Source organism: Synergistota bacterium (genome assembly GCA_021159885.1).
GTDB lineage: Bacteria > Synergistota > GBS-1 > GBS-1 > GBS-1 > AUK310.
Genome location: JAGHDO010000090.1, coordinates 1 through 47,608 on the forward strand (window position 1 = coordinate 1; position 47,608 = coordinate 47,608).

Below are 47,608 nucleotides of genomic sequence, written 5' to 3' on the forward strand. Positions count from 1 at the left end.
CAGGTTTGTAGCTATTAGCGTTCCATCCATCTTATAGAGTTGAAAGCCACCAAATGAGGGATCGGCTCTCGTAATATTGTTCATTGCCCATATAGCGCTTTCTCCAAGCTCGAGAGCAAGAGCGTTCAAGAATTCGCTTTTTCCACTCCATCCCTTAACGCTTTCAACTTTTTGCTTTAAGAAAGCGTTAAGCTTATCTGTTAGAAAGTCTCCTACCATTTTGAAGGATTTGATTTCAAGACTTTCTACTATCTTCCCGCTGGTATCTATACTCATAAATATAGCAATGCCCGTGGGGACGAGAACGCTCACTAAGACCAGAATCATTATCTTGATCTTGAGGGAGCCTCTCATCGTAGGTATCACCTCCTGATTTTTTACGATGTAGCGCTATAAAAAGTATATCACATCGAGTAAGGGAGTATCAAAGCTATCCGAGGGAAAAGGATTAGGAGAAAGACGGCTAAAATAAGTGAAACGAAGAAAGGGGTGATACCCTTAAAAATTCTTTCTATGGGAATTTCCGGGAAGATTCCCTTTATGACGTATGCATTTATTCCCACCGGTGGCGTTATAACACCTATCTGGGTTAAAAGCACGATTAAAACGCCGAACCATATGGGATCGTATCCCAAGCTTAAAATAACAGGATAGAATATTGGTACGGTTAGAAGTATCAGCGCCAGAGCGTCCACAAAGCATCCTCCTACAACATATATGGCTACTATGAGCATCATCGCCAGCATGGGGTGGTTTTCGAGACTCATAAGCCAGCTCTGAAGGCTTTGAGGAATTTTGGTTATAGCCAAAAAATGCCCGAAGACCGATGCTCCAGCAACCACGAATATTATCATGCATGATATACGCACGCTTTCAGAAAGCGCACGCTTTATTCCTTCCCATGAAATCGTTCCTCTTAAAAGAGAAGTTATGGTTATGAGACCCGTTCCTACTGCGCCCGCTTCAACTGGAGTGAAAATTCCGCCGAGAAGCCCTCCCACTACAGATATAAATATCAGGAGAACCTCTGATATGCTGAGCAGGGCTTTTAACCTTTCTTTCCATGCTTTTTTGGGATTTCGTGGTGCTATTCTGGGTTCTATTTTCATCCAAATGTAGATAGCTATTGAGAACAACGATGTTAATATCAAGCCTGGAATTATTCCAGCGATAAAAAGCTTTCCTATAGATTGCTGTGTCAGTATTCCGTAGATAACGAAGATCACGCTGGGAGGAATCATAATTCCGAGGCTTCCTCCAGCTGCCACGCTTCCTGCTGCTAAGGATTCATCGTATCCGTATCTTTTCATTTCTGGCAAAGCTACCATAGCCATGGTGGCGGTTGAGGCATTTGTGGAGCCGCATATAGCGGCGAATCCGGCACTTGCCCATATTGTCGCTATTGCCAGTCCTCCGGGGAGGTGTCCCAGTAATGCGTTGGAGGTGTCATACAGCCTTTTGCTCATGCCTGAGCTGTAAGCTATTTGTCCCATGAGGACAAATAGCGGGATCACTGCCAGAGTATAGGAGTTAAAGGCAGATGCGAAATCTACTACGAGGAGTTTCATAGCGGCGTGAAGGGAAACGAAAGCGCTAAAGCCGATAAAACCTACGAGTGCCATCGCTACTGCTACTGGAACCTTTAGAAAAAAGAGCAGAAGGAGGAAGATAACCGCGATTGTTCCTGATGATATCGGACTCAAGCCTTCTCCCTCCCAAGCTTAACCTCAGAAGGCTTCATTAGCTTAGTTGGTTTTATCACCATTCTCAGGGTTTTCAGGCTTTCGCTCAGAAAAGCAAGCCCCGCGATTAAGCCGATGGTTAAGTAAACGGGATACAGAGGTATACCGAGGGTCATCGAGGTTTCTCCAGAGATGTACGAGCTCGCTCCGGAGGAGAGCATACCCACGCTGAGTATAAAGAGGAAAGCCAAGGTTATAATGCGCGAGACGGCGTTGACGAAAGGTATAAAGTGCTTTGGAAAAATCCTATCTGCTATATCCACGCTTATTTGCTCGCCGTTCTGGAAGCTCTTTAATACGGCGAGCGAAATCATTATCGAGGTCAAAAATTCCACTATGTCATAGCTTCCTGGAACCGGTGATCTAAATATTCTCAAGATCACATCAACGCATATCAGCGTGGTGGTAAATCCGAGCAGAGCACCCGAGGCAAGATTTAGGACTTCACCAAGTACTTTCATTTTTCAGAACTCCCTTCCATTATAAGCTTTTTGAGGGCTTTTACGCATTTTCTCCCAGGAAATCCCTTTTTCTCCAGCTCTTTTGCATATTCTTCTATGACTGGTCTTACTCTCTTAACCCATCTTGCGCTTTCCTCTTTTGAGAGATATATAAACTTGTTTCCTAAGCTCTCAGCGTAAGCCTTCCCTTCCCTGTCGCTTTCGTCCCAAGCTTCGCCATGTTTCTTTATCCATTTTTGGCTTACTGTCTCAAATATCTTCTTTATATCTGCGGGGAGCATTTCCCATTTTTTCAGGTTCATTATCACGTACATTCCGGTTGTGTATCCAATGTTGGTGCACATGATCGTGTATTTAACCACTTCAGCTTGTCTCCATCCCTTTAACACTTCCATAGGGGCAAAAGTTGCTTCTACCACGCCTCTCTGAAGAGCTTCGTATGCCATTCCTTGGCTCATGGCTATAGGAGTGGCCCCCAAGGCTTTTGCTACCTTCGCGCTGAATCCCGTTGTTCTTATCTTGACCCCTTTAAGATCCTCAAGCTTGGTTATCCTAACCTTGGAGTGAAGTAGACCCGGTCCATGGGCATGAAGATAAAGGACCTTTACCTGCGAAAGCTCCTTGGGTTTGAACATTTGATAGTATTTGTTTATGACTTTGGTTGCGGTTATCGCGTTAGGATACCCCATTGGCAGGTCAACTGCGCCCATTATGGGAAATCTTCCGCTTGTGTAAGCAAAACAGGACATTCCTATATCCGCTACGCCGTTTAAAACTCCATCGAATATATTGGGTCCTTTAAGCAATGATCCTCCGGGATAGTAGGTTATTTTCACGCTTTCCTTGCTTTGGATTTCTATTTCTCTGATCCAGTCTTCCGCGAGCTTGGATTGCACATGTGATGGAGGGAAGAAGTTAGCATATGTAAGCTTTATAATGGTTTTCCCGCTTGCGATGCCGATTCCCGCATTTCCCCAGATTAAAGCCATTATCGCGATAAGAACCGCTCTCTTAAGCTTTTTCATTTTTAAAGACCTCCTTTTATTTTGAGGGTATGGAATTATAAAAAAAGCCGCCACCGGGAAAGGTGGCGGCTTTAATTGCCCTTTGCTCGGAGGGGCTTTACCCCATCGTGAGCACAGCCAGCCTTTCCCGCATCCTGGCGGGCTTAAGGTAGTAATAATAATAGCGATAACCGAAACTATGGAGTTTACTGGCTGCGCTCTGTGAAAGCAATTGATTTCCCCCCTTTTAGGAGAATTTATAACACATAGTTGGTGGGATGTCAATATTTCATGGAAGGGAAAATTTGACATTTAGAAGTTCTGCTTTTATCATCTTATCTTAGACGAATATCGCATATCTCGGGTGGGAGGTGAAAGCGCGCATGAGGGTGAAAAGACTTGTGGTAATGGGAGTTTTGATCGGTGTGCTTGCCATTACCCTCGTGGCTTCTCCGGCTCTATCTGCTAAGAAGTTTATAACTATAGCTTCTGGTCCCGTTGGCGGTGAATGGTACATATTAGGAGGTATTCTTGGAGAGATAGTTAAAGAGATTGCGCCGGGAAGCAAGGTTATGGTTAGAACGGGGGGATCTTTATCTAACCTATCTACCGTTAATATGGGAAAAGCCGATATAGGGATAACCCAGGATCGTCTGTTTTATGAGGCACGTAATGGAATGGGAGCTTTTAAGGGAAGAGAACCCTTTAAGAATGTTGAGGGGCTTTGCTATCTTGCTGATATATACATGGGTGTCTTCTTAGTCAGGGCTGATTTTCCAATTAATTCCATTGACGAGATAAAGGAAAAGAAAATAGCTATAAGACTTGTGACTGCTCCGAAAGCCTCCTCTCCTTCTAAGGCTACCGAGAGGGTTCTTGAGGCTTATGGCATAAAACCAGAGGATCTCAAAGCGTGGGGTGGAAGCATTAGCTATGTTTCATATTCAGAAGCAAGTTCGCTTATAAAGGATGGACATGCTGATGCATATTGTGGTCCTATTCTTCCTGCCATAGTTGAGCTTTCTACCGTCCGTAAGCTTAAGCTCCTTCCGCTGAAGAAATCCGTTATAGATTATCTGGTAAAGAAATATAAGTATGGAAGGGCAGTTATTCCGAAAGGGGCATACTATTTCGTTAAGCAGGATACGGAGACCATAACCGAGTCACCCATTATCATCGTTAATAAGAAGTTGAGTGAGGATTTCGTGTATGAGCTTACCAAGGCTATCTGTGCACAACCTGATAGAATACGTCAATCAGGGAAAACCTATAGAAACTTTGATCCTGAGAAAGCTCCGAATATACATGGTGGGCCCATTCATCCTGGAGCTCTCAGATACTATAAGGAGTGTGGTTGGATCAAATGAGATGCAATCTGTAGCGCTCAAGGGGAGTTAGGGAGGTACCCCTGGCTCCCCTTTTTCTTTAAGGGGGTGTTAACTTGCGCTGGGTTATTTATGTAACCTCGGTGCTTCTTATTTCGTTTCACATATATACCGCCGCGTTTGGTTCGTTTATAGCTCAGCTTCAAAGAAGCTTTCACCTGACGTTAGCGGGAATATTGGGGTTCTTGTTTTATCCTGCCCTTAGAGGGAAAAAGATTGGAAAGCTTGATCTTATTCTATCTGCTCTCTCCGGAGTAGCTTTTGGTTATATTGCGCTAAACTGTAATAGAATAGCGGAAAGGGAATCTCTGGTTAGCTACCTCTCACCGCTTGATCTTTTAATAGGTGCGCTCGTGATAATTCTCGTTATAGAGCTCGCGAGAAGAACTGTTGGATGGGTTCTGAGCTTTGTAGCAGCATTATCACTGGCTTATGCTTATTTTGGTCCGCATCTTCCGGACATCATAGCACATCCCGGAATTTCCTTAAGGGATATCATTGACTATCAGGTATATGGTTTAGATGGTATCTACTCTATCCCTCTTGGTGTTTCCTCAACTTATATAGTTTTATTTATAATCTGGGGAACCGTCATGGAATATTCTAAGACCGGGGATCTAATAATGGATCTCGGAAAGCTATTCGCGGGTAAGTTTCGCGGAGGTCCAGCTAAGGTTGCTTGTATAACTTCTGCTCTTTTTGGATCCCTTTCAGGGAGCGCCGCTGCAAACGTTTATGCTACGGGCACCTTTACTATACCTATGATGGTGAAGATCGGATATAAGCCTGCTACTGCAGGAGCAGTTGAAGCAGTTGCATCAACAGGAGGACAGATAATGCCTCCCGTTATGGGAGCGGCAGCCTTTCTCATGGCGGAGTGGCTTGGGGTTCCATATATAACGATATGTAAAGCTGCGCTTTTACCTGCCATTTTTTACTACATAGCTTTAATCTTTATTCTCGATTTTGAAGCGGCAAAGCTCGGAATAAGAGGTATGAGTAGTGAGGAAATACCCTACTGGAGAGATGTCCTTAAGAGAATTTATCTTTTAGTTCCCTTGGTCTTTTTCATTATAGTTTTGATTAAAGGGTATACCCCTTTTAGAGCGGCTTTTTTCGCGATCCTTATGAGCTTTGCCTTAAGCTTCCTGAGGAAAGATACCATGCTTACTTCCCGCAAGCTTCTTGATGTAGCTGTGGTTTCCGCGAAGAGAACGGTTATGATAGCTTCCGCCTGTGCAGCGGCGGGCATAGTTATAGGAATAATAACTCTTACTGGTATAGGGTTGTCTCTCTCAAGTATAATTCTTCTTCTATCGGGCGGAAAGCTCTTTTTAAGTCTCCTGCTTATAATGATTTGTTGCATAATAATGGGTATGGGAACTCCTACAACGGTCGCTTACGTTATAGTAGCCACCCTTGCGGTTCCTACCATGGGGAAGCTTGGCTTTTCTTCTATTCCAGCTCACTTATTTGTCTTTTACTTCGCGGTTATCTCCATGATAACGCCGCCGGTGGCTATAGCGGCTTATGCAGCCGGCGAGATAGCCAAAGAGGATCCCATGAGGATTGGCTTTACCGCCATGAAAATAGCCCTTCCGGTCTACATTATTCCTTATGTTTTTCTGTTTGATAGGAGCTTGTTGCTTGAGGGATCCCTTACCGGAATAGCTTTCAGAGCTTGCGCCACGTTTCTGAGCGTTTTGGTCTTTGCCGGAGGAGTTGCTGGTTGGTTTTTCGGTAATATAGGATGGGTATGGAGAAGCTTGCTTTTAATGACGTTTCTTCTCATAAATATTCCCTTGGGGAGGATAACCGTGCTTGGCCTCGCGCTGGGGCTCATTTTAACTGCTTTTCTTTTCCTCAAATCAAGGAGAGGGAAAGCGATAACAATGGGTAAAGGAGGGTGATGGTTAATGAGTGTGGGAAAGACGCTTAATCCCACGGGATCCTGGGTTGCAGTTATTACTCCATTTACGCCAGATGATAAGGTAGATATAAAAGGGTTTGAAAAGCTCGTTGATTTCCATGTTGCTAATGGTACAGATGGGCTAATATTTATGGGATCTACGGGAGAATCTACCTCTCTCTCAATGGAGGAAAAGAAGGAGATAATCTCAGCTATGGTGGATTATTGTAAGGGGAAGATCCCTGCCATATTTGGCGTTACGTGTTCTACCACAAGGGATACTATAAAGCTTGCTGAATTTGCGGAGGCTCAGGGAGCGGATGGCATAATGTTGACCGTTCCATCCTATCTTATTCCTCCACAGGATGCTCTCTATGAATATTTTTCTGAAGTTGCAAGATCTGTTTCCATCTCCGTGACCCTTTATAACAATCCTGGCAGAGTCGTTGCGAATATTCAGCCCGATACCATAGCTCGTCTTGCCGAGATTCCCAATATAGTTGCTGATAAGGAGGCGGTTCCGAGTGTAAGTCATATTACCGATGTTTTACGCAAGGTGAACGGTAGGATAAATGTTTTGTGCTGTGATTCCCCAAAGTTCGATCTTATAATGCCGCTTCTCGCTATGGGAGGACATGGGACAGCTAATGTTGCGGGGAATATAATACCCCGCGAAATGGCTGAGCTTTCAAGGCCGTGGAAGGGATGGGACGATGTCGTTAAGGCGAGAGAGCTCTTCTTTGAGTACAAGCGAGTGATGGAAGTTCTCTACTCAGTTATAAACCCCGTTCCGGTTAAGGCAGCAGTCGGTCTTTTGGGTCTTCCTGCTGGTAATCCAAGACCTCCTCTGCAACCTATGAAGGGAGAAAAGCTTGAGATTCTCAAAAAGCTTTTAGAGGATCTTAAGCTTAGGGAGAAGTATGGCTTATAAGGGAAATGAGGAGTGCTTATAATATGGAGATCTTGAGGGAAGTTAAGCCCCCTATTGGTTTCCTAACCCTAAATAGACCGGAATCCTTGAATACCTTTAACGTTCCTTTAGCAAAAGGGCTTAATCGGACACTTGCTGAGTTCGATGAGCATCCCGATGTAAGGGTTGTGGTCATAAGGGCGGAAGGGAGAAATTTTTCAGCGGGTATAGATCTTAATGAGTTTTTTGACAAAGATGTGAGGTCTCTGCGCGAATTTATTAGGCTAATGGATATGCATAATCATACTATAGTTAACATGAAAAAGCCGGTAATTGCTTCTGTTAGGGGATATGTGCTTGCTAATGGTGCGGGATTGACCTTGGCAAGCGACTTTGCTATAGCCTCTGAAAACGCTAAGATAGGAACTACGGCTATAAAAGTTGGTCTTGCCTGTCTTGGTCCCGGCGTTGTACTCGCAAGGTGCGTTGGACGTAAGAAAGCGCTTGAGATGGTGCTTCTGGGAGACTGGATAGATGCTCAAGAGGCTCTTCGCTTAGGAATCGTTAACAGAGTTGTTCCAGATGACAAGCTGGAGGAAGAGACAGAGAGATTTGCTCTGGAGCTTGCGGAGAAAAATCCGCTTGCTTTGGAGCTCGCTAAGAGATGTATTTATGCTTCTGAAGATCTTCCCTATAGGCGAGCTTTAGACTACGCGAGTGAACTTTTTGCCTTTTTGGCGGAAACCGATGATGCCAGGGAAGGCATTAGAGCTTTTCTCGAAAAAAGAAAACCGATCTGGAGAGGAAAGTAAAGATGTTTTCAGAAGGACAAAGAAAAGGGCTTCTATGGATATTTGTAGTTATTATGGCAGCTGGGCTGGCTTTTCATCTCTATGATAGGCTGACCCCAGCTCCCGGCGGGGTCAGCCTTAAAGTTGAGCGTGAGAGCGGGCCTTTGAAATCGGAGAAGACTTTAAGTTTGACGAGGATTTACGTTCACCTTTGTGGTGCGGTTAATAAGCCTGGCGTTTATGGAGTTCCTGAAGGGTGTAGGCTGTTTGAGGTCTTGAAGCTTGCTGGGGGACTCGCTCCAGATGCAGATGGAAACGCCGTTAATCTCGCTCGTGTGGTTAAGGATGGAGAGAGGGTTTACATCCCAAGGTTAGGTGAAAAAGGAAGAAGGCAGGAAACCATTGGGTCGTCTTTTTTATCTCATGGAGATGGGAAGAGGACTATAAACGTGAATACGGCTACGAGGGAGGAGCTTGAGAAGTTACCTGGCATCGGTAGGGTAATAGCAGATAGAATAGTTAAATATAGGGCTCGACATGGATTCTTTAAATCCCCCAAAGATCTTCTTCGAGTGAAGGGGATAGGAAAAAGAAAGCTTGAGAAGATAAGGAGCATGATAAGCTTTTGAGAGGATATCCGCTTCTCTGGGCGTTTTTATTTTTCAGCGGTGGGATCGCTTATACCTATTTTTTCACCATAAATCTCGCCTTGCTTCTTTTTCTGTGTGGTATGGCTAGTCTTATATCGCTTAGGAAGAAATTCTTTATTCTTGTTTTTATTTTCCTTGTAGGCGTATTCTACTCTCAGGCTCGTTTTTCCTCTTATCTTCCTGGGAAAGAGAGCGTCATTAAGGGGACTTTTGATATCCAGGGACATTTAGCATATTCGAAGAAAATAAATGTTTATGTAGACAGATACCTTAAGGATGGAAAATACTATATCAAGGGTGATCTCACGGAAATACCTCAGGGTCTGAAATCGTACCTATGGGCGAGGGGCTTTTATCACGGATTAAAGCTTTCGCACTTCAAGCTTTTGGCTTTAAAACGTTCGTTTTTTCGTGAGCGACTGTGGGAGCTTTACCCGGATGATGTTGCGGGTTTTCTCTATGGTGCCATATTCGGAGATAAGCGGAATATACCTCGGTTTGTGAAAGAGAATATCTATCGCTCTGGATTAGGGCACTTGCTTGCTGTTTCTGGGCTCCATGTTGGTTTAATTGCGGGAGTCGTATGGTTGCTTTTAGGATCTTTTGGCCTGTCCCCGCGTGGAATTTTTATTCTCGTCATTGCGTTTCTTTCCGGTTATCTTCTTCTGATAGGATTTCAACCTTCTGCGATAAGGGCTTTTATGCTCTTTACTTTTTACGGTATCGGGAAGATAATGGGCTTTAGGGTTAATCCCGTTAACGCGCTTGGCGCATCGGGCTTGCTCCTTGAGATCTGGAATCCATTTGTTGCCTGGGATGCTGGCTTTCAACTTTCGTTTACCGCTTTTTTCTTCATAGCTCTGTCTCTCGAATTAGGGCTGAGTCCCTTTCTTCTATATGCTTCTCCTCAAATTGGCGTTCTTCCAATAATAGCGCTGCGCTTTGGTTATCTTCCTCTTGCTTCCTTAATTTCTAATTTTATAGCGATTCCAGTTTTTTCCATAGCGCTTCCTCTTGCCGTTCTATCTCTTGTTCCACTTATCGGCGAGTTTCTCGCTCCTATGGTGACCTTTTTGATCGAGCTAATATTTTTCATCTCGCTCTTGTTTTTAAAACTATTCCCTTCGCTTAATCTCTGATATAATCTTTTTGAGGTGAAGAGCTTTGGGGTGGGTTTTAAAAAGCGTCGATCCTTTTAAGAGAAACTTACTGAGCTGGAAGTTTGGAATATCTCCCATAACCGCTTCCGTTTTGATAAATAGAGGGATTTGTGATGAGGATGATGTTGAGCTTTTTCTTTATCCTGCTCTCGATAAGCTTCACGACCCCTTTGAAATGAAGGGAATCCGTGAGGGAGTTCAAAGAATAAGAGACGCTTTGAATAGAGGGGAGAAGATACTTATATATGGTGATTATGATGTCGATGGTGTGAGCGCGACTGCAGTCCTTCTTCTTGGTCTTAAGGAGTTTTTTAAGGAAAAGGTCAGCTATTTTATTCCCCATAGGGTTAAAGAAGGCTATGGACTTCACGGAGAGATCGTAAAATATGCGAGAGACAAGGGTTTTTCCCTAATTATAACGGTTGACTGCGGTATAAAAGGGGGTAATGTCGTTTCAGAGGGGCGTAAGATGGGGCTCGATTTCATAATAACGGACCATCATCTTCCGGGTGAGGAACTTCCGGAAGGAGCCATAGTCATAGATCCTCACCAACCGGGATGTGATTATCCTTTTAAGGAGCTTGCGGGAGTTGGAGTGGCATGGAAGCTTATATCCGCCTTTCTTGGGAAGCCTTACCTCGATGTTCTTGATCTTGTTGCTATAGGAACCATAGCGGATCTTGTTCCCTTAAGGGGTGAGAATAGAATTCTTGTTAAGGAAGGTTTAAAGCTTCTTAATCCCCCATCGAGGCCTGGTTTAAGAGAGCTTCTTAGGGAGGCGGGGGTTAAGCCTTCAAGAAGGATAGACGAGTGGGTTATTGGCTTCATTATAGCGCCGAGATTAAACTCTGCGGGAAGGATGGATATAGCTGATATTAGTGTTAAGCTTCTTACCACTGCTTCTCTGGTTAAAGCGAGGAAGCTTGCAGGTGAGCTTAATGGTTTAAACTCTAAAAGAAAGAGTATAGGAGACAGGATTCTCTCTGAGGCTGAGGAAGAGCTTTCAGATGAACCGATCATATTTCTGTACGAGGAAGATTGGCATCTCGGCGTTCTTGGAATAGTGGCTTCAAGACTTGTTGAGAAGTATGGTAAACCCGCTTTCCTGATGTGTGGGAGTGGGGATAGGGTTAAAGGCTCTGCGAGAGGGCTGGAGGGTTTCAGGATTGATGAGGCTCTTGGGTATTGCGCTGATCTACTTGAAGCTTATGGTGGTCATGAGATGGCCGGTGGGTTCTCACTCTTCAGAGAAAATGTAGACAGTTTCAGAGAGAAACTACTGCGTTTTGCGTCTCGGAAAAGCTTTGTGGGTGAGGATATGTGTTGGATAGATGGGCATTTAACTGCGAGAGATTTGACCCTTTCCTTAGCGCGTGAGCTTTCGAGTTTATCTCCTTGGGGAAAGGGTAATCCACAACCGATCTTTTTGATGGAGAATGTCATCCTTCAAAGAAGCTCTCCTTCGAACGGGCATTTCTTTAAGGCTATAAAGGATGGAGTGGTCTTTGACGTCTTTTCCTGGAAACATAACGTTTCACTCCCCGAGGGAAAAAGAGTTTCTCTTCTTGGTTTCTGGGGAGTGGATGGGTGGACAGGTTTACCCTGCTTCAGGGTTGAAGATATTCTCAATGGGGGTGAGTCTCTTGATAGATCTTAAGGAGAAGATAAGATCTATTCCCGATTTTCCTAAGAAGGGAGTTCTGTTTAGGGATATTACCACGCTCATAAAGGAAAAGGATGCTTTTAAAGAGGCTTTAGAGCGTATGGCTAAACCCTTTAAAGAGGAGAGTATAGATAAGATTGTTGCCGTGGAATCCAGAGGATTTATCTTTGGAGCCCCTCTGGCTTACATTCTGGGAGCTGGATTCGTCCCTATTAGAAAATTTGGCAAACTCCCTGCTGAGAAGATATCCGAGACATGCACTTTGGAATATGGTGAGGAGCATCTTGAGATTCACGTTGACGCTATATCTAAGGGGGAGGAAGTTCTTATAGTTGATGATCTCCTTGCAACTGGTGGAACCACGCTTGCGTCAAAGAGGCTCGTCGAGAGGCTTGGAGGGGAGGTGGTTGCTGTTGTATTCCTCATTGAGCTCAGAGACCTCAACGGAAGAGAAACACTGGAAAGAGAAGGATGCAAAGTTTACAGCATCATCCAATATTGATTCTCCCGTAAAAAAGGAATATGAGACTCTTCTTGAGACGTTAAGGCGGAGACAGGAAGAGGCCGATTTTCAGCTTATAGATAAGGCCTTTTCCTTCGCTGCAAAGTTTCATGAGGGGCAGAAGCGTCTCTCGGGTGAACCATATATGGTTCACCCAGTGGCAGTTGCTCGCATTCTCGCTGAGCTTGGAATGGATGATGAAGCCATTGCAGCGGCGCTTCTACATGATGTTCTTGAAGATACTCCTTGCTCTCGTGAGGAGTTGGAGAGGGAGTTTGGTAGCAGGGTAGCTCTTCTCGTCGAAGGAGTGACCAAATTGTCCTTAATTCCCTTTAAGGATAGAAGAGCTTATCAGGTTGAGAACCTGCGGAAGATGTTCCTCGTTATGGCACGTGATATACGGGTTGTGATAATAAAACTTGCAGATAGGCTTCATAATATGAGGACTATAGAGTACCTGCCTCAGGAAAAGAAAAAGAGAATAGCTAAGGAAACCCTTGAAATTTATGCTCCCTTAGCTCATCGGCTTGGGATATATTGGGTTAAGTGGGAGCTGGAGGATCTCTCCTTTAAGGTTTTGAACCCGGATATGTATGAGATGATAGCTAAGCACGTGATGAGAACGAGAAAAGACAGGGAGAGATATATAGATGAGGTAAAAAGGATACTGCTTCGTGAGCTTGAAAAGACAGGGATAAACGCCTTCATTCAGGGAAGGCCTAAGCACTTCTATAGCATTTACCAAAAGATGAAGAGGAAGAACTTGAGTCTTGATGAGGTTATGGACCTTCACGCTGTTAGGGTCATAGTTAATACCGTTACGGAGTGTTATACGGTTCTTGGGGTTGTTCATAGCCTCTGGAGGCCAATCCCTGGGCAGTTTGATGATTATATTGCTATGCCGAAGTCTAACATGTATCAATCTCTTCATACCACCGTGGTTGGTCCTGGAGGAGAACCGCTTGAGGTTCAGATAAGAACATGGGAGATGCATAGAGTAGCCGAGTATGGGATAGCCGCTCACTGGAGGTACAAAGAGGGAAAAAGGAAGATAGATGCGGTCGAGGAAAAGATTGCATGGTTTAGACAGTTACTTGAGTGGCAGAAGGATATAATTAACGTTAGCTCAGAGGAGTTTAAGGATATCCTGGATGCAGAGCTTTCTTCCATCGAGGAAGTCTATGTCTTCACTCCCAAAGGGGATATTCTCGTTCTACCCAAGGGATCTACACCAGTTGATTTCGCATACGCTATCCACACCGAGGTCGGGAATAGATGTGTAGGTGCCATAGTTAATAATAGGATCGTTCCCTTAGATTACGAGCTTAAGACCGGAGAGATAGTTAGAATATTAACATCATCTCATGGAAATCCAAGCAGGGACTGGCTTAGCTTCGTTAAGACCTCAAGGGCTAGAACTAAGATAAGACAATGGCTCAGGAGGAAGGAAAAGGGAGAAAGAGAGGCGCATCTTAAGAAGGGAAGGGAAATGCTCGTTAAAGAGCTGAGGCAGAGAGGAGCAGAGGAGCAAAGGGTTCTAACCAGTGCGAGGCTAAATGAAATCGCTAAGGAATTTGGATTCTTAGGCGAAGAGGATCTTTTGGTCAGGATAGGAGAGGGGACTCTATCCCTGGGAAGCGTGCTTCAGAAGCTCCTTGGGGTGCGTAGCTTGGGTGAGGAGAGGGAGGAAAAGGAAGAGAGGAAAAAGAAGCCAGCTTCTCCTTTAAACGTCAAGGTTGAGGGTGTAGAGGGGATACAGGTTAATCTTGCTAAGTGCTGTAATCCGATTCCAGGTGATGAAATAATAGGGTATATAACGAAGGGAAGGGGTATAACCGTTCATAGGAAAACCTGTAAGGCGATAAGAGGACTTGATCCAAGCAGGTTCATAAACGTGTGGTGGGATGGGGTTGGAGATGAGACGTTTCCCGTCAAGGTCAGGATTGAGGCCTTTGATAGACCTGGTCTGGTGGCTGACATATCAAGGGAAATCGCCTCGGTGGGCATTAATATAGATTCTATGATAGCCAAAGTTCAACCGAGTGGTATGGTTGATATATCTTTAACTATGCGCGTAAAAAGTCTTCATTTTCTTTATAATCTTTTTGGTAAGATTAGGGACATAAGAAGCGTCGTTAGAGTGCACAGGGAGGGATAAAGAGATTGAGAGCTTTGATACAGAGAGTAAAGAAGGGAGCGGTTTACGTAGATGACAGAAAACTTGGGGAAATAGGCAAGGGTTTTGTGATTTTGCTTGGCGTTGGTCGGGAAGACGAAGCTGAGGACTTGGATTACCTCGTTGACAAGATCGTTAATCTGAGGGTCTTTTCAGATGAAAATGGAAAGATGAACATCTCTTTGCTCGATATAGGTGGAGAAGCGCTTGTTGTCTCTCAGTTCACGCTCTATGCTGACTGCAGAAGGGGTAGAAGACCGAGTTTTACCAGGGCAGCTCCCCCTGAGAAGGGAAAAGAGATGTACGAGGCTTTCATTGAGAGAATTAGAGAGAAAGGAGTAAAGGTTGAAACGGGGGAGTTTGGTGCTATGATGCTTGTCGAAATTCACAATGATGGTCCCGTCACCATACTTCTGGATAGCGAAGACAGAAAGAGGTCGAGAAAAGGATGATCCTTAAGAGATGGATTCTCGGTGATCTTGAGTCCAACACTTACCTCCTAATAGATGACAGCGAGGGAAAAGCTATAGTTATCGATCCTGGTGGTGATCCATCTCCCATCATCGATTTTCTTCAGGAAAGTGGTGCAGATCTCCTTTATATACTTAATACGCATGGACACGCAGATCATATAGCGGGGAACGGCGCTCTAAAGGAGGCATTTCCCCAAGCGAAAATTCTCATACATGAAAATGATGCCTGCATGCTTACCTCTCCCGCGATAAACCTTTCAGTATGGTTGGGTAAAGTGGTGGTCTCTCCGGAGGCTGATGGGTACTTAAGCGAGGGGGATGAGATTGAGGTCGGTTCTCTTAAGCTTGAAGTCATACATACGCCGGGGCATACCGCGGGGAGCGTTTGCCTTTATCTGAAAGGGGAGAGCATTCTCTTTTCAGGAGATACGCTCTTTTATAGATCCGTTGGCAGGACAGATTTCCCTGGCGGATCGTGGGGGGCTTTGATAAGCTCCATAAAGGAGAAGCTCTTTAAATTGCCACTTTCGACACGCGTTTGTCCTGGACATGGCGATGAGACGTCCATAGGTGAGGAGATGTATGAAAACCCGTTCCTCATTTAGGTTTAGACCCGAGGCTGAAAAGCCGAGAGAGAAACTCAGACTCTATGGCGAAGGAGCACTTTCAGAGGCGGAGCTTCTTGCGATAATATTAAGAACAGGAGCTTCTGGGATAAGCGTTCTTGAGCTTTCGGAGAGGATGCTTAACTTTTTTGGAGGGTTAAGTGGGGTTTTAAACGCGACCCTCGAGGAACTTCAGAATGTTGAGGGGGTTGGTTTGGCTAAGGCTTGTCAGATAGTGGCAGTGGCGGAGATTCTCAGGAGAGTTCAAAGAAACACGCTACAGCCGGAGGTAAAGATATCCAACCCCCTTGAGGCTTATAGGATTCTCAAGGGGGTATTTTCTGCAGAGAGGGAAGAAGTCTATGTTCTGCTTCTGGACGCAAGAGGTCACTTGATGGGCTTAAGAAAAGTAGGTCAGGGCACCCTAAATGAGGCTCCATTTTATCCGAGGGAGATAATAGCGGTTGCGCTAAAGGCCAACGCTTCAAGGATAATAATTTCTCATAACCATCTCTCGGGGGATCCGTTTCCAAGCGTGGAAGATGAGGTTTTAACTAAGAAGCTTAAAAGACTCGCTTCGGAAATGGGGGTGCGCCTGGATGATCATATTATAGTGGGTAAAAAGTGCTTCTATAGCTTTTCGAGGAGAGGGATTCTTGAGGAGGGATAGGCATTGTGTTCGACTTTATAGCGGGTTTGTTTTCTAAAGATATAGGTATAGATCTGGGTACGGCTAATACGGTTGTTTACGTTAAGAGGGAAGGAATAGTTTTATCTGAGCCCTCTGTCGTTGCTATTCAGAAGGCTTCCAAGGAGATAATAGCTGTTGGAGAGGAAGCTAAAAGGATGATAGGGAAAACTCCGCAGGATATTCAGGCAGTCAAGCCCATGAGGGATGGGGTTATAGCGGACTTCGAGGTTACTAAGATGATGCTGAGGTATTTTATGAGCAGAGTTCATGGCAGAAAGGGAATGTTTAAGCCACGTGTGGTAATATGCGTTCCTGCAGGAGTTACGGAGGTTGAAAGACGTGCGGTCGTTGATGCTGCGCTTCAGGCTGGTGCAAGGGAAGCTTATCTGATAGAGGAACCTTTAGCTGCTGCTATAGGTGCGGGGTTACCGATTCACGAGCCAAGGGGCAATATGGTGCTTGATATAGGAGGAGGCAGAACAGAGGTTGCGGTTATATCTCTTGGGGGGATAGTTGTAAGGGAGTCTATAAAGGTAGCCGGAGATGAAATGGACAGTGTGATCATAAACTACATGATGAAGGAGCATGAGCTCGTTATAGGGGAGCAAATGGCGGAGAGCATTAAGAGAAGCATAGGTAATGTAGATGATGACCTTGAGGAGACCTTTATGGATGTTAAGGGCAGGGATATAAGGGGAGGGATTCCTAAGGTTAAGGAAATAAGCTCCTCTGAGATAAGGGAAGTGCTAAAACCCGTTGCGGAGAAAATAGTTGAGGCGGTTAAGACCGTTCTTGAGCATACTCCTCCGGAGCTGTCTGCTGATATTATAGATAGGGGAATAATAATGACGGGAGGAACGTCCATGCTCAAGGGCTTGGATAAAATGATAAGTAGAGGAGTGGGGGTTCCCGCCTATCTTACTGAAAATCCCCTTTATTGTGTCGCGCTCGGTGCGGGGAAAGTGCTGGAGGAGCTGAATGCCCTTAAGAGGGTGCTTTTGAGCGTTAAGAGGACCGAGGAATGATAGAGGAGATCAGGAAAGGCTGGCTTTGGGTTGGATTGCTTATATTTCTCTCCTTCTTAATATCTTCCTTAAGCTTAAGAGGATGGTGGGGAATTGAGCGCTTAAGAAGGGATTTTCTTTCCTTTTTACTCCCGGTTGAGGGGGTTATATCTTTCCCGCTAAGGACCATATCGGGTGCTATTGAATTTCTGCGCTCTCATTCCGCTCTTGTTGAGGAAAACGCGAAGCTTAGGAAGGAAGTTTCTATTCTCAAACATGAGCTTTCATTACTTGAGAAGAGCGGGGATGGTAAGCGTTACCTCCGAGAGGGATTTATCCCATGTGATGTTATTTTTCGCTTCCCAGATAGATGGTTTAGTGAAATAGTGGTAGATAAGGGTAAAGATGCAGGTGTAGCCGTTGGTATGGCCGTTTTGGGGTCTAAAGGCTTGGTTGGTGAGGTAGTCGAGGTTAGTAGAAAAATGGCACGCGTGAGATTAATTACCTCCGGTAATTCTATAATAGGAGCTTTGATTAAAAGGTCAAGAAGCTTTGGCGTTCTTAGGGGGATGGGAGGAGCTTACTGTAAGCTCCTTTACGTTCCTGAAGAAGAGGATGTTGGAATTGGAGATCTCGTCATAACAGCTGGCATGGGAGACACCATTCCTGGAGGATTGCACATTGGTAAAGTGATTTCGGTTAAAAGAGAAGGGGAGTTCATGGATGTGTATGTTAAGCCTCTTGAGGATTTCAGTAAGCTTCGGACTCTTTGGGTATTGAAAAGAAGGTGATGTTGGTATCTGGTGGCTTGTAGCTGTCTTTTTAGCCCTTTCGGTTGAAGGGGCTTTATCAGTTTTTATGGGAGCCTTAACTCCCGATATAGTTTTGGTTGTAGTTTTTCTTTTTGCTTGCGCTCGAGGGGGAATTGGTGCAATATTTCTTGCTTTCGGGGCAGGATTGATGCTTGATCTAAGGTGGGAACCGATTGTGGGTTTAAGCTCCGCTTATCTCAGCATTGCGGTTTATCTTATAGATGCTATCTATCGCTCAGCTCGCGTTAAATCCCGAAGCATCAGATACTTAGGTGCGTTTCTATTCTTGGCCTTATTTTACGCTTTTAAGTTTGCCTTTTATAGCTTGCTCAATGTGGAATACGACGTGAGCTATCTTGTGCTTTTAGGAAGAATTGCCATAGATATAATCATATTTGGGATTGGTCTGATAATCCTCGGACGAGGAAAAAGCCTTGCGATATGAGGACGAAGAGACTCTTTACTTTGATGCTGATTTATGCTATTTTGATTTTTCTACTTATAGGAAGACTATGGTATATTCAGGTTGTTATGGGAGAGCACTATAAATCAGTTGCTCAAGGCAACAGGATTAAGCTTCTTCGGCTTAAGGCTACGCGAGGCTTGATTTATGACATAAGCGGTGCTCCCTTAGCCGTTAATTTGCCCTCTTTTGGCCTTTCTCTCATTCCTGCATCGCTTGGTGATGATGATTCCCTTAAGCGTTTTATAAAAGGGCTTTCTGATGAAATAGGAGTTCCTTATAGGGAAATTTGGAGGAACTACAGAAGAAGAGTTCGTTCTCGATACTGGCCAGTTCTACTTGTGGATAATCTGACGCTTCCTCAGATAGTTGATATAAGAGATTGGCTATCATCGCATAGTTTTCTGAGTGTAGAGGCTGGCAGTAGAAGGTTTTACCCATGGGGAGACCTCTTTTCTCACGTTTTGGGATACACAGCAGAGATTTCTGAAAGAGAGCTCAAGCTCTATGGGGATATGGGGTATAGAGGTGGAGATCAGATAGGAAAGATGGGACTTGAAAAGGTTTATGAGGAATATCTAAGGGGAATAGACGGATACGAAGAAGTTGAGGTCGATGCTTTGGGTAGGGAGGTTTCCATCCTTGATAGATTGCCTCCAAGGAGAGGCTATGACTTAATCCTAAACATAGATAGGCATCTTCAAAAGGTTGCTTATGACGCTCTTGGGAATAATAGAGGATGCGTTATATTGATGAATCCTGAGGATGGGGCTGTTTTAGCCTTGGTTTCAAAGCCTTCTTTTGACCCGAATAGGTTCGTTTGGGGTATAGATCCTTATGAATGGAGATCTATAATGAAAAATCCTCTTCATCCGATGCTAAATAGAGCAACGCAAGCCGAGCTTCCCCCGGGGTCTCTCTTTAAGGTTATAACTGCGATGACAGCGCTTTCCGAGGGGGTAACCTCTGCAAGGCGGAGGATACTCTGTACGGGCTCTATCAAGATAGGTAATAGGGTTTTCAAATGCTGGAAGGAGGGAGGACATGGCTGGGTTGATATATATCAAGCTATAGCTCATTCCTGTAACATTTACTTTTACACCGTTGGCAGAGAGCTTGGAATAAAAAAGCTATCAAGATATGCTGAAGCGTGCGGTTTCGGTAGAAAAACGGGGATAGATCTCGCTTCGGAAGCGCGGGGTTTCGTTCCGACTCCCTCGTGGAAAAAAAAGAGATTAAAGGAACCTTGGTATCCGGGTGATACGGTCAATTTGTCCATAGGGCAGGGATATCTTCTTGTAACGCCTATTCAGATGGCATGCCTTGTTTCCGCTATAGCGAATGGTGGGACAATCTTTAAGCCGAGAATAGCCCGTGCCTTACGCGATTCTAATGGGAACTTGATTAAAAGATTCGGGCCTATGGTCTCTATGAAACTCCCATTTTCAGAAAGTATAATAGATCAGGTTAGAAGGGGTATGAGGCTCGCGGTGAGAGAGGGAACTGCTCGCGTTCTTTCCACGATGAGAATAAAGGTTGCTGGAAAGACGGGAAGTGCTCAAAATCCCAGCGGGAAGGAGCACGCATGGTTTATGGGGTTTGCTCCATATAATGATCCGTCGGTTGCGATAGTGGTTATGGTAGAAGAAGGAGGAGCAGGCGGAGCGGTTGCAGCACCGATAGCTAAGAAGGTGCTTAAGTTTTACTTCAGGAGGTATGGAAATGGGGGCGGTAAAGTTTAAGGGAACCAAGGAAGGCATAAAGGTCATAGTTGACGAGCGCGCACCTTGGGGAAATGTTATAAAGGAGCTTGAGGATAAACTGAATTCCTCTTTCTTCGACGAGGGAAGAATATTTCTCGAGCTAGGTAAAAGAAAGCTATCCAGGGAAGAGTATAAACTTATGGATGAAGTTTTAACACGTAAGCCATCTCTGAGGCTAATGGGTGTGGAGGCTCTTGATCTTTCAACAAGGGCAGTTTTGAGAGACTTTTTGCCCAAGATTTATCCGGATGATCCTGAGCTTGCACCTCTATTTCATAGAGGAACGCTGCGATCTGGTACGTCACTTGAGTATGATGGGGATGTTTTTATAATAGGGGATGTTAATCCAGGAGCGGAAGTGCATGCCGGTAGAAGCTTAGCGGTATTTGGCTCTCTGAGAGGAAGCGCTTATGTGGGAAAAAGGAAGAGGGACGATATCGTGGTAGTTGCTTTGAGACTAACGCCCTCTTTACTCGTTATGGGTAATAAGGTGGTATCTCTACCTGAGGAGGTTCCTCGGGATAAGCCAGCTTTGATTGCGTTTTCAGGAGGAAAGCTTAGCTTTCACTTGGTCTGAGGAGGGGGATTTCATGGGAGAGGTTTACGTTATAACTTCCGGAAAGGGAGGGGTGGGCAAGACAACGGTAACCGCTAACCTTGGGGTAGGACTGGCTTTAAAGGGAGCTAAGGTGGTAACGGTCGATGCGGATATAGGCTTGAGAAATCTCGATGTGGTACTTGGCCTGGAGAATCGCATTGTTTTCCATCTGGTTGACGTCGTTGAGGGGAACTGTAGACTTGAGCAGGCTCTTGTTAGAGATAAAAGGGTAGAAAGGCTATTTTTGCTTCCTGCTGCTCAAACAAGGACGAAGGAAGCAGTTACTGCTGATCAGATGATAGCTATATGTGCTAAGCTTAAAGAGAGATTTGATTATGTTCTAATAGATAGCCCTGCTGGTATAGAGACTGGTTTTAGAAACGCTGCTGTGGGAGCGGATAAAGCAATAGTGGTAACCACACCGGAGGTTTCCGCAGTCAGAGATGCTGATAGGATAATAGGGATGCTCGAAAGTATGGGCAAGGGAATGCCTCACCTTATAATCAACAGGATAAAGCCAGAAATGGTGGAAAAGGGAGATATGCTTAGCGTTAATGATGTTCTTGATGTACTTGCTATACCGCTTCTTGGTATAGTTCCCGAAGATGAGGAAGTGATAGTAGCAACTAATCGTGGTGAACCGATAATTTTGAAAGAGGATAGCCTTGCTTCCCGTGCCTTTAGGAATATAGTCTCAAGGTTAAAGGGAGAGGATGTCCCTCTTATGAAACTGATCCCTAAAAAGAGCACGGGCTTTTGGGGAAAGATCAAGCAGATACTCAGGGTAGGTGAATGATATTGCTTTTCGTTTTCAGGCTTTTTAAGAGAAAGGTTCCTTCGTCTAAAATAGCTAAGGATAGACTTGAGATAATACTAAAACACGATAGAACCGAGCTCTCAAGAAGCGAAATGATAGAAATGACTGATAGAATACTATCGGTCTTAAGAGATTATGTAAGTTATGACGAGGATAGAGCTCAGGTTAAGGTTATGAGGAAAAACGGAGAAACATTTCTCTATATAAGCGTTCCAGTTGTTGGTAAATCGACATCGAGAGCTTGGAGGAGATAAGCTCTTGAGATTTAAAGGGCTTGAGCTTGGGTTAGTCTTTTCGATTATTCTTTTAGTTTTTCTTGGGTTGCTTAACCTTTACAGCGCAACCTTTGGAGAAAAAGGCATTTTTTTCTACAAGCAGGTTATATGGATCGTTCTTGGGGGGATAGCGTGTACTATAGTGGTTTTTTATGACTATCACCGTATTGTTGAGCGTAGTAGCTATTTTTATGTGTTAGGATTGGCTCTTCTTGCACTCGTTCTTTTCGCAGGAAAGGGTGCCGGTGGAGCGAGAAGATGGCTTTCGATGCTTGGATTTTCGCTTCAACCATCTGAGATTATGAAGCCTATTATGATAGTCCTGTTTTCTAAAGTTTTATCTGCGCGCGGCTCCATAGATAGATGGGGTGGTGTGATTGAGCTTTTCTTCTATGCTGCTCTTCCAACGCTTCTTATAGCAAAGGAGCCAGATCTTGGAACTTCCGCTGTTATATTCTCTTTTTTCTTCTTTTATCTTTTCCTTTCAGTGTCACGTTTGAAGTTTTTCTTTACACCGCTTATGCTTTCCTTAGGAGCACTTCCAGTAATGTGGAGCTTTCTAAGAGATTATCAGAAGAGAAGACTCCTCGTTTTCCTGAACCCAAGCTACGATCCTTTGGGAGCAGGATATAATTTAGTTCAATCGAAGATATCACTTGGATCAGGTGGGGTCTTTGGAGCGGGTTTTCTTAAGGGACTTCAGCATAGACTTCGCTTTCTGCCGGAGCATCATACCGACTTTATCTTCTGCGTTTGGGGGGAAGAATTTGGTTTTATAGGAACCTCCTTTTTGCTTTTGATTTATTTGTTTGTAATATGGAGACTCTATCAGATAGCTCTTCTTTCTAAGGATAGAGAAGGCTTCTATATATGTGCAGGTGTCGCCTATCTCTTTTTTGTTCACGTTTTCGTAAATGTGGGAATGACTCTTGGGTTAACGCCTGTGAAAGGTTTGCCACTACCCTTTTTCAGCTATGGTGGAAGCTCTTCACTTGCAATGATGATATGTATAGGACTCGCTTTGAGCGTTTACAGATATAGGTTTTCGAAAGAGGATTTGGTATGAGCTGGTTGCCTCTTGTTTCAAGGCCCTCAAGATATATAGGAAGAGAGTGGAATATTCCTCTTAAAAATTGGAAAAATTCTGAGGTAAGAGTTTGCTTAGCATATCCGGACACATATGAGATAGGTATGTCCTATTTGGGATACAAAATACTTTACTGGATGCTAAACGGTGTGGAGTGGCTTTCAGCCGAGAGAGTCTTTACGCCGTGGATCGATGCTGAGGAGGAGATGAGAGCAAGAGGAGAGACTTTGAAATCTCTTGAAAGTTCTACTCCAGTTAGCGATTTCGATTTTCTCGCTATAACCATTCAGTATGAAATGAATGCCACTAACATTTTGACCCTCCTTGATCTAAGCGGACTTCCTCTGAGGGCAGAAGATAGAGATGATCGGCATCCCATAGTCATAGGAGGAGGACCTGGAGCTTTTATAGCTCAGGTTTTCTCTTCCTTTTTTGATTGTTTTATACTTGGTGATGGAGAAAATTCCTTTCTTACCCTACTTGAGACTTACAGGGAGTGGAAAAAATCAGGGGGGAGAAAGAGGGATTTTCTTGAAGAAGCTGGTAAAAGGTTTCCTTGGCTTTGGGTTCCGCTGATTCATGGGCGAAATAAGAGAATAAGAAGAAATATAGTAGAAGACCTTGATAGCTCTTTTTATCCTTCGGTTGAGCTCGTACCTTGGAGCGAAATCGTTCATGATAGAATTTCGATCGAAATTTTCAGAGGGTGTACGAGAGGATGTAGATTTTGTCAGGCAGGTATAATATACAGGCCGGTGAGGGAGAGAAGCCCGGAAAGGATCCTCGAGCTTGCTGAAAGTCTTGTTTCCTCCACTGGTTATGAGGAGATTTCTCTTACATCGCTTGCGTCGTGCGACTACTCTGCGATAAGAGAAGTGCTTCCTCGTTTAAGGGAGATACTTAAAAGAAGAGGATTTAGGATAACGATATCCCTTCCTTCCTTAAGAATGGACGCTTTCTCTATAGAGCTTGTGGAAGAAGTGATGAAAGGGAGAAAGACCACATTGACCTTCGCTCCAGAGGCTGGAACTCAGAGACTGAGAGATGTTATAAACAAGAATATTAGCGAGGAAGACATCCTTAAAACCCTGGAAAAGGTAGCAAGAAAGGGCTGGAACAGGGTAAAGCTCTATTTTATGGTTGGTCTGCCAACTGAGAGAGACGAGGATATAAGGGGAATGGTTTCTCTCATTAAAGAAGTGCATAAAATAGCTAAGAGATTCAACAGAAAGTTTTCGCTCTCTATAAGCATTGCGTCCTTCGTTCCCAAGGCACATACGCCATTTCAATGGGAAGGACAATTCCCTAAGGATTATCTTCGTGAGAGATTGAGGTTTATAAAGTCCTCTCTCAAGGGAAGAGACATAGAAGTTCATTATCACGATGTTGATCTCAGCTTTCTTGAGGCGGTGGTGGCTCGTGGAGATGAAAAGATATCTCGCGTTATAGAGAGGGCGTGGAGAGCGGGGACGCGCTTCGATGGTTGGAACGATCGGCTTAATCTTTCAGCGTGGCTTCGCGCTTTTGATGAGGAGGGAATTGACCCATCATTTTACGCAACGAGAGGCTTTTCCTATGATGATTCTCTTCCTTGGGATCACATAGATTCTGGAGTATCCAGAGATTTCCTGATAGCGGAGCACAAGAGGGCTTTAAGGGGTATAATAACGCCGGATTGTAGATGGAGCCCCTGCTCTATGTGTGGGGTTTGCCTCTCCTATAGGGTTAAAAATGAAATTGCGTCTTGAGCATGGGAAGAGAGGACCGTTTAGGTTCATATCTCATCTTGATTGGCTTAACTCGCTTAAACGGGCCATAAGAAGGGCTGGCTTAAGAGTTGCCTATAGTAGAGGTTTTTCTCCTCATATGAGGGTAAGTCTTGGCCCGCCTCTTCCCGTGGGGATAGAGGGGGAAAGGGAGTATTTTGACATCGAGCTTGAGGTTGAACTTGAGCCCCGGGAAGTGGCTAAAAGACTGAATGCTCAGCTCCCTGAGGAGCTTGGGATCTCGAGGTGCGAAAAAGCACCTTCTTTTAGCTTAATGAAGTTTATTAACTTCTCGATTTACGATCTTTATCTTTTAGAAGATAGGAAGATCGACTTTTTTGGAGTGAGGGATCTCGTTCGTGAGGTCATCAAACTCAGTAACAGAGCTTATAGGCTCTTTACCTTGTGTGATTCATCTTCTCCAAGCCTGATCAAGGTGCTTTTTCTCGCTACTGGCCTTTCCTGGGAAGATATCGTCTTGATCAAGCGCATTGGCCTATGGCGCTTTGAAAATGGGGGGCTTTTAACCCCCTTTGGGGAGGTTGAGGAGCTTGATAAGTATTTTAATAAGCGTTGATGAAGAAACCCGAATTGCTCTGCTTGAGGAAGGATATCTTGTGGAATTTTTTCTCGAAAGGCCATGGGCTAAGGATATAGTCGGGAATATTTATAAGGGGAAGGTCGAGAGGGTCCTTCCCGGCATGGGAGCTGCATTTATAGATATAGGAATAGAAAAGAACGGCTTTCTCCCGCTTAAGGATCTGGGTGGTAAAAGCTTAAGGATAGGGGACGAAATTGTGGTTCAGGTATCAAGGGAGGGGAGGGATCTTAAGGGGCCAAGATTGACCACGAAGATAACTATTCCAGGTCACTATCTTTTGATCCTGCCCGATTGGGGCAAAATCGGCGTTTCAAGGAGAATTACTAAACCCTCCGAGAGGAAAAGGTTAAGAAAACTGATTGCAGACTCACTTTCTTCCGGCTTTGGTGCTGTGGTCAGGACCGCTGCATGGGGGGAAGAAGAAGAGGTGATCTTAGAAGAGCTTTCAGAGCTTCTATCGCTTTGGTCTGGAATAATGGAGAAATTTTATTCTCTTCCAGCACCTTCTTTGCTTTATTCTGAACCTCCCTTGATTGAGAGGGTTCTTCGCGACTGGTTTTCACCGGAAGTGAAGGACATTTGCTCGGATAGCTTAGAAGCCTTAGAGGGGGCAAGGAAAACGATCGAAAAGTGGAGTTCATCAGGCTCGGCTGTTGAATTCGTGTATCATGATCTTCCTGGTATATCGCTCTTTGAAGCTTATGGCGTTGAGAAAGAGCTTGATATGCTCCTATCGCGGAGGGTTCCCTTGCTCTGTGGTGGTGAGATAGTGATAGATAGGGCAGAGGCTCTAACCGTTGTAGATGTAAACACCTCAAGCTTTGTTGGAGGAAAAAGCTTTGAAAAAACGGCTTTAAGAACTAACCTTGAGGCTGCGCGAGAAATAGCTCGCCAATTAAGATTGAGAGGCATAGGCGGTATAGTGATAATAGACTTTATAGATATGAAGAGCGAAAGAAACAGGGAGCTCGTTTTGAAGGAGCTCTCTTCTGCTCTTAAGAGGGACAAGAGAGATGTCGAGATATGCTCTTTTAGCCCTTTGGGACTTCTTGAGCTTACGAGGGAGCGTGAGGGACCGGATCTGGTTGAGAAGCTTGGGATGACTTGTCCATACTGTGGAGGAAGAGGATGGGTTCTTAATGAGGAAACGCTCCTTATGGATATAAAGAGAAGACTTAGAAAGTTTCTGACCTCAAACACGGCTGAAGAGATAGAAATAGTCGTCAATCCTGCCATAAAAAGACGCCTTGAGGAGCTTCGTCCGGAATGGGAGAAAGCATACCACAGGAAGATAAGGATAGTGGAGGATGCACACCTTCCCTTTGAAGCTTTTAAGCTTAGAGCTGTGTGATATAATTTTTCAAGGAGTGATATAGATTGCGAGAGACGATACGTTTGCTTCACACAGCGGATTGGCATTGGGGATTGAAATCTTGGAAGGACTCCCCGCGTTCTAAGGATAGGAATCCTGAGATAAGACATGCAATAGAGAAGTTATACGCCTATGCTAAGGATAGAAAGCCAGATTATATTCTAATAGCGGGAGACCTCTTTAACCATTACACTGCTCCCTCCGAATCAGATGCAAAGGAGGTTTTATCCTTTCTCATAGATTTTTCGGAAATAGCTCCGGTGATAATCGTTCTCGGAAATCATGATTGGAGGGGGCTTACCACCTATCATCTTTTCTCATCACGTGTAGGGATACATATCTTGTCCTCGCTCGGAGAACCACTTGAAAATTTTGATGGCATTAGGATCTTTTATTTTCCTTATTTTCCGTTAAGAAGGCTCTTGAGGGACTGTGCTATGGGAGAGATTCAAGATAAGGCACGAAGGCTTCTTGTGGAGTATAAGGCAAAGCTGAAAAAATTTGCTAAGAATGACAAGTGGAACGTTCTTGTGGGACACATGGCGGTTGAAGGAGTATCATACCAAAATGAGTTTACCTATGCTTCTGAGCTATTTGTGCCGAAGGACTTTTTAAGTAGCGATCTCTTTGACTATGTTGCTTTAGGGCATATCCATTCTCAAAGGAGAATATCGGGGGCGTCAGCTAATGCTTATTATTCGGGAAGCTTGGTAAGAGTGGGGTTTGGTGAAGAAAATAACGTTGTTGGTGCTCTATTGGTGGAGTTAAGGGAAGGAGAAAATCCTGTGGTTGAGCCTATAGATGTGGGAGCTAAAACTCTTAAAACATTCGTCGTTTCTGCTTTGGAGATCGATGCTCTTGATTCCCTCCTTGGAAAAGTTAATGGTGATGCTTATATCAGGGTGATCGTTGATTTCCCGGAGGGAGGGGCCTCCTTTCCAGCTTCATATTATAGGAATAGGGTTTTTTCTCTCGATGAGAGAATAGTTAAAGTCATTGTGAGGAGAAAAGAGCGTACCTCGTCTGAGAGAGTGATAGCTCAGAGGAGTGGAAATGTTATAGAGATGTTTAAGGAATACCTTAAAATGAAGGGAATAGAAAGTAGTGCGCTCATAGAGAAATTCAGGTATTACTACAGGAAGGTGGAGGAGGATGAGACCTCTCAGGCTTAGGGTCAGAAACTTCATTGGATTGAGAGATGTTGATATTTCCTTTGAAGGAAAGGGACTTTTTGTTATACAAGGTCCTAATGGAGCAGGCAAAAGTAGTCTGCTTGAGGCTATCTATTTTGCGCTTTTTGGCAGAACTCTTCGACATGATTCTGGATATGAAGGGGTGGTCAACAGGCTTTCTCAGGATGGTAGAGCAGTGGTAGATTTCGAGTTTATTCATCATGGAAAAAGATGGAGGGTAAAGAGAGAAGTAGATCTTTCAGGTAGAGGTAGAAGACGTGGTTCGGTTTATTTAGAGTGCCTTGATACTTCTGAGAGGATAACCTCTGCCCGGGAAGCTACTACGAGGGTGAGAAAGCTCATAGGTTTGACCGATGAGACTTTCAAGACTACAGTTTTATTACCCCAGGGTGAGATAACGAGCTTTCTCGAGCTAAGCGCTGGGAAGAGAATGAAGGCTTTAAAGGAGCTTTTAAGTGGAGATAAGTTACCCCGCATGATAGAGCTTCTCGACTTGGATCTCAGGGAAAAAGAGGGGACTATGAAAGCTTTTAGTGCTCAACTTTCTACCGTGGATCCTAAAGCGCTTGAAGAAGAGAAGGAGAAAATTCTGCTGGAGCTTTCTCGCCTTCAGAAAGAGCTCGAAGAGATTCAGAGAGGATGTACGAGGGCTGAAGAGAAAGCTTCAGAGCTAAGAAGCCTTGAGGGGCTTTTAAGAGAGCTTGAGGTGGAGAAACGTCTTTTAAAAAGCGCTGAGGAGAGGAAAGAAAAGGCATTTGAGAGAATGAAAGAGATAGAAGGAGAACTCAGGGATAAAGAAGTTAAAAGGAAGGAAGTTCTCGATTCCTTAGAGAAGGTGGAGGAGCTCTGCAAAAGTGAAAAAAGCATAGTTAAGGAGCTCGAGTCTATTCGTATGAAGTTAGTTCCTTTGATGTCCGAGATTTCATCGATCTCGGGGGAGCTGAAGAGGCGGACTGAAAGGTTCCGTATCATTAGAGCGGATCTTCGTAGGTGCTCTGAAAGGGTGAAGGAGGAGAAGGCGAGGTTCAGGAAGCTTAGTGAGGATGAGGAGAAACTTAGAAGAGAGTATGAGTTGAAGAGGGAAAAGTACTTCATTTTGGAACTTCAGAAGGGGCTTAGGACTGGGGATATCTGTCCGCTTTGCGGTTCAGTGATAGAGTCTCTTCCGAGAGCGAGGGAGAAAATCGGAAGTGAGGAGCTTTTAAGGCTGAAAAAGGCATGTAATATGGCTCTCAAGGAGGTTCAAGAATCTGGAAGAAGACTTTCGGCTCTCGAAAAGGAGAAAGAGGAAAAAATGAGGTTGATGGAAGAGATTTCTACTGAGATAGCCTCTCTCGAAAAGAACTTGCTTGAGAAAAAAAGAGTGGCAGAGGAGCTCAATGAGGTTTGGAGAAAACGTTCAACCGATGATAAGGTTTTCTCCTCGATTGAGGAAGCCTTTCTTTGGAGAAGGAATAAGCTGGAGGAGCTCGAAAGGAAAGGGGAGGAATTGCGACGAACCCTTGAGGTATTAAAAGTTTCTGAGAAATCTCTTGTTGAAGAGAGAAGGAGGTTATCACTCGAGATCAAGGAAATGGAGCACGATATTAGGCTCAGAAAAGAGAAGATATCAAGCGTGGAGAGCAAAATAGCCTTTCAGTGTGATCTGCCTTCCGTGCAGGCGAAACTTGAGGAGCTAAAGAGTCAGATTGAGAGCCTTCGCTCTAAGGAAGCTTCCCTTAAAGAAAACATCTGGAAGGCGAAAAGTAGAATCGAGGCGATAGATAAGGAGCTTGAGAACTATGGTCTTCTTAGAAGGAAAGTAGAAGAGCTTGAAAGAGAGGTAAGCCTTTTGAGTGAGCTTAAAAGATGTCTCTGGGATAGCAACTTTCCAAAATTTTTGGTGTCTCGTTATCTATTTGAGGCTGCGGAGGTGGCTAATTCATATCTCTCGAGGTTAACCAAGGGGAGGTTTTCAATAGAAGCGACCGAGGAGCTTGAGCTTTTCGTTTTGGATGAGGATCTTGGAGGGGAAAGAAAAAGCATAAGGGATCTCTCCGGAGGGGAAAAGGTTCTTGTTTCTCTCTCTCTCGCTCTTGGGATAGCTGAGGTTCTTGCAGGGGGACTTGAGGCTTTCTTTATAGATGAGGGTTTTTCTCCCTTGGATAGGGATAATCTCGGTATGGTAGCTCACGAGCTTCTGGAACTCGACCGCACGGGTAAGCTTGTTGGAATAATAACTCATGATCCCGTCTTTGCGGATTATTTTCCCGAGAAGCTTTTGGTCAGGAGCGGGATGGTAGAATGGGCCTAAATCTTCTTGAGGTTTTAAGATCTTTGGATATGTATCCTGATCACTGGCATAGCTGGGAAGAGCCCTTTTTTTATCATACGAGGGTTGAAAGAGAGTCGCGTCTTCTCGAGCATGAGGATTTTCACGAGGTCTCGATTGATCCATCTTCCTGGAGAAAATGGCTGTCCAGCTCCAAGAGCTTGATGAACCTGAAAAAGGTCATATTTGTGGATGGGGTTCGGAGAATACATAAAAGATTATATGGGGGGGATGGTACTGAAGGATGCGTAGCTGAGATAGTCGTTGGACACCTCTTCTGGAGTATGGACGGGTCTATCGTGCCGTGTAAGCATCCACGTGTTGTTAGAATGGTTGCTTTGCCTGAGCACAAGATAGCAAAATTGGGAGGGAGAAGAGCCTATATTCCCCTTTTGGAAGGCTTCGATCTTGAGCTTGTTTCTCTGTCTCCCCAAGGGGAGGATAGGGTCTCGAGAACCGTTAATAATCGTCTTCTTCTTGAAGAAAGCGATTATCTAAAAGAACTCGTTAGACGAGAGAGCGCTTTTATCGTGAAGGATGGGACCATTCATCCGGGGGCTCCGCTCTTTTCAGGGACGCGGGTTGGCCCGGTTGGATTGGTTAAGCGAATCCTAAGAGAGCATTTGCCCTTGGATAACTTGGCTATCTTGAGAGAGCTCGCCCGCGGGGAAAGAACCCCGTTTTACGCAGTTTATCTCAGAGAGAGAGAGGATATTCTCAGAATTATGTGCTATCTTAGAATTTCAGAGCCGGAACCTTATGAAAATCCAATGAAAGGAATAGTTCGCCTTGAAACTATTGTGGCGAGAACGCTCTTCGAAAATAATCAGAGCAGAGAGCGTTTAAAAAGGGAAATTTCGGTTGTTTTCGATTCACTTGCTGCCTTCCTCTCATCGCTTACCATAAGGGGTTGTGATCTTCCCAGAAGCCCGGAGAATCTCCCTGTAATGGCTTCCCTTGAGGAGTGGCTTTCTTCTTTCTTCTTGCCGAGCGATTACATAGGTGCTCTTCTGGAAGGAGGGGTATATGCTTGAAAGTAGGTAATGTCAGTGGTTTAAAGCCTATAACGCCTTATGACTTCTGGATTAGGATCGATATCGAGGAGAGCTCCAGCTTGCCAGTAAAGATGGTTCAGATCGATGATATGGTGAGAATTGAGTTTAGTTACGAGCGCTTTAAGAAGATAACTGCTTATGGCGTTATCGTGGAGATAGAAACGAGATGGGATCGAGATGGCATGAAGGGGTTTGAGGAGGCGCTTATCGCCTCGAAGAAAAGCTTTGCTCTTCCCGTTTATCTCGCACGGGTGATAATAACAAGGTTAGAGCCCTTCGTTTCGGTTCCCCCGCCGGCAGGGACTCCTGCTTATCTCGTTGATGAGGGGGAAACCGATGAGGTTTATGGTTTCTCTTCTCTCAAGGAGAAAAATCGTGCTCTCCCCGTAGGGATTCTTCTTAATGGAGGGGTAGCGTATCTCGATTTGGCTTATATACTTGGAGATAACGGTGCCCATATTAACATATCTGGTGTATCGGGAGTAGCTGCGAAGACATCATATGCTACCTTTTTACTCTATTCTCTTCTTAAAACGGGAGAGAGGCTTGCTCTTGAAGATCCCTCTAAGAGAGATCTTGCTAACTCAAGGGCTATAGTATTTAATGTTAAGGGAGAAGGATTGCTCTTTCTGGATGAGTGGAATGCAGAGTGGCTTGAAAGCCCTCGAAGGGAAGAATGGGAAAAGATGTTTGAAAAAATGGGGCTTCCCCCGGAACCATTTAAAAATGTGAAGTTTTATGCCCCTGCAAAAAGCAGAAGCTCTGAAGCAGATGTTTCTCACAGGATTTATGGCGTTAATGTGTTTGGATGGGATATACTTGATATAATAAGATTGAATCTGCTTGAGCTTATGTTTGATCCGGAAGAACTTTCAAGGAATGTAAATCTTCAGCTTGCTGTCTCAGCACTCTCTGATATACTTGAGGAGAACTATAGGCGTCTTGTTTTTCAGGCTTTGGAAGAGCTTCCACGGCTCAGGAGTAGATATAAGGTTGATATTGATTCCCTTACCGAGGATGAGAAAGTCAGGCTTTATTTGAAGGTCTGTGGAAGAGAGCCTGACCTTGTTTTAGACGAGTTTGATATCCCTCCAACTTTTGGAGCGCTTATAGACTTTGTTAAAAGGGATGATATCAGGAATAGGCTCGAGTCTGAGGAGGAGCTTGAGGGAAAGACCATCAAGGCCATGGCGAGGAGATTAAGAGCGGCAAGAAAGCTCGATCTGAACAGGATCTGGAAGCCTATAGAGGCTCTGGAAATAGGGGGGATCGTTCGAGAGTATAAACCTCCCTCATACTGGATAGAATGGGATCGCCCAGGCGGAATCACGGTTGTAGATATCGCAAAGCTCAGGTATAGGGCTCAGGTCTTTGTCGTTGGTGCTATCCTTAAGGAAGTGCTGAACTCTAAGGAAAGTGCGGGAAGGCCCGAGCCGGTGTTTATCTTTCTCGATGAGCTTAACAAATATGCTCCCCGGATGGGAGGAGGTCCCTTGGGGGCCATATTCAGAGATATAGCGGAGCGTGGTAGGTCCTTCAGAATAATAATGATAGGCGCGGAGCAGACGGCTTCCGAGGTAGATTATAGAGTTATAACGCAAGCTTCAACCATGGTTGTAGGCCATCAAAAGGTAGCCGAACTCAAGAAGGATGAGTATGCCCATCTTGTTTCTGCCCAAAGAGAAAAAGCTTCAACGCTTCTTCAAGGGGAGCTCATAGTGGATCAGCCTTTCTTAAGAGTGCCAATGACGGTGAGGTTTCCGTTGACGCCTTGGGCAACGCGAGAGGATGCTCATCGTCCCTTGGGAAAGGATTCTTCTGAGAGCTTGGAGGACTTTTATTGATAAAAGGGGGTGAAGATCGTGAGGATTGAGTGGCTTGGGCATGCTTGTTTTCTTATAAAGACATCTCAGGGGGTAAGGATAATAACCGATCCATATGATCCTTCTGTCGGATATCCTTTGATAAAGGATGAGGCTGATATAGTTCTCGTGAGTCATGATCACTTTGATCATAATTACGTGGATGGGGTTAGAGGTAATCCATTTGTGATAACCACACCAGACCTAAGGACTGTTAAGGGAATTAAGATTTCAGGCGTTGAGCTATTCCACGATAAATCGGGAGGCAGAGAAAGAGGAAAAATAGTGGCTTTTATTATAGACGCTGATGGTTTAAGATTGGTTCATCTTGGTGATCTTGGTCATGTTCCGACGCCAGCTCAGATTTCGAGCTTTGGCAGAGTAGATGTTCTTTTCGTTCCTGTTGGAGGCTACTATACCATAGATGGTGCTGAGGCTCGCAGGCTCATCTCTGAGCTAAATCCAAGGATAACTATACCAATGCACTTTAAGACGCCTGTTTTGAACTTTCCCATAGATGGGGTTGAGCCTTTTATTTCTGGTCTTAAAAACGTTGAGGTACTTGATAAAAGCTGGGTGGATGTAGATCCTGCTTCTCTCCCAAAGGAACCTAAGATAATAGTTCTTCAATATCGCAAAGCTTAGGAGGGGATTCGCTGTGGTCAAGATGGAGGAAATGCTTTCAAGGTGGGAGGAGCTTTCGGGGCGCTGGGGGCGTCTCCAGACCTGTTTTTGACATAAGCTCCCTTGAGCGTGAAAAGAGGGAGCTTGAAAGGAGGTTATCATCGCCCGAATTTTGGAAAAACTCTGAAGAGGCGCAGAAAGCAGGAAAGCGCTTAAGAGAGATAGAGAGTGCTCTAAGTGCTTTAGGCGTTATAGAGGAACGCATAGGGAATATTCAGGCAATTATTGATCTTTTGAGAGAGGAGTATGATGGTGCGCTAAGCGAAGAGCTTGCGCAGGAGCTCAGTCTGCTTGAAAGGGATGTCGTTTTGTGGGAAAGGAGGGTCTTTCTTTCGGAGGATTTTGATAAATCTAACGCTATTTTGTCAATTCACCCTGGTGCTGGAGGAACGGAATCCCAGGACTGGGCTTATATGCTTTTAAGGATGTATATGCGATGGGCTGAGGATAAGGGTTTTAGAGTAAAGGTTCTTGAGTACCAAGAGGCAGAGGATGCAGGAATAAAGAGTGCTACGATACTCGTGGAGGGAGAATATGCTTATGGGCTTCTTAAAGGGGAGAATGGTGTTCACAGGCTGGTGAGAATTTCTCCCTTTGATGCTTCTCGAAGAAGGCACACTTCCTTTGCATCGGTTGAGGTTATTCCGGAAATCTCAGAAGATGTTGAGGTAGAGATAAAAGAGGAGGATCTCAAGATAGAGACTTTCAGGGCAAGTGGACGCGGGGGACAATATGTCAACACGACCGACACCGCTGTTAGGATAACTCATCTTCCAACGGGAATAGTGGTTTCCTGTCAAAATGAAAGATCGCAATATCAAAATAAGATGACGGCATTGAAGATACTGAAGAGCAGATTATACGAGCTTGAGAGAAGAAAGAAGATGGAAGAGATAGAGAAGCTTAAAGGAGAAAAGAAAGAGATAGCATGGGGAAATCAAATAAGGTCGTATGTGTTTCATCCCTATACGCTTGTTAAGGATCATAGAACCGGTTTGGAGACGAGCAGCGCTCTTAAGGTTATAGATGGGGATCTTGATCCGTTCATAGAGGCTTATCTCAGGTGGTCCGCGATGAGAGAGAGGAGGGAAGCTTCTTGAAAAGGCTGCTTTCCGCTCTTGTGATTCTTTTTCTCTTGCTAATTTTGGCTTTATCAGCTTTTGCCTCGAGCGTTAATTTAACCGCGGATAAAGTTCTTTTCTATCCAGAAGATAACTTAATGAAAGCTTTTGGGAACGTGAGGCTCGTTTGGCGGGATAAAAGAGCTTTAGCTGATAAAGGCTGGGTAAATTTTAAGAACAATGATGCTTCGCTTGAGGGAAACGTGATTATAGAGGATGAAAGAGGCAGGGTGAGAGCAGACAGGGTTAGTTTTATATCAAAGCTTCAGCTGGTGAGAGCGGAAGGCAACGTGCTTCTTATCACTAAGAAAGGCATTAAGCTAAGGTGTGGAAGGCTCGAGGCTTACGAAGATGGGACTTTCAAGGCAGACGATAATCCCTTTATAGAAGGGAAGAGATTTACTCTTAAGGCACGAGAAATCATTCTTAAGGGTGAAAGGGCGGAAATTTCTTCGCCAGTTTATATGGGGGATGATGGGAAGCTGGCTTTGTCTGCGGAGAGGGCTAAACTTACATTCTTGCGAGATGGAAAGCTTGAAAGGGTAGACGTCTCTGGCAAAGTTCTTCTAATACATCGCAAAGGTTCTACCTCAGTGAGGGTTAAGGGGGAGAAGGGGACCTATGATTTAATAAAAGGCAAGGTGAGAGTTTCTGGTAATGCTGTGGCTTTTAAGGGAAAGACTGAAATAAGAGCGGATGAGATCATATACAACGTTAAAACAGGGGTCATGAAGGCTCTGGGAAGGACCAAAATGATAATTCACTGAGAGCTAAGAGATAATGGCGCTACTTTGTGGAGAGGGACTTGTAAAGATCTATCGTGGAAGAGAGGTTGTCAAGGATATATCGCTTTGCGTAAATGAGGGAGAAATAGTGGGATTGCTCGGTCCAAATGGAGCGGGGAAGACTACCACATTCTATATGATTGTGGGACTCGTTAAGCCTGACCAAGGGAAGGTCTTGCTCGATGAGGTGGATATAACTGCTATGCCTATGTATAGGAGGGCAAAGGTTGGGATAGCTTATCTACCCCAGGAACCTTCCATATTCAGAGGATTAACCGTAAGGGAGAATCTGCTTCTTGCTATGGAGGGAATGGGAGTCCCGTTGAATAAGAGGAAGAAACTCCTTTTTAGGATTCTCGAGGAATTTGGTTTAGAAGATATAGCGGATTATAAGGGGTTTTCGCTATCTGGTGGTGAGAGAAGGCGTGTGGAGATAGCCCGAGCCATGGTAGGAGCTCCTCTTTTTCTTCTTTTAGACGAGCCATTTTCGGGTATAGATCCGATAACGGTTTACGATATCCAACAGATGATAATATCTCTTAAAGAAAGGGGAATAGGAATATTACTTACAGATCACAATGTCAGGGAGACGCTATCGATAACTGACAGAGCTTATCTAATTCATCAGGGTAGAATAGTGATAGAGGGGGAGCCTGGTAGCATCGCGAAGAGCAAAATAGCTCGCAAGCTTTACTTAGGTGAGAAATTTGTATGGTAGCTTTGAGGAGGGGATGAGTGTGGTAGATTTAGATAAGCTGGATCTTGGAACGGTTGATCCTGAGGGGAGTATCAAGGCAGTTTTGGATTTCCCGAGACAGTTTGAAGAGGCGATGAGGGAAGCTTTTGACTTTGATCTTCCCAAGGTTGGGCATTTTGATAGCATACTGATAACCGGTATGGGAGGATCTGCAGTCGGAGGAGATATACTCAAGGTGCTCCTTAAAGAAAAGAGCGAGGTTTTCGTTGAAGTTAATAGGGGATATAGCATTCCTGTGTGGGTAGGTAAAAATACACTTTTAATGGGTGTGAGCTATTCGGGAAACACTGAGGAGACGCTTTCTTCATGTGAGGAAGCGCTTAGAAGGGGTGTTAAAGCCATATTTGTAAGTAGCGGTGGCAAGCTTGGGAAAATGGCGGAGGAAAGAGGTATACCTATTTTTAAGGTTCCTTCGGGGTTACAACCGAGAGCTGCACTGGGCTATCTTTCCGCTCCGTTGCTTGTTTTTATGAACAGGTTGGGAGTTGCGAATTTTGATGAGGAGTTCAAAGAAACTATTTCCGTGCTTCAAGGCATGAGTGAAGAGTTCTCTCCAGAGGTTCCCCTTTCCGCTAATGGAGCTAAGGAGCTCGCTTCCTGGCTTTATGGAAGCGTTCCATTGATATATGGCGATGGCGGAATAAGCGGGGTTGCTGCTTATAGGTGGAAAACACAGATAAACGAAAACAGCAAGCAGCCTGCTTATTATCATTTCCTCCCTGAGCTTGATCATAACGAGATAGTAGGCTGGATGAGCCGTAGCTTTAAAGATGTCTTTAAGGTAGTTGCTTTGAGACATGTGAGGGAAAACAGGAGAGTGTCTTTAAGGTTTGGTATAACAAGAAAGCTGATTTTAGGAAGTGTTGGCGGATGGAGAGAGATCGAGGGAAAGGGCAAGGGAGAGATGGCCTTGCTCTATAGCTTGATATATTTTGGAGATCTTGTAAGCTTATACTTAGCTTATTTAAATGGTGTTGACCCAACACCTGTAGATGTTATAACTGAGTTAAAGAATGAAATGGCAAAACATAATTGAAAGGGGGAAGAGTAATGGCAAGAAAGTTTCTTCTTACCTCGGAGTCAGTTACCGAGGGGCATCCGGATAAGGTTGCCGATCAGATATCAGATGCTGTTCTCGATGCGATTATGGAAAAAGACCCTATGGGCAGGGTTGCATGTGAGGTGTTAGTTACAACGGGATTGGTCTTTGTAGCTGGAGAAATAACGACGGAGTGCTACGTTGATATTCCTCGATTGGTTAGAGAGACAGTTAAGGAAATAGGATATACACGAGCTAAGTATGGTTTTGATGGGGACACTTGTGCAGTTATAACTGCTATCGACGAGCAGTCTCCCGATATAGCTCAGGGAGTTGATAGGGCTCTGGAGGTAAGGGAAGGACAGATGACTGATGAGGAGATAGATAGAATAGGAGCAGGAGATCAGGGAATAATGATAGGATACGCCTGCACGGAGACCGAAGAGCTGATGCCTCTTCCAATTACATTGGCTCATAAGCTTGCCAAGAGATTGGCTTACGTCAGAAAGGAAAAAATACTTCCTTATCTTAGACCGGATGGTAAAACACAGGTGACAATAGAGTATGAGGACGGAAAACCGGTTAGGATAACGACGATAATAGTTTCTGCTCAACATCATCCTGCTATAGAGTTAGATCAGTTAAAAGGGGACCTTATAGAGCACGTTATAAAGCCGGTTGTTCCTCCCGAGCTTCTTGTTAAGGATGTTAAGTATCTCATTAACCCAACGGGAAGGTTCGTTCTCGGTGGGCCTATGGCTGATACAGGTTTGACTGGCAGAAAGATAATGGTTGATACTTATGGTGGAGCGGTTAAACATGGTGGAGGATGCTTCTCTGGTAAAGATCCCACAAAGGTCGATAGATCCGGTGCTTATATGGCGAGATATGCTGCTAAAAATATAGTTGCCGCGGGGCTCGCCGGGAAGTGTGAAGTGCAAGTAGCTTATGCCATAGGCGTGGCGCATCCTGTTGCGATTTCCGTTGACACCTTTGGTACTGGCAAAATAGCTGATGAAAAGATAGAGGAGCTCGTCAGAGAGTTTTTCGATTTTCGTCCTGCTGCAATAATAAGAGATCTTGATCTTCGTCGACCGATATATAAGCAGGTAGCTGCATATGGTCATTTTGGAAGGGAGGATCTCGATGTTCCTTGGGAAAAAACGGATAAAGCGGAAGAGATAAGAAAAGCAGCGGAGAGGATGTAGAACCTTTCCTTTTGCTTAGAGAGCTGCTATTTCCGGATAGGTGTGTTTCCTGTGGTTCATGGGGAAGCGCCCTTTGTAGAAGTTGCCTTTCTCGAATAAGAGGTTTTGGGCGGTATGGTAATGTTTATGCTTTTGGCTTTTATAATGGGCCATTGAAGGAGCTCATCTGGGCTGTTAAGTATGGAGGATATGGGAAGGCGTTAGACATACTGGTCAATGCGTTTAGAGATAGTATATCCTCTTATTTAGAGGGAAGCATCGATGTCATAATTTCTGTTCCAGAGGACCCTTCAAGGAGAAGGACCTTTAATCACGTTTTATATTTATCAAAATTGCTAAGCGGTCTTCTTTCGGTTCCGGTATCCCGTAAGCTATGCAAGATAAGATCCACTCCGCCGCAGGTTAAGCTTTCCAAGAAAGATAGGGAGGAGAATCTGAAGGAAGTTTTTGTTTTTAAGGGAGAGCTTCTTTTGGGAAAGAGAATACTTCTCGTTGATGATGTCCTTACGACGGGGACAACCTTAAGAGCCTGTGAAGACGTCATTACGAGAGGAGGGGCTCTAACTGTAAAAAAGCTCGTGATTGCCGTTAATCGCTAAGGGGGTGTGAAAAAATTATGGCAGAGCTTGTTAACTGTATCAGGTGCGGAAGGGCTTTTCTGTGGACGGGGGGGAGGAAGATCTGCCCGAAATGCCTTGAAGAGGAAGAGAAGGCATTTGAAAAGGTTTATAACTACTTGAGGGATAATCCACTAGCTACCATAAAGGAGATAAGCGAGGCTACCGATGTTGATGAAGATCTCATTCTTGACTTTATAAGGCAAGGCAGAATTCAGCTTAAGTTTACAGATGTGGCTGGTAAGTTAAGATGCAAGAGGTGCGGTGCTCCTATAAGCTCAGGAGAGTATTGTCCCAAGTGTCTTAAGGAACTCGAGCGCTCCCTAAGCCAGCTTCAATCAGAGTTGGAAAAAGAGGTGGAGAAGAAGGAACGCGCACGTATGTATATAACGGAGGTGATGAAAAAGAAAAAAGAGAAGAGCGATTGAAGGATCCCCCTCCACTTGCCGAAATAGAACTGAGGGGGTGAACCTCCGATGGAGTATGGCAAGAGAGTAGGAGATATTTTTAAAACATATTTAGAGAAGGTAAAGCCTGCAAAGCGGAAGATAAAGAGGACAGAGGGTAGCATTCAGTCTCCGGAAGATAAAGTTGAGATATCGTCTACCGCTTTAGAGGTGAAAATAGCCAAGGAAGCTATAAGCTCCGTTTCTGAGACACGAAGAGCGAGAGTCAATGAGATAAGGAGACTCATCGAGGAGGGGAAATATGATCCGCCACTTAAGGAAGTGGCTCGCAAGGTTTTGAAAGAAATATATCCCTTCTCGGGTGAGTAAAGATGAGAGGCTTAATTAGCGATATAGGCTTAGGCAGGCTTTCTTCCATTTTGGAAGAAGAAATATCGCTATATGAGAAATGGTGTGAACTCTCCTCTCGTAAAAAAGAAGCGGTAATAAATAACGATATAGATTCCCTAACGCGCGTAATTACAGAGGAAAGAATGCTTCTTGTTGAAGCTGAGAGACTTGAGGCTAAGAGACTTAAGGAGATTTCCAGAATTGCTAACGAGCTTGGTGTAAGTGAAAACATGAAAATTAGCGATCTTAAAAGATACCTTTCAAAGGAGAAGTTTTCGGTTGTAGAGGAAAGGGCTTCTCAGTTAAGAAATGTGCTTGCTAAGTTGAGAGAACTTAATGAGACAAATCGTTATCTCGTTGAGTCGACCCTTAAGTATATCTCTTACATGATAGATGCTTTGATGAATTCGGTATCGCGAGCTACATATGGGAGGAAAAAAGCTCAAGCGTCATCTTTTTCCTTCTTTGAGGGGGAGGCTTAGCGTTTTATGGGTGATCCCGGCGGTTTTTTTGGAATAGAGCTTGGTAAGAGGGCTGTATTTGCTCAGAAAAGGGGGCTCGAGGTAACAGGTCATAACGTTTCAAACGCTAATACAGAGGGCTATTCGCGCCAGCGTGTGGAATTCAATACGATGTATCCTTATACGGATCCCGCGATGAACAGACCCGCTTTACCGGGTCAGGTGGGCACTGGCGTTAAGATTGAGCAGATAAAAAGGTTAAGGGATAGGTTTCTTGATCTTCAATATAGGGAAGAGATGCAAACCTGGGGTAGGTGGGATACGCGGGATATTGTTCTGAAAAGGGTCGAGGAGTTTTTCAATGAGCCCTCTGATTCTAGCCTTAGGCAGTATATGGATGAGTTTTGGAAAGCGCTCGAAGCGCTCCATGTTCATCCTGAGGACCCTGCCATAAGAGAAAGCGTGAGGGAAAAGGCGCTCACTATGACGCGTCTTATAAGGCACCTTTCTAAGGAGTTAAGTTCCTACAGAAAGGATTTAAACGAGGAGATTAAGATGAAGGTTGATGAAATAAACTCCTACATAGATCAAATAGCGGATTTAAACAGGCAAATTCAGATGGTTAGGGGAGTGGGAGATAATCCTAATGATCTTGAGGATAGACAGGATCTACTGATAGAAAAACTCTCAAAGATTATAGATATCAGCGTTGATGAGGATCCAAACGGTGGTGTAATACTCGTTTTAAATGGGGTCGATGTTGTTAGAGGAGGTATAAGGCATCATCTTGAGCTTATCCCCAATCCTGCTAATAATGGGATGTATGATGTAAGGTGGGATTTTGAGCCCATAGATTTCTCGTCAAATGCGAGCGTGGCGGTGGCCTATGCTGCTCCAGTGGTTGGAAATACGGAGTATATGGTTAGCGTGATTCAAGTAGCTAATGAGCTTCCTCATATGATAGGAAACGAAAGAGCTTCTTTTGTGAGTGAAGATATTACCTTTTACACCCTTGGCTGGCTTGATAGGAACGAGAGAGGAGATATATGTCTTAAGGTAGACGATGGACCCAACGTAAGTATTCATATAAGCGGAGAGGATTCTCTGAAAACGGTAATGAATAAAATCAACGCTGCCTTTTATAATGGGGACCTCTCTTCCTATCCTACGGTTCATGAGGAATGGCTTGCCGCATCCATAGCCAGGAATGACTCTGGGCATTACTATCTCGTCTTAAGGAGCAATCACCTGGGTGTGGATTATAGAATATCTGTCGTTGGGGAGGTGGCAAGCATGGCTCAGCGCCTCGGTCTATGGAATGGTATAACAACGAACGATATATGGACTCCAGTCGATGCGGTTTTCAGGATTAATGGTGAGCTTTATACGAGTTTCGTGAACAGGTTTAGAAAGGCAAAAAACGTTTTAACGGGGGAGTATAAAGAAGTAGTGCGCGGGATGCTATTTGAGCTTAAAGGAATTGGTACAACCGTTATGAAGCCGTATTTTCCCATGCAAAATGGGGAGCTTCTTGGCTATCTTGAGGCAAGGGATGATCTCCTACCGGGTTATCTTGACTGGCTGGATGAGCTTTCCTATACCTTGATTAAGGAGTTTAATGCCCAGCATAGAGCTGGTTATGGTTTAAATCAAGACAAAAATGGCAAGGATTTCTTCGAGGAGATCTATAAGATGGAGGGAGCTTCTTCCTCCATTTATTTATCCATAGATATAAATGACTCACCAGAGCTTATATCGGCTGCGGGAGATGATAATGGAAAGAACGCAGGTCCCGGTGATGGATCTATAGCTTATAAACTTGCCTCGTTTAAGTATAGAAACGTTTTGAGGGATAAAACGATAAACGTGAATCAATTTTTTGAAGCACTTGTTGCTAAGCTTGGCGTTGATGCTCAGGAAGCAAAGCGAATGAGTTATAATCAAGAGCTACTCGTTAAACAGATAGATAACAGACGCCAAGAGGTCATGGGCGTTTCATTAGACGAAGAGATGACCCAGCTTATCAAATTTCAGCATGCTTTTGCCGCTGCTGCTCGATTCATAAATGCCATGGATGAGGCTTATGGGAGGATAGTAAATAATTTGGGACTTGTAGGAAGGTGATATAGCTCATGAGGGTAAGCGATAAGGTTTTTATACGGAGATTTCTTACTGATCTTATGGATAGTAGGGAGAAACTACTTAAGCTTGAGCATCAAAACGCTACCGGGAAGAAGTTTGACCTCCCGGAGGAAGATCCTGTTGGATCTGTGCGAAGCATGAGGCTTCACAGAGTTCTTAACGAAAACGGCCAGTTTACGAAGAACATGGATGAGGCAATATCGTGGCTTAATATAACCGATTCTGCTTTGGATCATTTAACGTCGATCATCCATAGGGTCAGAGAAAGAACTATAGCGGGTGCCAATGGCACCATGTCTCAGCTTGATAGAGAGGCGATAGCCGATGAAATAGATAGAATGAGGGAGGAGGTTCTTCAAATAGCAAATACCTCCTTGGGGGGAAGGTATATCTTTGGAGGCTATGAAACCAAGGAGAAACCTTATGCATTTGGAGAAAACAACGTTGCGGTTTATCGTGGGGATGAGGGAGAAATGGCATGGGAGATAGAAAATGGAGAGACCATAGTTGTTAACGTTCCGGGAAATAAGGTCTTCGCCACGCAGAGGATAGAGTATAGGCTTGAGAGCGATGCACATTCTTCCGCCTCTATATTCGGTCCGGGTGAGTTTACCATAAGAGTGGGGGATAGCGTTTATAGGGTTGATGTTCCTGCGGGAGCAAATATATCCGTTATAGCTGATAGGATAAATCTGAGAGCTGGAGATGCTGTTGATGCTTATGTGGCTCCAGAGGGAAGTGGCGTAAAGCTTGTTATCCAAACTAAAAGGAATGAGCATATGAGTCTCTCTGACGAAGTTGGAGCTGTTTTACAGGATATAGGAATTCTTAACAAAGAGGAAGATATGGTTTATGCGGGAGATCTTGATATATTTGAGACTATGCGAAAGATAAGCGAGGATTTGCGATATAATAGAACTACTTCCCTTTCAGGTCCAAGGCTGGAAGAGCTTGACGAATATCTTGATCATCTTCTAAGAGTGAGAGCCCGAGTTGGTGCTAAGGTTCGTAGGCTCGAAGCTACCAAGAGGAGATTTGAAGATAACAAAGTTCAAGTAACGTCTCTTCTTTCAAGGATAGAGGATGTTGATATTGCGGAGGCTATAATGGAGCTTACCAATCAGCAAGCCATATATAGGTCTGCTCTTAGAACGGGAGCTCGCATTGTTCAAACGAGCCTTATAGACTTCTTAAGGTAGATTTTTAAGAGGGGGAATGCCAGTTGAAGGTCAATACCCTGAGATTTGGTGAAATAGAGGTTCCAGAGGAAAGGATTATATTTATGCCTCACGGACTCATAGGGTTTCCAAATTTAAAGAGATTCTTTATAATAGGTGAAGAGGGACAGCTTATAAAGTGGTTTCAATCTATAGAGGATCCTAATATAGCTTTACCTGTGGTTAATCCCTTCGAGCTTTTTCCAAAATTCAGCGTCGATATAAGTGATTCTGATCTCGAGGACATAGATCTTAAAGATCCACGTGATGCTATTCTATTCCTTGTTATGGTCATACCAAAGGGAAATCCTAAGGGAGCAACTGTGAATCTCAAAGCTCCAATAGTGGTGAACGTTAAGAATAGAAAAGCGAAACAGGTTATAGCTTTGAACGAGGATTATCCAATACGTTATCCTCTTTTTCCACAGGAAGAGGGAGGGGCATAATCGTGCTTGTTTTGAGCCGTAAGATAAATCAAAGCATAATGATAGGTGATGAGATAGAAATTAAGGTCCTCGAGATAAGAGGGGATCAGGTTCGCCTTGGTATAGAAGCCCCTAAGAGAATCCCCGTTCATCGGAAGGAAGTTTATGAAGCTATAATGCGAGAGAACATCCTTGCCGCTCAGATGGCTGCTCAGGTTGAGCAAAAAGTGGAAGAAAGTGTTGTGAAAGAGCTTGAGAGATTGAAAAAGAAGAAAGAATGAGCGTTTTCCTCTAAAGTGCCTCCTCACCCTGACCGATAAAACTAAGTGAAGGGAAGTCCTCACGGATGAGGAATACCAAGGAGCGCATGGATGCGGTATACTACAGGGATGGGGTGAGGGCTTATGAGGATAAATCATAATATCGCGGCTATGGAGGCTTATAGGCAGCTGACCTTGACCACAGGTCAGCTTCAAACAGTCCTCGAGAGATTGTCCTCTGGTTTGAGGATTAACCGCGCGGCTGATGATGCCGCGGGATTGGCGATCTCTGAAAAGATGCGCTCCCAGATAAAGAGTATTCATCAAGCTACGAGAAACGCACAGGATGGCGTTTCTTTGATTCAAACCGCAGAGGGGGCGCTTGATGAGGTTCATGCGATTCTTCATAGAATAAGAGAGCTTGCCATTCAAGCTGCCAACGATACATGCACTTCATACGATAGAGAGCAGATCCAGAAAGAGATAGATCAACTTAAGGCGGAAATAGACAGAATAGGCGAAAGTACCCAGTTTAATACACGTAAACTTTTAACGGGAGAGCTCTCGTTCATAATTAATCAAGTGGGAGGAAATGCCTATGTTACAAACATGACGGCATCCCCATCCACTCAGCCCGGAACTTATAAGGTAAAGATCTATCAGGAAGCGAGCGAAGCCACTCTCACGGGGGTTACTAACGTTTCAATACTCGATAGAATTCACACGGGAGAGATAGTCATAAACGGGGTTGCGATTCACCTTGATTCCTCTGAGTTTGCAGCTGCACTTGATAGATTGCAGTATGTCATAGATAAGATAAACGAGAAAACTCACAACACTGGCGTTAAGGCTGAGAGGTATAACGGGCATCTCAGGCTCGTTCAAACCGAGGTTGGCTCTGAGGAGAAAATAATTCTCTCTGGGGATCAAGCACTTCTTCAGGATCTCGGTTTTGGAGCGGTGCCAACGGTCTTGAGCAACGAGCTTGCGGGTACAGGACCAAGCTTTACTTCAGGAAGCGATGAACGTATAAAGATCAATGGAACTAAGGTGAGTTTAAGTGGGGCAGTTACGTGGCAAGATGTTGTCGATAAGATAAACCAACAAATGGGAGGACAGGTTTGGGCAGAGCTTTTAAATATTGGTGGAAGAAAATATATAAGAATAACCGCACAGGGAGCGAATAGAAACGTCGTCTTGGAGGAAGATGCGGAAACTCTTGCGAGTTTGGCGAGGTATGATATAGATCTTCAGGCAATAGGATTTAATACCACGAGGGTAAGTATGACGCAGATGGAGATGTGCGGAGCGGATGTGGATACCGATAATACCAATCATTCCTATTTTATAAACTTCGATAACACTACAGGGGCTACGGGAACAACGTATACGTTTTACATAAACGGCGTTGAGATAAACATTACTACACAGGATTTGGATAGCGATGGAAACGCTGATGATCTTGACTTGAAGGTGGTTGTTAGCGTTATAAACGCTAAATCTTCCCAAACGGGTGTTACAGCTGCTTTGACTACTTATAATGCTGGAGGGGGAGATTATCGGGCGTATATTACTCTTACTGCTAACTCTGGAACCAAGATAGAGCTGGAGGATAGAGATCTCGTTGGGGGTCAAAACACTACTTTCCTCGAAAGGATAGGTTTTAAAACCCATTGGGCACATGATGATACGAGATACGATCCAAGGAGATGGGTTATGGGAGGCACCCCTGTAAGCGGGACGGCTGGGACCACGGGAGCTATATATATAAACGGTGTTAGAATTGACGTGGATACATCAGATACGCTTGCGGATGTTATACGAAAGATAAACAATCTTTCGGCTTATACCAATGTTAAAGCGTATAACAGGGATGAGGGAACGGCTGCAAATGATAGCTACCTTTTCTTGATTCAAGCTTCGGGTGATCCATCTAATAAGATAATAGTTGAAGGTAATTCAAGTATACTAAGCTGGTTAGGGTTAAATAACGCTACCGAAGGCATAGAAGATGGTACCATCGCTTCGTCCGGGACGAACGTTAAGATCAGGGTTCCGTCGAAAGATGAGGATGGAAATTCATACAGTATAAATAGTCCAGATACCTTGATTATAGAAGGTAGGGGAAAACACGTTGTGCTGGAAAAGCTCGTTAAGGATTATAAATATTATACTCCTACCAATGTTAATTACACGCTTACTCCCTTGGGACTTGCTTTCGATATCGATGGAGAAAGATGGGAAGAAGCGGACATAAAGGTAGATGCGTCGGGAACACTTTTTCTTCACATAGGACCCAATGAGAATGAGCTTATGAGAATAGACATAGATTCTCTTAATACGGATGGGTTGGGAATATCTGATCTCACGGTTCTGACCAGAGAAGAAGCGGAGCTTGCCATAGAGAAGGTTACCAAAGCTACGGAGAAGATATCTACTGCGCGCTCAAAGCTTGGAGCCTATCAAAATCGCTTAGAGCACACAATCAAAAATCTGAGAATAATGGAGGTTAATGTTCAGGCTGCTGAGTCAAGAATAAGGGATGCGGATATGGCGCTGGAGATGATGCAGTTTGTGAGACTGCAGATACTTCACCAGTCTGGTACTGCTATGCTTGCTCAGGCTAATCAGCTTCCGCAGTCGGTTCTCCAGCTTTTAAGATAGCAGGTAAATTCCTTGGCGGGAGAGGGGGATCCCCCTTTCCCGCTTTTTTTATGCTATAATATTTCTACTTGTATAGTCTATATAATGGAAGGGGAGGAAAGGATGAGACTCCTTTTGACCGCAAGTGTGGTGTTTTTTTTAACGCTGTTTTATGGTAGCGCTTCTGCTCATGTTGAAAGCTTGCCTAACATTTTTACCTTTAGTGAGAGGGATTCAGGGAAGGAGGTGACCGCCAGTAGGGGAGATGTGATTGTTATCCTTCTTAGGGAGGCTTCGACTGCAGGGTATATATGGGAAGTAGGATATTTAGATAAAAATAAGCTTCTTTTC

The 47,608-nt window shown here is 44.4% G+C and carries 47 protein-coding genes and 1 pseudogene; 44 read left to right on the plus strand and 4 right to left on the minus strand.

The annotated features are described in order from the left end of the window. The 4 genes from J7M13_08875 to J7M13_08890 all read right to left on the minus strand — a co-directional run. The coding region (locus J7M13_08875; protein ID MCD6364089.1) for a hypothetical protein at positions 1-354 on the minus strand (354 nt) is incomplete at its 3' end. Positions 355-404: 50 nt separating this feature from the next. Next, positions 405-1,703, minus strand: coding sequence for a TRAP transporter large permease (locus tag J7M13_08880; protein MCD6364090.1), 1,299 nt, complete (start codon positions 1,701-1,703; stop codon positions 405-407). After that, complete coding sequence (locus J7M13_08885) at positions 1,700-2,203, minus strand: TRAP transporter small permease (GenBank protein ID MCD6364091.1); 504 nt, start codon at positions 2,201-2,203, stop codon at positions 1,700-1,702. The genes J7M13_08880 and J7M13_08885 overlap by 4 nt, the downstream gene beginning before the upstream one ends. Continuing rightward, the gene (locus J7M13_08890) at positions 2,200-3,228 is read right to left on the minus strand and encodes a TRAP transporter substrate-binding protein (protein ID MCD6364092.1); all 1,029 of its coding nucleotides are present in this window, start codon (positions 3,226-3,228) and stop codon (positions 2,200-2,202) included. The genes J7M13_08885 and J7M13_08890 overlap by 4 nt, the downstream gene beginning before the upstream one ends. Before the next feature lie 362 nt (positions 3,229-3,590). Between J7M13_08890 and J7M13_08895 the strand changes: the two genes are divergently transcribed. The 44 genes and pseudogenes from J7M13_08895 to J7M13_09110 form a co-directional block, all read left to right on the plus strand. Then, positions 3,591-4,574, plus strand: coding sequence for a TAXI family TRAP transporter solute-binding subunit (locus J7M13_08895; GenBank protein MCD6364093.1), 984 nt, complete (start codon positions 3,591-3,593; stop codon positions 4,572-4,574). 74 nt (positions 4,575-4,648) lie between these two features. Beyond that, on the plus strand, positions 4,649-6,502 hold the full coding sequence (locus J7M13_08900; GenBank protein ID MCD6364094.1) for a TRAP transporter fused permease subunit: 1,854 nt from the start codon (positions 4,649-4,651) through the stop codon (positions 6,500-6,502). 6 nt (positions 6,503-6,508) lie between these two features. Further along, positions 6,509-7,432, plus strand: a complete 924-nt coding sequence (dapA, locus tag J7M13_08905; GenBank protein MCD6364095.1) for a 4-hydroxy-tetrahydrodipicolinate synthase — start codon at positions 6,509-6,511, stop codon at positions 7,430-7,432. 23 nt (positions 7,433-7,455) lie between these two features. Continuing rightward, complete coding sequence (locus J7M13_08910; protein ID MCD6364096.1) at positions 7,456-8,223, plus strand: enoyl-CoA hydratase/isomerase family protein; 768 nt, start codon at positions 7,456-7,458, stop codon at positions 8,221-8,223. 2 nt (positions 8,224-8,225) lie between these two features. Then, on the plus strand, positions 8,226-8,831 hold the full coding sequence (locus J7M13_08915; GenBank protein ID MCD6364097.1) for a helix-hairpin-helix domain-containing protein: 606 nt from the start codon (positions 8,226-8,228) through the stop codon (positions 8,829-8,831). Then, positions 8,828-9,991 (plus strand): ComEC/Rec2 family competence protein, encoded by a 1,164-nt coding sequence (locus J7M13_08920; protein MCD6364098.1) that lies wholly within the window; start codon positions 8,828-8,830, stop codon positions 9,989-9,991. Before J7M13_08915 ends, J7M13_08920 begins: the two co-directional genes overlap by 4 nt. A gap of 25 nt (positions 9,992-10,016) precedes the next feature. Next, positions 10,017-11,669, plus strand: a complete 1,653-nt coding sequence (recJ, locus tag J7M13_08925) for a single-stranded-DNA-specific exonuclease RecJ (protein MCD6364099.1) — start codon at positions 10,017-10,019, stop codon at positions 11,667-11,669. Next, on the plus strand, positions 11,659-12,177 hold the full coding sequence (apt, locus tag J7M13_08930; GenBank protein ID MCD6364100.1) for an adenine phosphoribosyltransferase: 519 nt from the start codon (positions 11,659-11,661) through the stop codon (positions 12,175-12,177). Before recJ ends, apt begins: the two co-directional genes overlap by 11 nt. After that, positions 12,173-14,335, plus strand: a complete 2,163-nt coding sequence (locus J7M13_08935; GenBank protein ID MCD6364101.1) for a bifunctional (p)ppGpp synthetase/guanosine-3',5'-bis(diphosphate) 3'-pyrophosphohydrolase — start codon at positions 12,173-12,175, stop codon at positions 14,333-14,335. The genes apt and J7M13_08935 overlap by 5 nt, the downstream gene beginning before the upstream one ends. Positions 14,336-14,340: 5 nt before the next feature. Next, positions 14,341-14,805, plus strand: a complete 465-nt coding sequence (gene dtd / locus J7M13_08940) for a D-tyrosyl-tRNA(Tyr) deacylase (protein MCD6364102.1) — start codon at positions 14,341-14,343, stop codon at positions 14,803-14,805. Next, complete coding sequence (locus tag J7M13_08945; GenBank protein ID MCD6364103.1) at positions 14,802-15,431, plus strand: MBL fold metallo-hydrolase; 630 nt, start codon at positions 14,802-14,804, stop codon at positions 15,429-15,431. Before dtd ends, J7M13_08945 begins: the two co-directional genes overlap by 4 nt. Then, complete coding sequence (gene radC / locus J7M13_08950; GenBank protein MCD6364104.1) at positions 15,409-16,101, plus strand: DNA repair protein RadC; 693 nt, start codon at positions 15,409-15,411, stop codon at positions 16,099-16,101. The genes J7M13_08945 and radC overlap by 23 nt, the downstream gene beginning before the upstream one ends. 5 nt (positions 16,102-16,106) lie before the next feature. Next, positions 16,107-17,147 (plus strand): rod shape-determining protein, encoded by a 1,041-nt coding sequence (locus tag J7M13_08955; GenBank protein MCD6364105.1) that lies wholly within the window; start codon positions 16,107-16,109, stop codon positions 17,145-17,147. Next, positions 17,144-17,917, plus strand: coding sequence for a rod shape-determining protein MreC (gene mreC, locus J7M13_08960; GenBank protein MCD6364106.1), 774 nt, complete (start codon positions 17,144-17,146; stop codon positions 17,915-17,917). The genes J7M13_08955 and mreC overlap by 4 nt, the downstream gene beginning before the upstream one ends. Before the next feature lie 7 nt (positions 17,918-17,924). Next, complete coding sequence (gene mreD / locus J7M13_08965) at positions 17,925-18,383, plus strand: rod shape-determining protein MreD (protein MCD6364107.1); 459 nt, start codon at positions 17,925-17,927, stop codon at positions 18,381-18,383. Then, positions 18,380-20,143, plus strand: a complete 1,764-nt coding sequence (gene mrdA, locus J7M13_08970) for a penicillin-binding protein 2 (protein ID MCD6364108.1) — start codon at positions 18,380-18,382, stop codon at positions 20,141-20,143. The genes mreD and mrdA overlap by 4 nt, the downstream gene beginning before the upstream one ends. Then, a complete protein-coding gene (locus J7M13_08975) occupies positions 20,124-20,741 on the plus strand; it encodes a hypothetical protein (protein MCD6364109.1) in 618 nt (205 codons plus the stop codon). Before mrdA ends, J7M13_08975 begins: the two co-directional genes overlap by 20 nt. Positions 20,742-20,754: 13 nt before the next feature. Beyond that, positions 20,755-21,558, plus strand: coding sequence for a septum site-determining protein MinD (gene minD, locus J7M13_08980; protein MCD6364110.1), 804 nt, complete (start codon positions 20,755-20,757; stop codon positions 21,556-21,558). Positions 21,559-21,560: 2 nt separating this feature from the next. Continuing rightward, positions 21,561-21,833, plus strand: coding sequence for a cell division topological specificity factor MinE (gene minE, locus J7M13_08985; GenBank protein ID MCD6364111.1), 273 nt, complete (start codon positions 21,561-21,563; stop codon positions 21,831-21,833). A 4-nt stretch (positions 21,834-21,837) separates the two neighbouring features. After that, positions 21,838-22,920, plus strand: a complete 1,083-nt coding sequence (gene rodA, locus J7M13_08990) for a rod shape-determining protein RodA (protein ID MCD6364112.1) — start codon at positions 21,838-21,840, stop codon at positions 22,918-22,920. Then, complete coding sequence (locus J7M13_08995; protein MCD6364113.1) at positions 22,917-24,689, plus strand: TIGR03960 family B12-binding radical SAM protein; 1,773 nt, start codon at positions 22,917-22,919, stop codon at positions 24,687-24,689. The genes rodA and J7M13_08995 overlap by 4 nt, the downstream gene beginning before the upstream one ends. Next, complete coding sequence (locus tag J7M13_09000; protein ID MCD6364114.1) at positions 24,673-25,284, plus strand: DUF2344 domain-containing protein; 612 nt, start codon at positions 24,673-24,675, stop codon at positions 25,282-25,284. The genes J7M13_08995 and J7M13_09000 overlap by 17 nt, the downstream gene beginning before the upstream one ends. Next, entirely contained in the window at positions 25,259-26,659 is a 1,401-nt protein-coding gene (locus J7M13_09005; protein MCD6364115.1) for an Rne/Rng family ribonuclease, read from the plus strand. Before J7M13_09000 ends, J7M13_09005 begins: the two co-directional genes overlap by 26 nt. Before the next feature lie 26 nt (positions 26,660-26,685). Further along, positions 26,686-27,852 carry an exonuclease SbcCD subunit D gene (locus J7M13_09010; GenBank protein ID MCD6364116.1) on the plus strand — a complete coding sequence of 389 codons (1,167 nt, stop codon included), beginning with the start codon at positions 26,686-26,688 and terminating at the stop codon, positions 27,850-27,852. Then, the gene (locus J7M13_09015) at positions 27,833-30,166 is read left to right on the plus strand and encodes an SMC family ATPase (GenBank protein MCD6364117.1); all 2,334 of its coding nucleotides are present in this window, start codon (positions 27,833-27,835) and stop codon (positions 30,164-30,166) included. Before J7M13_09010 ends, J7M13_09015 begins: the two co-directional genes overlap by 20 nt. After that, a complete protein-coding gene (locus J7M13_09020; protein ID MCD6364118.1) occupies positions 30,157-31,218 on the plus strand; it encodes a hypothetical protein in 1,062 nt (353 codons plus the stop codon). The genes J7M13_09015 and J7M13_09020 overlap by 10 nt, the downstream gene beginning before the upstream one ends. Then, the gene (locus tag J7M13_09025) at positions 31,209-33,083 is read left to right on the plus strand and encodes an ATP-binding protein (protein MCD6364119.1); all 1,875 of its coding nucleotides are present in this window, start codon (positions 31,209-31,211) and stop codon (positions 33,081-33,083) included. The genes J7M13_09020 and J7M13_09025 overlap by 10 nt, the downstream gene beginning before the upstream one ends. An 18-nt stretch (positions 33,084-33,101) precedes the next feature. Continuing rightward, the gene (locus tag J7M13_09030; GenBank protein MCD6364120.1) at positions 33,102-33,746 is read left to right on the plus strand and encodes an MBL fold metallo-hydrolase; all 645 of its coding nucleotides are present in this window, start codon (positions 33,102-33,104) and stop codon (positions 33,744-33,746) included. A gap of 92 nt (positions 33,747-33,838) precedes the next feature. Next, the gene (gene prfB / locus J7M13_09035; GenBank protein ID MCD6364121.1) at positions 33,839-34,885 is read left to right on the plus strand and encodes a peptide chain release factor 2; all 1,047 of its coding nucleotides are present in this window, start codon (positions 33,839-33,841) and stop codon (positions 34,883-34,885) included. Continuing rightward, complete coding sequence (locus J7M13_09040; GenBank protein ID MCD6364122.1) at positions 34,882-35,673, plus strand: hypothetical protein; 792 nt, start codon at positions 34,882-34,884, stop codon at positions 35,671-35,673. The genes prfB and J7M13_09040 overlap by 4 nt, the downstream gene beginning before the upstream one ends. A gap of 13 nt (positions 35,674-35,686) precedes the next feature. After that, positions 35,687-36,409 carry an LPS export ABC transporter ATP-binding protein gene (gene lptB, locus J7M13_09045; GenBank protein ID MCD6364123.1) on the plus strand — a complete coding sequence of 241 codons (723 nt, stop codon included), beginning with the start codon at positions 35,687-35,689 and terminating at the stop codon, positions 36,407-36,409. A gap of 19 nt (positions 36,410-36,428) precedes the next feature. After that, positions 36,429-37,484, plus strand: a complete 1,056-nt coding sequence (locus J7M13_09050) for a bifunctional phosphoglucose/phosphomannose isomerase (protein MCD6364124.1) — start codon at positions 36,429-36,431, stop codon at positions 37,482-37,484. 14 nt (positions 37,485-37,498) lie between these two features. Further along, the gene (gene metK, locus J7M13_09055; GenBank protein MCD6364125.1) at positions 37,499-38,695 is read left to right on the plus strand and encodes a methionine adenosyltransferase; all 1,197 of its coding nucleotides are present in this window, start codon (positions 37,499-37,501) and stop codon (positions 38,693-38,695) included. 11 nt (positions 38,696-38,706) lie between these two features. Then, positions 38,707-39,294 carry a ComF family protein gene (locus J7M13_09060; GenBank protein MCD6364126.1) on the plus strand — a complete coding sequence of 196 codons (588 nt, stop codon included), beginning with the start codon at positions 38,707-38,709 and terminating at the stop codon, positions 39,292-39,294. Positions 39,295-39,311: 17 nt separating this feature from the next. After that, positions 39,312-39,740, plus strand: coding sequence for a MerR family transcriptional regulator (locus J7M13_09065; protein MCD6364127.1), 429 nt, complete (start codon positions 39,312-39,314; stop codon positions 39,738-39,740). Between the two features lie 48 nt (positions 39,741-39,788). Next, positions 39,789-40,088, plus strand: coding sequence for a flagellar biosynthesis anti-sigma factor FlgM (gene flgM / locus J7M13_09070; protein ID MCD6364128.1), 300 nt, complete (start codon positions 39,789-39,791; stop codon positions 40,086-40,088). A gap of 2 nt (positions 40,089-40,090) precedes the next feature. After that, positions 40,091-40,591 carry a flagellar protein FlgN gene (locus J7M13_09075; GenBank protein MCD6364129.1) on the plus strand — a complete coding sequence of 167 codons (501 nt, stop codon included), beginning with the start codon at positions 40,091-40,093 and terminating at the stop codon, positions 40,589-40,591. A gap of 6 nt (positions 40,592-40,597) precedes the next feature. After that, positions 40,598-42,694, plus strand: coding sequence for a flagellar hook-associated protein FlgK (flgK, locus tag J7M13_09080; GenBank protein ID MCD6364130.1), 2,097 nt, complete (start codon positions 40,598-40,600; stop codon positions 42,692-42,694). A gap of 8 nt (positions 42,695-42,702) precedes the next feature. Then, positions 42,703-43,911, plus strand: a complete 1,209-nt coding sequence (gene flgL / locus J7M13_09085; GenBank protein ID MCD6364131.1) for a flagellar hook-associated protein FlgL — start codon at positions 42,703-42,705, stop codon at positions 43,909-43,911. A gap of 23 nt (positions 43,912-43,934) precedes the next feature. Continuing rightward, a complete protein-coding gene (locus J7M13_09090; GenBank protein MCD6364132.1) occupies positions 43,935-44,375 on the plus strand; it encodes a flagellar assembly protein FliW in 441 nt (146 codons plus the stop codon). A gap of 2 nt (positions 44,376-44,377) precedes the next feature. Beyond that, positions 44,378-44,635, plus strand: a complete 258-nt coding sequence (csrA, locus tag J7M13_09095) for a carbon storage regulator CsrA (GenBank protein ID MCD6364133.1) — start codon at positions 44,378-44,380, stop codon at positions 44,633-44,635. Between the two features lie 123 nt (positions 44,636-44,758). Continuing rightward, positions 44,759-45,178, plus strand: a pseudogene (locus tag J7M13_09100) (flagellin). 1,749 nt (positions 45,179-46,927) lie between these two features. Then, positions 46,928-47,278: a flagellin gene (locus tag J7M13_09105; protein ID MCD6364134.1), complete on the plus strand. Its 351-nt coding sequence runs from the start codon at positions 46,928-46,930 to the stop codon at positions 47,276-47,278. A gap of 102 nt (positions 47,279-47,380) precedes the next feature. Beyond that, on the plus strand, positions 47,381-47,608 hold a 228-nt coding region (locus J7M13_09110; GenBank protein MCD6364135.1), incomplete at its 3' end, for a hypothetical protein.

Bases quoted from the DNA above. Each gene is read 5' to 3' on its own strand.
- J7M13_08945 (MCD6364103.1), top strand. From the start codon at position 14,802: ATGATCCTTAAGAGATGGATTCTCGGTGATCTTGAGTCCAACACTTAC.
- mreC (MCD6364106.1), top strand. From the start codon at position 17,144: ATGATAGAGGAGATCAGGAAAGGCTGGCTTTGGGTTGGATTGCTTATA.
- flgK (MCD6364130.1), top strand. From the start codon at position 40,598: ATGGGTGATCCCGGCGGTTTTTTTGGAATAGAGCTTGGTAAGAGGGCT.
- J7M13_09020 (MCD6364118.1), top strand. From the start codon at position 30,157: ATGGGCCTAAATCTTCTTGAGGTTTTAAGATCTTTGGATATGTATCCT.
- J7M13_09000 (MCD6364114.1), top strand. From the start codon at position 24,673: ATGAAATTGCGTCTTGAGCATGGGAAGAGAGGACCGTTTAGGTTCATA.
- J7M13_08915 (MCD6364097.1), top strand. From the start codon at position 8,226: ATGTTTTCAGAAGGACAAAGAAAAGGGCTTCTATGGATATTTGTAGTT.
- J7M13_08975 (MCD6364109.1), top strand. From the start codon at position 20,124: ATGGGGGCGGTAAAGTTTAAGGGAACCAAGGAAGGCATAAAGGTCATA.
- flgL (MCD6364131.1), top strand. From the start codon at position 42,703: ATGAGGGTAAGCGATAAGGTTTTTATACGGAGATTTCTTACTGATCTT.
- metK (MCD6364125.1), top strand. From the start codon at position 37,499: ATGGCAAGAAAGTTTCTTCTTACCTCGGAGTCAGTTACCGAGGGGCAT.
- minD (MCD6364110.1), top strand. From the start codon at position 20,755: ATGGGAGAGGTTTACGTTATAACTTCCGGAAAGGGAGGGGTGGGCAAG.
- J7M13_08890 (MCD6364092.1), bottom strand. From the start codon at position 3,228: ATGAAAAAGCTTAAGAGAGCGGTTCTTATCGCGATAATGGCTTTAATC.
- J7M13_09105 (MCD6364134.1), top strand. From the start codon at position 46,928: ATGAGAATAGACATAGATTCTCTTAATACGGATGGGTTGGGAATATCT.
- J7M13_08910 (MCD6364096.1), top strand. From the start codon at position 7,456: ATGGAGATCTTGAGGGAAGTTAAGCCCCCTATTGGTTTCCTAACCCTA.
- flgM (MCD6364128.1), top strand. From the start codon at position 39,789: ATGGAGTATGGCAAGAGAGTAGGAGATATTTTTAAAACATATTTAGAG.
- J7M13_08885 (MCD6364091.1), bottom strand. From the start codon at position 2,203: ATGAAAGTACTTGGTGAAGTCCTAAATCTTGCCTCGGGTGCTCTGCTC.
- J7M13_08895 (MCD6364093.1), top strand. From the start codon at position 3,591: ATGAGGGTGAAAAGACTTGTGGTAATGGGAGTTTTGATCGGTGTGCTT.
- J7M13_09015 (MCD6364117.1), top strand. From the start codon at position 27,833: ATGAGACCTCTCAGGCTTAGGGTCAGAAACTTCATTGGATTGAGAGAT.
- J7M13_09065 (MCD6364127.1), top strand. From the start codon at position 39,312: ATGGCAGAGCTTGTTAACTGTATCAGGTGCGGAAGGGCTTTTCTGTGG.
- mrdA (MCD6364108.1), top strand. From the start codon at position 18,380: ATGAGGACGAAGAGACTCTTTACTTTGATGCTGATTTATGCTATTTTG.
- J7M13_08995 (MCD6364113.1), top strand. From the start codon at position 22,917: ATGAGCTGGTTGCCTCTTGTTTCAAGGCCCTCAAGATATATAGGAAGA.
- radC (MCD6364104.1), top strand. From the start codon at position 15,409: ATGAAAACCCGTTCCTCATTTAGGTTTAGACCCGAGGCTGAAAAGCCG.
- dapA (MCD6364095.1), top strand. From the start codon at position 6,509: ATGAGTGTGGGAAAGACGCTTAATCCCACGGGATCCTGGGTTGCAGTT.
- lptB (MCD6364123.1), top strand. From the start codon at position 35,687: ATGGCGCTACTTTGTGGAGAGGGACTTGTAAAGATCTATCGTGGAAGA.
- J7M13_09075 (MCD6364129.1), top strand. From the start codon at position 40,091: ATGAGAGGCTTAATTAGCGATATAGGCTTAGGCAGGCTTTCTTCCATT.